Genomic DNA, 56,402 nt, shown 5'->3' with positions numbered 1-56,402 from the left:
CACCGGGTCGCCGTAGCTGGTCTCGCTGCCGGCCTCGCCCTGGGTGAGGCGCACCGCCTTGCCGTCGGCCACATCCACCGCGGGCAGGAGGACGAGCCGGGGCGTGCTGATGAAGTCGGTCATGTGTTTCCTCGTGTCGGTCCGCGGCGCGGACGGGTGGGCCGGAGTCGGCGAAGGCCGGACGGCGGCTACAGCGTGCCGATCCAGTTGCGGAGCAGCTGGATGCCGGCGCGGCCGGACTTCTCCGGGTGGAACTGCGTCGCGCTCAGCGGGCCGTTCTCGACCGCGGCGACGAACGGCGAGCCGTGATCCGCCCACGTCACCTTCGGCTGCGCGAACGGGCCGGACGCCTCCAGCGTCCAGTCCTGGGCGGCGTACGAGTGGACGAAGTAGAAACGCTCGTCCCGCAGCCCCGCGAACAACGTGGAGTCCTCGGGCGCGCGCACCGTGTTCCAGCCCATGTGCGGCACGACGTCGGCGCGGATGAGGTCGACCGTCCCCGGCCACTCGCCGAGCCCCTCGGTCTCGACGCCGTTCTCGACGCCGCGCTCGAACATGACCTGCATGCCGACGCAGATGCCCAGGACGGGTCGTCCACCCGCGAGGCGCCGGTCGACGACCTCGTCTCCGTGCGACGCCTTGAGCGCCTCGGCGACGGCGGTGAACGCGCCGACGCCGGGCACCAGCAGGCCGTCCGCCTCCAGCGCACGCTTGCGATCGCCGGTCAGCTCGACCTCCGCGCCCGCGGCCTCGAGCGCCTTGACGGCCGAGTGGACGTTGCCCGTCCCGTAGTCGAAGACGACGACCTGCGGGGCGCCGCCGGGTGTGCGTGCCACGGTCACAGCGCGCCCTTGGTCGAGGGGATGCCGCTGATCAGCGGGTCGAGCGCCTTCGCCTGGCGGAACGCGCGCGCGAACGCCTTGAACTCGGCCTCCGCGATGTGGTGCGGGTCGCGACCGCCGACCACGGTGATGTGCGTGGTGATGCGGGCGTTGAACGTGATCGCCTCGAAGACGTGACGGACCATCGAGCCGGTGAAGTGGCCGCCGATGAGGTGCAGCTCGAAGCCGGCGGGCTCGCCGGTGTGCACGAGGTACGGGCGACCGGAGATATCCACGACCGCCTGCACCAATGCTTCGTCGAGCGGCACCAGGGCGTCGCCATAGCGGGAGATGCCCGATTTGTCGCCGAGCGCCTCCAGGATCGCCTGGCCGAGGACGATGCCGATGTCCTCCACCGTGTGGTGGACGTCGATGTCGGTGTCGCCGGTCGCGCGGATGCGCAGATCGGTGAGCGAGTGCTTGGCGAACGCGGTCAGCAGGTGGTCGTAGAAGGGGACGCTCGTCTGGATATCGGATGCTCCGGTGCCGTCGAGATCGAGGCTCAGCTCGATGCTCGACTCGCTCGTCTCCCGCGTGACCGTGGCGGCGCGATTCGTCATGCGTCCGAGTCTACCGGGGCGCTCTGGGCCCTGTCGGGGGCCTCGTCGGCGCCCGGGTCCTCTGCGGCGGGCCGGCCGAGCGCGGCCAGCGCCTCGAGGAAGGCGGTCGTTTCGGCCTCGGTCCCCGCGGTGACCCGCAGGTGGTGCGGGATGCCGACATCCCGGATCAGGATGCCGCGGTCGGCCAGCGCTTCGAACGTCGCGTGCGGGTCGTCCACCCCGCCGAAGAGAACGAAGTTGCTGCCGCTGCGGTGGGGCGTGTAGCCGAGGCGTGCGAGCTCCGTCACCAGCCGGTCGCGCTGGCGGCGGATGTCGCCGACCGTCGCGAGCATCTCGTCGGCGTGCGCGAGTGCGCCGAGCGCGGCGGCCTGGGTGATGGCGGACAGGTGGTACGGGAGGCGCACCAGCCGGAGCGCGTCGATGACCGCGGGGTCGGCGGCGAGGTAGCCGACGCGCGCCCCGGCGAAGGCGAACGCCTTGCTCATCGTGCGCGAGATCAGCAGGCGCGGACGGCCGGGGAGCAGGGTCAGCGCGGACGGCTCGCCCTCCGGCATGAACTCCGCGTAGGCCTCGTCGACGACGACGATCCCGTGTGTGGCGTCGTAGACGGCCTCGATGGTGTCGAGTCCGAGGGGCGTGCCGGTCGGGTTGTTCGGCGAGCAGAGGATGACGATGTCCGGGTTGTGCCGGCGGAGCTCGGCGACGGCCGTCTCCGGTGTCAGCTCGTAGTCGGCGTCGCGCGCGGCCGCGACGTACGCGGTCCCGGCGCCCGAAGCGAGCAGGGGGTACATCGAGTAGGTGGGCGCGTACCCGAGCAGCGTTCGTCCGGGGCCGCCGAAGGCCTGCAGGATGTGCTGAAGCACTTCATTGGACCCGTTCGCCGCCCAGATGTTCTCCGGTGCCAGTCCGTGGCCGAGGTAGCGGGCGAAAGCCGTGCGGAGCTCGGTGAACTCCCGGTCGGGGTAGCGGTTCACTCCGCTGACCGCAGCGGCAACGCGGGCAACGATGTCTGCGGCGACGTCGTCCGGGACGGGATGCGTGTTCTCGTTCACGTTGAGCGCGACGGGCACCGGACGCTGCGGAGCGCCGTACGGGGACCGACCGCGCAGGTCGTCCCGGATGGGCAGCTCGGAAAGAGAAGTCACCCCTCAATCGTAGCCAGCGCCGTCACCCCTCTTCCGCCGGATGACGCCCGGCGACGCGGCGCGACGAGCCCCACCAGGCAGGGCTCGAGATCGCTCGCCCGATGAAACGGAGGAGATCCGGTGGTGCTGCGACCGCATCCACCTCCGTTTCGGCAAAATCCGGCCTCCTGCCGACCGATCCCCTCCCTTTTCGCCACCGGCCTCCGTGCGACGGAAACGGAGGACCTTCCGACGAGATGCAAGCCCGGGAACGGGAAACGGAGGCGATCCCGGCTTCCGAGCCGCGGATCCCCTCCGTTTACGACCGCGAGTTGCGGACGGCGCCTACCGTCCGGACGCCGCCTAGTGCGCGTACTTCGCCGGGACCGCGAGCTGCTGGCCGGGCGAGACGACTGCCGAGTCGAGGCCGTTCAGGGAGACGATGTCGGCGATCACATCGCGCGGGTCGGCGTTCGGCGCCACGCGCTCGGCGACCGACCAGAGGGAGTCGCCCGACTCCACCGTGACGTACTGGAAGCTGACGTGCGTCTGCTCACCGGTGGCGACCGCGCCGCCGCCGTTGAGTGCGAACACGAGGGCTCCGATGACGAGGGGCAGCGCGACGAGGGCGGAGAGGACCGCGCGACCGCGCCGCGTGAGACGCAGGCGAACCCGTGCTCCCTCCGGCAGCGGCGGGACCGCACGAAGGGTGGGAACCGACTCGCTCATCAGTACTGCGCTCATGGTCGTGACCTCCTCAGACTCGCGGGTGCGAAGCTGTGTTCCGAATGTATCTTCGAATGTCCGAATCCGCAAGATGCCCTCAGGCCGGGAATTCGGGGACGAAGTTCGCGACACACTCGAACACATGTTTGTCTTCCCTTCCCGACGCGGATACAGTTTCGACTGTCTGAGGACATCAGATCAGGAACCACCGACATTCCTGCAGGGAGCATCCCCGCAGGACCGCCGACGCCAGGAGAGGACGCCCGTGTCGAATGAGAACCAGGCACGCGGAGGCACCCGTCGCCGCAAGAACCTGAGCGACAAGCAGCTGGCGATCCTCGATGTGATCCAGCGATCGGTGAGCCAGCGCGGCTATCCGCCGAGCATGCGCGAGATCGGTGACGCCGTCGGCCTCTCCTCTCTGTCGTCCGTCACTCATCAGCTGAACCAGCTGGAACTGAGCGGCTACCTCCGGCGCGACCCGAACCGTCCGCGCGCCCTCGAGATCCTCATCGACCTGCCGTCGTCGTCGCAGTCCGCCCCGGACTACGAGAACCAGACGCCGGTCGGCGACGCCGCGATGGTCCCGCTCGTCGGCCGTATCGCGGCCGGAATCCCGATCACGGCCGAGCAGCAGGTGGACGAGGTCTTCCCGCTCCCCCGCCAGCTGGTCGGCAACGGCGAGCTGTTCATGCTGAAGGTCGTCGGCGAGTCGATGATCGATGCGGCGATCTGCGACGGCGACTGGGTCGTCGTCCGCGCGCAGAACACGGCCGAGAACGGTGACATCGTCGCCGCGATGCTCGACGAGGAGGCGACCGTCAAGGTCTTCCGCCAGCGCGACGGCCACACGTGGTTGCTGCCGCGCAACTCGAACTTCGAGCCCATCCTCGGCGACTACTCGCAGGTGCTCGGCAAGGTCGTCGCGGTCCTCCGCGCGGTCTGAGCATCCCGCCCGCCCCACCCCACGTTTTGCGCCAAATCGTGGTTATGACCGCCTCATAACCGCGATTTGCGCCAAATCGTGGCACCGGGAAGGAAGGGCTAGGCCCAGCCGAGTTCCCGCAACCGGTCGTCGGACAGCCCGAAGTAGTGCCCGATCTCGTGCACCAGGGTGAGCCGGACCCGCGCCCGCAGGTCGTCCTCCGAGACGGCCGACGCCTCCAGGTTGTTGCGGAACAGCGTGATCCGGTCCGGCAGCTCGCCGAACCCGTACACCGAACGCCGGGTCAGCGGCCGTCCGCTGTACAGCCCGAACAGCCGCGGCCGGGCGCCGTCCGGTTGATCCTCGATGAGGATGGCGACGTTCTCCAGCGGCCCCACCATGTCGTCCGGCAGCGCATCGAAGATGTCGCCGACCATCCGCTCGAACTCCTCGTCCGGGATGCGCACCATGCGCCCATCCTCACACGCACGCTCTCCCGAAACACGACGGCCCCGGTACGCCGTGAGCGTACCGGGGCCGCGGATCGCCTCGGCGAAGGCGTCAGGCGTTCACGGCCGCCCGCTCGCGCACTCCGCGCGTCGCCTCGATGATGTTGCGGAGCGACGCGACCGTCTCGTCGTACCCGCGCGTCTTGAGGCCGCAATCCGGGTTCACCCAGAGCTGCCGGCCCGGGATCGCCTCCAGCGCCGTCTCCAGCAACTCGGTCACCTCGGCGACCGACGGCACGCGCGGCGAGTGGATGTCGTACACGCCCGGTCCGATGCCGTGCTCGAAGCCGGAACGCTGGATGTCGTGGACGACCTCCATCCGGCTGCGGGCCGCCTCGATGCTGGTGACGTCGGCATCCAGGTTCCGGATCGCATCGATGACGACGCCGAACTCCGAGTAGCAGAGGTGCGTGTGGATCTGCGTGCCGTTGGCGACACCCGAGGTGGCGAGGCGGAACGACCCGACCGACCAGTCGAGGTACTCCCCCTGCGCCGCCTTCTTCAGCGGCAGCAGCTCGCGCAGCGCCGGCTCGTCCACCTGGACGACGCGGATGCCCGCCTCCTCCAGGTCCGCGATCTCGTCTCGGAGCGCGAGCGCGACCTGTCGCGCGGTCTCGCCGAGCGGCTGGTCGTCGCGCACGAACGACCACGCGAGGATGGTCACGGGCCCGGTGAGCATCCCCTTCACCGGCTTGTCGGTGAGGCTCTGGGTGTACGCCGACCACTCGACCGTGATGGGTGCGGGTCGCGAGACGTCGCCCCAGAGGATCGACGGGCGCGTACAGCGCGAACCGTAGGACTGCACCCAGCCGTTGCGCGTGACCGCGAAGCCGTCCAGGTTCTCGGCGAAGTACTGCACCATGTCGTTGCGCTCGGGCTCGCCGTGCACGATCACGTCGATCCCGATCTCCTCCTGGAGGTCGACGACGCGCTTGATCTCGTCGCGCATGCGGCTCAGGTACTCCGCCTCGGTGATGAGGCCCTTCGCCAGCTGCGCGCGCGACCGGCGGATGTCGGCCGTCTGCGGGAACGACCCGATCGTCGTCGTGGGCAGGAACGGGAGGCTGAGGGCGGCATCCTGCGCCGCCAGCCTGTCCGCGTACGCGCCACGGCGGAAGTCGTCCTCGGTCAGCGCGGCCTCGCGCTCGCGGACGGCGGGGACGCGGACGCCCGGCGCCGACGCACGGTCGGCGAGCGCAGCGGTCGCGGCGGTCAGCTCCTCCTGGATCGCCTCGTGGCCGTCGACGATCCCGCGCGCGAGCACGGCGACCTGGGCGACCTTCTGGTCGGCGAAGGCGAGCCACGACGTCAAGCGCGCGTCGAGGTCCGGCTCGTCGTCCACGTCATGCGGGACGTGCAGCAGCGAGGTGGACGTGGACACGGTCACGTCGGGGCTGAGCGACAGCAGCTCCGTGAGCTTCCCGAACGCCGCCTCGAGGTCGCCGCGCCAGATGTTGTGCCCGTCGATCACGCCGCCGACGAGTGTCTTCCCGGCGAGCGCGGATGCGGTCGCCGCGTCGAGACCCGACGGGATGGACCCGCGCACGAGGTCGAGGGAGATCGCCTCCACCGGGCCGGCCGCGAGGACGGGCAGGGCGTCGTCGAGGCTCCCGTAGGGAGCCGCCACGAAGAGTGCAGGACGGTCGGACGCGCGGCCGAGCACGTCGTACGCCTCGCGCACCGCGCCGAGCACCGCATCCCGCGGCTCGTCGATGCTCTCGCTGACGAGAGCCGGCTCGTCGAGCTGCACCCACGGGGCGCCTGCGGCGGACAGGCGCGAAAGCAGCTCCGCGTAGACGGGCAGCAGGTCGCTCAGGCGCGAGAGCGGACGGAACCCCTCCGGGGCGTCGTCGGCCGCCTTGCTCAGCAGCAGGAAGGTCACCGGCCCGACGATGACCGGACGCGTGACGAACCCCGCAGCGCGGGCCTCCTCGAACTCGCGGACGATGCGGTCCGAGGCCAGCCGGAACGCCGTCTCCGGGCCGATCTCCGGCACGAGGTAGTGGTAGTTGGAGTCGAACCACTTCGTCATCTCCAGCGGCGGGTTCTCCCCCTCGCCGCGGGCGATCGTGAAGTAGCCGGCGAGGTCGACGGAGCCGTCGGCCGCGGCGAGCCCCGCGAACCGCGAGGGCACGGCGCCGACGGTGACCGCCGCATCCAGCACCTGGTCGTAGAAGCTGAAGCTCTCCGGGATGGACGCATCGGTGCGGCCGAGGCCGAGGGTCGCGAGCCGCTCACGCGTGGCGGCGCGCAGGTCGGCCGCAGCCGACTCCAGCTCGTCCGCGTCGATGCTGCCCGCCCAGAACGCCTCGACGGCCTTCTTCAGCTCTCGGCGGCGGCCGATGCGTGGGTAGCCGATGATGGTGCCCGCCGGGAACGCGGGGCGGCCCGAAGCGGCGGAGGTGGTGTCGGTCATGCTGGTTCCTTCTCGGTGGCCGGGTTCGCCGGGGTGGTGGATGCGGTCTCGCTCGCCGCCGGGAGGGCGCCGATGCGGTCCAGCACGGACAGGACGGCCTCGTGCTGATTGAACGTGTACAGGTGGAGTCCGGGGGCGCCGCCGGCGAGCAGCCGCTCGCCGAGCCGGGCCGCCCAGGCGATGCCGATCTCGCGGCGACCCTCGTCGGTCGGCTCGACCTCCAGCTCGATCGCGAGGTCGCTGGGGAGGTCCTCGCCGCTGAGCTCCAGCATCCGCTTCAGGCGTGCGGGGCTCGTCACCGGCATGATGCCCGGCAGGATGGGGAACGTCACGCCCGCCTCGGCCGCGCGCTGGGTGAAGTGGAAGTAGTCCTCGGCGTGGAAGAACAGCTGCGTGATCCCCAGGTTCGCCCCGGCCGCCTGCTTGGCGAGCAGGGCGTCGATGTCCTGCGAGACCGAATGCGACGACGGATGCCCGTTCGGGAAGGCGGCGACGGCGATCTGCACATGCTCGCGATGCTCCAGCACGGCCTGCGCGTGCAGCTCGGGAACGGCCAGCTCGCCGTACGGGACCCGCTCGGCCTGGACGCGATGGATGAGCTGCACCAGCTCCGCGGTCGTGCGGATGTCCCCGATTCCGTCGTCCCCTTCGGCCAGCCCCTCCGGCGGGTCGCCGCGGACCGCGAGGAAGCGGCGAACGCCCGCGTCGAGGAAGTCGCGGATCAGCCGGTGCGCCTCCTCGTGCGACGAGCCGACGCAGGTGAGGTGGGCCATCGGGCTGACGTCGGTGTGCTCGATGATGTAGCGCAGCACGTCGAGGGAAGCGGTCCGCGAAGAGCCGCCGGCGCCGTACGTCACGGAGATGAAATCCGGACGCGTCGCGGCCAGCAGGTCGATCGTCCCCGGCAGCGCCGCCGCGGCGCGTTCGGTGCGCGGCGGGTACAGCTCGAAGGAGAACCGGGCCTCGGTACAGCTCATGGGTTCCTCGGATGGTCGGACAGCGGCACAAGGACGTCCCACCCGCGCTCGGCACAGGCCACTCGGCACAGGGAGGGATTCACTCGGGCGGGTGCCGGGCTCGGCTGTCGCACCACGTCGGCGGTCGCCCGCTTCGGTTGTCTGGCAATCTAGCAACGCAGAAGGCCGGGCGGAACCTCCCGCGTCATCCAGTGACACAGAGGATCCGCCCGGCCTTCGGGATACGGTGTGCGGCTACGAGGTCGCGGCCACCTCGAACGGCTCGAACGCCGCATGGTACTCGGGCATGATCCGCGCGGTCACGCGGGTGCCCTCCTCCACGTACTCGGTCGAGATCACCCGGCCCCGCTCGTGCAGCGCCGAGATGAGGTCGCCGCGGTCGTACGGCACCACCAGCTCCACCTCGAGGGAGGGATCCGGCAGCAGCCGCGCGATGGCGGCCAGCACCTCGTCGATCCCCTCGCCGGTCCGTGCCGACGCGAAGATCGCGCCCGGCTCCAGTCCGCGCAGGATGAGCCGGTCGTCCGCCGAGATCAGGTCGGCCTTGTTGAAGACCACGATCTCCGGAATGTCGCGGGCGCCCACCTCGCCGATCACATCGCGCACCGTCGCCAGCTGCGAGGCCGGGTCCGGGTGCGAGCCGTCGACCACGTGCAGGATGACGTCGGAATCGGCGACCTCCTCCAGCGTCGACCGGAACGCCTCCACCAGCTGGTGCGGCAGGTTGCGCACGAAGCCGACGGTGTCGGCGAGCGTGTACAGCCGGCCGTCGGCGGTCACCGAGCGGCGGACCGTCGCATCCAGCGTCGCGAACAGCGCGTTCTCGACCAGCACGCCGGCCTTGGTCACGCGGTTCAGCAGGCTCGACTTGCCCGCGTTGGTGTAGCCGGCGATCGCCACCGACGGCACCGAGTTGCGGTTGCGGTTCGCGCGCTTCGCCTCGCGGGCGGGTTTGAAGCCGGCGATCTGCTTGCGCAGCCGGGCCATGCGCGTGTGGATGCGGCGACGATCCAACTCGATCTTCGTCTCACCCGGTCCGCGCGAGCCCATGCCGGCGCCCGCTCCACCCACCTGGCCACCGGCCTGCCGGGACATCGACTCACCCCAGCCACGGAGGCGCGGGAGCAGGTACTCGAGCTGCGCGAGCTCGACCTGCGCCTTGCCCTCGCGGCTCTTGGCGTGCTGGCTGAAGATGTCGAGGATCACCGCGGTGCGGTCGATCACCTTCACCTTCACCACGTCCTCCAGCGCACGGCGCTGGCTCGGTGCGAGCTCGGTGTCGGCGATGACGGTGTCGGCTCCGAGGGCCGCCACGATCCCGGCCAACTCCTCGGCCTTGCCGCGGCCGAGGTAGGTGCTGGGGTCGGGATGCGGTCGCCGCTGCAGCAGCCCATCGAGCACGGCCGCTCCTGCGGTCTCCGCCAAGGCGGCGAGCTCGCGCATCGAGTTCTCGGCGTCCTGCAGGGAGCCCTGCGAGTACACGCCGATCAGCACGACGTTCTCCAGTCGCAGCTGCCGGTACTCGACCTCGGTGACGTCCTGGAGCTCGGTGGAGAGCCCGGACACACGTCGAAGCGCCGCGCGCTCCTCGCGGTCGAGCTGCTCGCCGTCGTGCAGTCCGCCCTCGACGGCGTCCGCCTGCAGGGCCTGCGCCCGTGCGGACGCATCCGAGCCGAACAGCGTCACCGTGGCACGGTTGTCCTGCGTGGCGAGCACGCGCGCGACCACGTCGTCTGCGTCGTGGTCGCGGATGTCGGTCTTATCAGTCATTCAGTTCCCCGATCCGGGTTAACCCTAGTTTGTTCGTGTCCTGTACGGTCTGCTTATGGCCAGCGGAGATCACTACTTTTCCCCGGCGCCCGAGAGCGAGATGAACCTGCGGCCGTTCACCGTTCAGCTCGCCGGCCAGACATATGAACTGGTGACGGCGAACGGGATCTTCAGCCCCGAGCGCATCGACATGGGTACGCGAGTGCTGCTGGACCATGTCCCCGCAGCGCCGCCCGGAGGTCAGTTCCTCGACCTCGGCTGCGGCTGGGGGCCACTGGCTCTCACACTTGCTCTCGAATCCCCTCATGCGACGGTCTGGGCCGTCGACGTCAACACCCGAGCGTTGGACTTGGTGCGCAGGAATGCGCAGAAGCTCGGTCTCACCAATGTAAACCCGGTGACGCCGGATAATGTTCCCGATGACGTGCGATTTACGACGATCTGGTCGAATCCACCGATCCGCGTCGGCAAGAACGAGCTGCACAACATCCTGGAGCGCTGGCTGCCCCGGCTCGAGCCCGGGTCGGACGCCTGGCTCGTCGTGCAGCGCAACCTCGGCAGCGATTCCCTCCAGCGATGGATCCAGGCGACCTTCCCCGAGCTGACCACCACGCGAGCCGCGACCTCGAAGGGCTACCGCGTCCTCCGAGCCCGCTCCCACGCCGACGCCTGACCACGCCCTCGCGCTTCCCCTCCCCCGTCGAGTACGCACAAACTTGACGCCGTCGCGTCGCGGCGCGTGCAATTTGTGCGGACTCGACGGTGGGTGAAGGGGGTTCGGTTAGGCGAGGTCTAGGGTGCCGGTGAAGACTAGGGCGGCGGGGCCGGAGAGGCCGACGTGCTCGCCGTCCTCCGTCGCGAACATGCGGACGCCGACGGTGCCGCCGGGCACCTCCACGCGCCACTGGTTCGGGGCGCCCTCGCCCGCCCAGTAGCGGACCGCGAGCGCGGCGGCCGCAGCACCCGTGCCGCAGGAGAGCGTCTCGCCGCTCCCGCGCTCGTGCACGCGCATCCGGATGCGGCCGACGCCGTCGACGACGAGCGGCTCGTGCGGCACCACGAACTCGACGTTCGCTCCGTGCTCGGGGGCCGGCTCGATGTGCGGGATGTAGGAGAGGTCGGCCGCGTCGAGCTCGGAGTCGTCGGCGACGGCGACGACGACGTGCGGGTTGCCCATGTCGATGCCCAGCCCGGGCCGGGCGACGGCGAGCTCCTTGGCGCGGACGAGCGGCTCACCGCCGTCGAGCCGCCAGCGGCCCAGGTCGACCTGGAAGCCGTTGGTGCTGCGCTGCACGTCACGCACGCCGGAGCGCGTGCCGATGGCGATCGTCCCGCCCTCGGGGAGCTCGGCGAGGCCGGTCTCGAGGAGGTAGCGGACGTAGACGCGGATGCCGTTGCCGCACATCTCGGCAGGCGACCCGTCGGCGTTGTAGTAGTCCATGAACCAGGTGGCCGCGTCGTCCTCGGCGAGGGCTGTCTCGCCCTCGGAGAGGTGCGCGGAGCGGACCGCACGGATGACACCGTCGGCACCGACGCCGAAGTGGCGGTCGCAGATCTCGGCGATCTGGGCGGCGGTGAGCGGCAGGCGCCCCTCCGGGTCGGAGTAGAGCACGAAGTCGTTGCCCGTGCCCTGACCCTTGGTGAAGTGGATGGTCGCCATGCGTTCCAGCCTAGCGACCCGCCGCGGGTGCGCCGCGCTCGACTGCCTCCGCCGAATCCACCAGCGCGATGGCCGCATCCACCAGGTCCGGGGCGTCGTAGTCGAGCCAGTGGATGCCCGGGTAGCGCTTGAACCAGCTGACCTGCCGGCGGGCGTAGCGACGGGTCAGCTGCTGGGTCTGGGCGATCGCGTCCTCGCGGGAGAGCTCGCCGCGCAGCTCGGCGAGGGCTTGGGCGTAGCCGATCGCACGGCGGGCGGTGACACCGCGGTCGATGCCCTCAGGGATCAGTGCCGTCACCTCGGCGAGCAGCCCCTCCGCCCACATCCGGTCGACGCGGGCGTCGAGCCGGGCGACGAGTTCGTCGCGCGGGGCGGCGAGCCCGATGATGAGGGTCGGTTCGTGCCAGAGGGACGGTTCGTCGGGCAGCGCGCCGGTGACGGAGGTGCCGGTCAGCTCGGCGACCTCGAGGGCGCGGACGATGCGGCGGCCGTTCTGCGATCCGATCCGCCGGGCGGCTTCCGGGTCGCGTTCGGCCAGGCGCTGGAAGAGCATCCCCGGCCCGTGCTCGGCGAGTTCCGCTTCGAGGCGTGCCCGAACCTCGGGGTCGGTGCCCGGGAACCGCAGGTCGAACAGCACGCTCGACACGTACAGTCCTGAGCCGCCGACCAGGATGGGGACGGCGCCACGGTCGGCGATCTCCTGGATGCGCGCCCGCGCTTCCGGCTGGTAGCGGGCGACGGTGGCCTCGTCGGTTACGTCGAGCACGTCGAAGAGGTGGTGCGGGATGCCGCGCCACTCTGCAGCCGGGAGCTTCGCCGTGCCGATGTCCATGCCGCGGTAGAGCTGCATCGCGTCGGCGTTGACGACCTCGGCGGCCCATCCTCGGACGCGCATCGTCTCGGCCAGCGCCAGCGAGAGGTCTGTCTTGCCGGTGCCGGTCGCGCCGACGATGGCGACGAGCGGAGGGACGGGCGCCGCGCTCAGCGCTGTCCGTCCGTCGGGTCGTAGATCGGCATCGTGCCGACGCCCGGCGACGTGAGCGGCTCGCGGGTGCGGAGCGTCGGGAGTCCGAGGGAGACCCGGCCCGCCGCGGCGCCCGCCGCCGTGCCGCCGTGGGTGGGCACGGCGCAGGACTCGGCCTCTGCACGGTCCCAGGCGTCGCCCGCCCGGGTGCGGCGGATGCGCAGGGGCGCGCCGTCCGCCGAGTCGGCGATGAGGTGGTGCGGCGCGGCCTGGGTGACGCGGACGGTGACGACGTCTCCGGGACGCGGCGTCTCGGAGCCTGCGGGCAGCTCGAAGTGCACGAGGCGGCTGTCTTGGGCGCGGCCGCTGAGCCGGCGCGTGTCGGCGTCCTTCCGGCCCTCGCCGTTGGCGACGAGGAGTTCGACCTCGCGGCCGATGAGCTTCTGGTTCTCCTCCAGGGAGATGCGCTCCTGCAGCGCCGTGAGCCGGTCGTAGCGCTCCTGGACGATCTCCTTGGGCACCTGGTCCCCCATGGTCGCCGCGGGCGTGCCGGGGCGGATGGAGTACTGGAAGGTGAAGGCCGACGCGAAGCGGGCTGCTTCGACGACGCGGAGCGTCTCCTGGAAGTCCTCCTCGGTCTCACCGGGGAAGCCGACGATGATGTCGGTGCTGATCGCCGCATCCGGCAGCTTCGCCCGCACGCGGTCGAGGATGCCGAGGAACTTCTCAGAGCGGTACGAACGGCGCATGGAGCGGAGGATCCGGTCGGACCCGGACTGCAGCGGCATGTGGAGCTGCGGCATGACGTTGGGCGTCTCGGCCATCGCGTCGATCACGTCGTCGGTGAACGCTGCGGGGTGCGGGCTGGTGAACCGGATGCGCTCGAGGCCATCGATCTGGCCGGCGGCGCGCAGGAGCTTGCTGAATGCCTGACGGTCTCCGAACTCCACGCCGTAGGAGTTGACGTTCTGTCCGAGCAGCGTGACCTCGATGGCCCCGTCGTCGACGAGGGCCTGGATCTCGGCGAGGATGTCGCCCGGGCGGCGGTCCTTCTCCTTTCCGCGGAGCGACGGGACGATGCAGAACGTGCACGTGTTGTTGCAGCCGACCGAGATGGAGACCCAGCCGGAGTACGACGAGTCGCGCTTGGTCGGAAGCGTCGACGGGAAGGTCTCGAGCGATTCGAGGATCTCGATCTCGGCGGCGTCGTTGTGCCGGGCGCGCTCGAGAAGGCTCGGAAGCGATCCCATGTTGTGAGTGCCGAAGACGACGTCGACCCACGGCGCCTTCTCGAGGATGACGTTCTTGTCCTTCTGGGCGAGGCACCCGCCCACGGCGATCTGCATGCCTTCGTGCCGCCGCTTCACGCCGGCGAGGTGGCCGAGGTTGCCGTAGAGCTTGTTGTCGGCGTTCTCGCGCACCGCGCAGGTGTTGATGACGACGATGTCGGCCTCTTCACCGTTGGCGGGGATGTAACCCGCCGCTTCGAGGGAGCCGCTGAGGCGCTCGGAGTCGTGGACGTTCATCTGGCAGCCGAACGTGCGCACCTCGTAGGTTCGCGCTCGGCCGTCGGGACGGACTGCCGCCTCGGAGGGCGCGATGACGCTGTGCTGTTCCAGGATGCTCATGATGGCGACAAGTCTACGTTTCTCGCCGCCTGGCAGGCGACGTGGTCACGGGGCGTTCGGCAGACGCCCGCCTACTGGAAACGGACTCCGGAACCGCCACGCGGGCGCCGGGTCGCGAACGCCGCATCCATCGCCTGCCGCACGACATCCGACGCGTACCCTTTGCGCGCAAGGAACCCGTGCAGCCGGCGTCGGGCGGTCTCGTCGTCGTAGGACGACAGCTGCCCCATGCGCTTCACGGCCAGCTCCGTCGCGCGCTCCAGTTCGTCGTCGTCGCCGATGTCGGCCAACGCGGCCTCGATCAGGACGGGATCGATGTGGCGGCGCTTGAGCTCCTGCTCGATCGCCGTGCGCCCGAGCCCCTTCCGGCTGTGCTGGGTGAAGGCAAGCGTCGCAGCGAGCGCTGCGTCGTCGATCACGCCGAGCACCTCCAGCCGATCGAGCTCCGGCCCGTACACCGCCGGGTCGATCTCGCGCTTGGTGAGCAACTGCTCGAGCTCCCACCGCGACATCCCCCGCCGCGCCAGCTGACGGATCGCGACCCCGGACGTCTTGCGCGCCTGCCGAACCGTCTCCTCGTCGACCTCCGCCTCGTCGGGAATCGACGGCGCCGGGGGCTCGGCGCCCCAGGTGTTGTTCCACCCGGAGTCCAACCCCGCGTCGGTCCTCTGACCGGATCGCCCGCGCGCGGCTCCCGCCGCGGCATCCCCGCCTGGAGCCTCCCCAGGCAATGCGACCACCGGCCGCACAACGCCTTCCTGCGACCGGCCCTCGTGGGCCTTGCCGCGGCGCGACGGATGCTGGTCGCCGTCGGCACCGCGGGTGGAGGCCGCTCGCCGGAGTGGGGTTACGGGAGCCAAATGCTCCCGCTCCCCCGCCTCGGCGGTCGACGTGCCGTCACCCTGGTCGTCCTGCGGAGAGGACGGGAACTTCACCACCACGAGGATCTCCTCCGTGAGGCGAAGGGCACGGTTACGCGCCCTTTCGAGCCTGCAGCTTGTCTTCGATCGACCCGACGTTGGACGGCTCTTCCGCCACCGCGTTCGGGTCGGCCATGATGCCCAGCTTGATCTTGATCTTCTGCTCGATCTCGGACGCGATGTCCGGGTTGGCGATCAGGAAGTTGCGCGAGTTCTCCTTGCCCTGGCCGAGCTGGTCACCCTCGTAGGTGTACCAAGCGCCCGACTTCTTGACGAGGCCGTGCTCCACACCGAAGTCGAGCAGGCTGCCCTCGCGGGAGATGCCGACACCGTAGAGGATGTCAAACTCCGCCTGCTTGAAGGGCGGGGCCATCTTGTTCTTGACCACCTTCACCCGGGTGCGGTTGCCGACTGCGTCGGCGCCGTCCTTCAGAGTCTCGATACGACGGATGTCGAGGCGCACCGACGCGTAGAACTTGAGCGCCTTACCACCGGCGGTGGTCTCCGGGCTGCCGAAGAAGACACCGATCTTCTCACGCAGCTGGTTGATGAAGATCATCGTGGTGTTGGTCTGGTTGAGGCCACCGGTGAGCTTACGAAGAGCCTGCGACATCAGACGGGCCTGGAGGCCGACGTGCGAGTCACCCATCTCGCCCTCGATCTCGGCGCGGGGCACGAGCGCGGCGACGGAGTCGATGACGATCAGGTCGATGGAGCCGGAGCGGACCAGCATGTCGGCGATCTCGAGCGCCTGCTCACCCGTGTCGGGCTGCGAGACGAGGAGCGCATCGATGTCGACGCCGAGCTTTCGTGCGTACTCGGGGTCGAGCGCGTGCTCCGCGTCGATGAAGGCTGCGATGCCGCCCGCCCGCTGGGCGTTGGCGATGGCGTGAAGGGTCAGGGTCGTCTTACCCGACGACTCCGGGCCGTAGATCTCGACGATGCGGCCGCGGGGCAGTCCGCCGATGCCGAGGGCGACGTCGAGGGCGATGGATCCGGTCGGCACGACCTCGACGGGGGCGCGCTCGTCGCTGCCCAGTCGCATGACGGAGCCCTTGCCGAACTGGCGGTCGATCTGCGCGAGGGCTGTTTCCAGGGCCTTCTCGCGGTCTGCGGGTGATGGCATTTTGCGGTTCTCCTTCGTGGGCTTCGCTACGGTTCGACTCTAGGAGTGACGTCCGACACCCGAAGCGAGGGACGCGCATCTGTGGACAACCGGTTTTCGACTGCCGATGTGAAGAAGTGTAGCCAGTTCCGAACATATCTTCGAGAACCGAAAATGGCGTGTCGCGCCGACGGTCAGCGCTTCGGGGCAGGCTTTCCCGCGCCGTACCAGTGTGACTGCGGCACACCGGTCTCCTTGCAGAGCGCGATCCACACCTCGCGCGGAGACAGACCCGCGGCGATGGCCTCGTTGGGCGTGCGGCCGCCGAGTTCGCCGAGGACGAGGTCGGTCAGCAGCGTCTGACCGTAGGTGCTGCCGAACTCGTCGGTGACGGCGCGCTGGAACTCGCTGAGCTTCATGGGTCCTTAGTTTCGGAGAGCCGGGAGGGGGTAAACGAAGGACGCCCCGCCGAGAGCGGGGCGTCCTCCTGAGTGTGCGGGATCAGCGGGCGACCAGGTCCGAGTCCATCGCCGAGACGAACTCGTCCGGAACCGTGTCCGGAATGACCGGCTCGAGACCCTCGAGCACCGCGATCCGATCGCCGACCTCGCGCATGATGACCGAGACCGGCGTCTCCAGAGCGTCTGCCACGGAGGCGAGGATCTCGCTCGACGCCTCCTTCTGTCCGCGCTCGACCTCACTGAGGTACCCGAGCGCGACGCTCGCCTTACTGGCGACCTGGCGGAGCGTACGACCCTTTTGCAGGCGGAAGTCCCTGAGCACGTCGCCGATTTCCTGACGTACAAGAATCATTCGGAGCCTCCCTCTCTTACCCTGCCGACGTATCGATGGGATACGAATGTACCGCATCCCTGCGCTCCACGATATCGAGGGCTACTGGGCTTTTCTTGTGAATGCAGCAGGTGTAACCAGACCGAAACACCGCGTATTCCCGCGGTAATCCGGGAGTCTCAAACACCCGTTATGCCGAGCTCGTCCGCAAGCGCCCGGACGGCCTCGACGACCGTCTGCCGGCGGATGCCGTCTCGATCGCCCGTGAGAGCGAGCGCGACGGACCGCGCACCCGCATCGGAAGCGACTCCGACATAGACCGTGCCGACCGGTCGCCCGCCCTGCGGATCGGGTCCGGCGACTCCCGTCGTAGCCACTCCGATGTCGGCCGGGCGGTCGGCGACGGCCAGACGATCGCGGACGCCGACGGCCAGTTGACGGGCGACCTCGGGATGGACGGGGCCCTCCGCCGCGAGCAGAGCGGCGTCCACCCCCAGCAGGGTGTGCTTCAACTCGGTGGCGTAGACCACCGCTCCCCCGAGGACGACGGCGGAGGCTCCGGGGACGCTGGTGAGCTCGGCGGTGAGGAGGCCGCCGGTGAGCGACTCGGCCACCGCGATCGTGAGCCTGCGCTGGATCAACGCGTGGACGACCGTCTCTGTCGCTGATGGATCAGGCGACGGCATGCTTCGCTCTCCGGCCCTTCCACGCCTGCCAGAGGTAGTCGATGCCGGTCCAGACCGTGAGGATGACGGCCGCGGTCATGAGGATGCCGTTGACCCAGAAGATCCAGTCTCCGAACACCGTCCACAGCGGGACGAGCGCGAAGGAGATGGCCACCGACTGGACGATGGTCTTGATCTTGCCGCCGCGCGAGGCGGCGATGACGCCCTGCCGGATCACGACGAAGCGGTAGACGGTGATCCCGATCTCGCGGACCAGGATCACGACGGTCACCCACCAGGGCAGCTCCCCCAGGATGGAAAGCGCGATGAGCGCACCCCCGGTGAGCACCTTGTCGGCGATGGGATCGAGGAGCTTGCCGAGGTCGGTGACGAGCCCCTGGCGACGGGCCAGGGCGCCGTCCACGCCGTCCGTCGCGATCGCGACGATGAAGAGCACTGCGGCCGCCCAGCGGAGCCAGCCGTCGTCTCCGCCGTCGGCGAGCAGCATCCAGACGAACAGTGGAGCGAGCAGGATGCGCACCACGGTGATCGCGTTGGGCAGGTTCCAGTTGCTCACGTGCTCTGTTCCGCCGTCCGCCGCTGCGGGCGGAGGCGTGTCGGGCACCGACATCGTGGTCGTCTACTCTCTGTCGGTCAGCTGCCAGGCGTCCTCGTCGGAGTCGCCCTCGACCTCAGGATAGCCCGCCGTCATCGCCGCGACGGGGTCGTTTCCGTAGCGGTCGTCGATCTCAGCGTCACCGGCCCCGGCAGCGGGTCCGAGCGCAGCGGACGCGCCCGCTCCCGCTCCCGCCGCGGCACTCGGCGCGGACGGTGCCACGCCGGCGGGCGGCTCCTCGCCGCGGAGCCGCGCGATCACCTGCGGGAGCTGCTCCGCCGTGGCGAGCACGTCGCGGGCCTTGGAGCCCTCGGACGGCCCGACGATCTCGCGGGACTCCAGCAGGTCCATGAGCCGGCCGGCCTTCGCGAAGCCGACGCGCAGCTTGCGCTGCAGCATCGACGTGGAGCCGAACTGCGACGACACGACGAGCTCGGCGGCCGCGAGCAGGAGCTCGAGGTCGTCGCCGATGTCGGAGTCGATCTGCTTCTTCTCGGCCGACACCGTGACGTCCTGCCGGTACTCCGGCCGCGCCTGCCGGGTGACGTGGTCGACGACCTTCTGGATCTCGTCCTCGTTGACCCACGCGCCCTGCACGCGGATCGCCTTGGATGCACCCATCGGCAGGAACAGGGCGTCGCCCTGGCCGATCAGCTTGTCGGCGCCCGGCTGATCGAGGATGACGCGCGAGTCGGTGACGCTCGTCACCGCGAACGCCAGCCGCGAGGGGACGTTCGCCTTGATCAGTCCGGTCACGACATCCACCGAGGGTCGCTGGGTGGCGAGGACCAGATGGATGCCGGATGCGCGTGCCAGCTGCGTGATGCGGACGATCGAGTCCTCCACGTCGCGCGGCGCGACCATCATCAGGTCGGCGAGCTCGTCGACGACGACGAGCAGATACGGATACGGCTTCAGCTTCCGTTCACTGCCGGCGGGCAGGACGATCTCGTCGTTCACGACGGCGCGGTTGAAGTCGTCGATGTGGCGGAAGCCGAAGCTCGCCAGATCGTCGTACCGCATGTCCATCTCCTTCACGACCCACTGCAAGGCCTCGGCGGCCTTCTTCGGGTTCGTGATGATGGGCGTGATGAGGTGCGGGACGCCGCCGTAGATGGTCAGCTCGACGCGCTTCGGGTCGATGAGCACCATCCGCACCTCGGACGGCTTCGCGCGCATCAGGAGGCTGGTGATCATCGAGTTGACGAAGCTCGACTTGCCCGAACCGGTGGAACCGGCGACGAGCAGGTGGGGCATCTTGGCCAGGTTCGCGACCACGAAGCCGCCGCCGACGTCTTTACCGACGCCGATCGTCATCGGGTGGACGCTCTTCGTGGCCGCGGGAGACCGCAGCACGTCGCCGAGCGACACGATCTCGCGGTCGCTGTTCGGGATCTCGATGCCGATCGCGCTCTTGCCCGGGATCGGCGAGAGGATGCGGACCTCGTTACTCGCGACGGCGTACGACAGGTTCTTGCTGAGCGCGGTGACGCGTTCGACCTTCACGCCGGGGCCGAGCTCGATCTCGTACTGCGTGACCGTCGGGCCGCGCGAGTAGCCGGTGACCTTCGCGTCCACACCGAACTGCGTGAGGACGGACGTGATGGCGGCGACGATCTCGTCGTTCGCGCCGGAGCGGGTCTTCGCGGGCGTTCCGGCGGACAGCATGGTTGCGGACGGGAGGTTGTACGGAGCAGACGGCTCCGGGAGCGCCGGCGGGGCGACCTCCTCGTCGAAGTCCTCGGCGCCGGCCTGGAAACCGGGGAGCACGGCCGCGCCTCCAGGGGCGCCGCCCACCGGCGGGAGCGGCGCGACGGCCGTCGGCGGCTGCTCTCCGGTGAACCGCTGCAGGGCGTCCTCGGCGTTGGCGAGCTCGCTCAGCACCTCGGTGTTGTAGTGATCGCTGGCCGGGTCGGGTTCGAGGGCGGTCGCGAACTCCCCCTTGCCCCGCTGGCCTGCGCCGAAGACCTCGGTGAGGCCGTCCGCCGGGGCGGCGTCATACTCCGGGTCCTCTTCGCGCTGCGACTTGTTCCGGCGCCACCAGGGCAGGTTGGCCTCCTGCTCCGGCTCGTCGTCGACGCCGTCGAGCTCGACCTGCTTGGATCGAGCTTCCTTCGCCTCCTGACGCTCGTCCTCCGTCGGCAGCTGCGCCCCGAACAGGTAGGCGTACAGCTCACGGATGCGCTCGGGCAGCTTGTTCGGCGGTGTCTTGGTGATGATGAAGAGGCTGAGGATCAGCAGCAGGATGATGACGGCGCCCGCGCCGTATGGCGTGATCAGCAGCGACAGCGGCGCGGCGATCAGCCACCCCAGCACACCGCCCGCCTGCGCGAGCGCGTTCACGCCGTCGCTCGGAGACGGGTGCGGGCTGAACAGATGACACAGCCCGGACACCGTGAGCAGCAGGATGCTCAGGCCGATGCCGATGCGCGTGTTGTCGTGAACCGAGCTGGGATGGCGGAACAGCCACGCGGCGAACAGCACCATGACCACCGGGAGTGCGAACGCCACGCGCCCGAAGAGCAGACCGAACGTCGATGCGTCCAGCATGCGCGCGACCTGGTTGTTGATGAAGAACCACTCGATGACGGCACCGGCGGCTGCTAGCAGGACCAGGAAGAACGGAAACCCGTCACGGCGCTCTTCTTTCGCCAGCTTCTCCGGACCGAGCGCACGGAATGCGGCGCCGGTGAGGTGGGCGAGGCCCATCCACGCGCGGATCAGCGGACTGGACCCCGCATCGGCTGCCGGGTAGGCGACCGTCTTCTGCTGCGCGGTCTTCGACGCCGGCTTGCGCGCGGTCGACCCGCCGCGACCGGAGTTCCGGGCGCGTGCATTCGACTTGGTGCTCGTAGCCATGGCACAACGGTACGTCGTGCCCCCGTCATCACGCGGTTCCCGCGCCTGAGTTGTGGAAATCCGGCCCCGTCAGCGAACTGTGCGCACCATCGTGTCGGAGCCCTCTCCCGAGGCGACCGTCACGTAACCCTCGCTGATGTAGAGGCGCTGGGCGAAGTTGGAGCGCTCGACGCTGAGGCTGAGTCGCGCGTGGCCGCGCGCCGCCGCGTCGCGCGCCAGCTCGCGCAGCAGCGCCCGGCCGACGCCCTGCGCGCGCCACTGGGGGTAGACGCCCAGCGTCAGCTCGGGCACCCCGGCCGCGACGAAGCCGTAGCCGGGGTCGCTCGGCGAGAACAGGCGCGCCCAGGCGGCGCCGACAGGCACGCCGCGGGCGTCCTCGGCCACGCAACCGAAGTCGCCCGGCCGCTGCCAGCCCGCGATGTAGTGGCGGACGGACGGATCGTCGAGGACCGTCACCCGCGGCCTGGTGCGCACCGGATTCCAGTTCGCCGCCTCCACCAGCATGTCCGCGAGCACCCGGGCGTCGCCGGGAACGGCGGGACGGATGTGGAACGCGTTCATGGACGAACGTTACCCACCGGCGTGTTTCCGGCGGGTAACGATCCCGGCCGGCCTGCGCGAGGCCGGGTCAGGCCTCGATCACCAGCGGCACGATCATCGGCCGGCGGCGGTAGCTGGTGTTGACCCAGCGGCCGACGGTCCGGCGGACCACCTGCGAGAGCGCGTGCGAGTCGCGGACACCGTTGTGGGCGGCCTCCGAGAGGGCGGCGGCGATCTTCGGCTTGACGTCGTCGAACACCGCGTCGTCCTCCGCGAAACCGCGGGCGTGCACCTCGGGGCCCGTCACGATGCGGCCGGTCGCGGCCTCCACGACGACGATGATCGAGATGAAGCCCTCCTCGCCCAGGATGCGGCGGTCCTTCAGGTCGGCGTCGGTGATCTCGCCGACGCTGGAGCCGTCGACGTAGACGAAGCCCAGGTCGAGCTGGCCGACCACACGGGCGACGCCGTCGCGCAGGTCGACGACCGAGCCGTCCTCCGCCAGGATCGTGTTCTTCTCGGGAACGCCGGTGTCCATCGCGAGGCGCGCGTTGGCCACCAGGTGGCGGTACTCGCCGTGCACGGGCATGACGTTCTTCGGCTTCAGGATGTTGTAGCAGTAGAGCAGCTCGCCCGCGGCCGCGTGGCCCGAGACGTGGACCTTCGCGTTGCCCTTGTGTACGACGTTCGCACCGAGCTTGGTGAGCCCGTCGATGACGCGGTAGACCGCGTTCTCGTTGCCCGGGATGAGGCTCGACGCCAGGATCACCGTGTCGCCGGGACCGACCTCGATCTGGTGGTCCAGGTTCGCCATCCGCGCGAGCACGGCCATGGGCTCGCCCTGCGATCCGGTCGACATGTAGACGATCTCGTCGTCGGGGAGGTCGGCGGCCTTCTTGTAGTCGATGAGCACGCCATCGGGGACCTTGAGGTAGCCGAGCTCCGCCGCGATGGTCATGTTGCGGACCATCGAGCGGCCGAGGAGGGCGACGCGGCGGCCGTTCGCGGCGGCGGCGTCGAGCACCTGCTGCACGCGGTGGACGTGGCTGGAGAAGCTGGCGACGATCACGCGACGGGGCGCCCGGGCGATGACGGCGTCGAGCACCGGGCCGATCGAGCGCTCCAGGGGCGTGAAGCCCGGGACGTCGGCGTTGGTCGAGTCGGCGAGGAACAGGTCGACGCCCTTCTCGCCGAGGCGCGCGAAGGCCCGCAGGTCGGTGATGCGGTCGTCGAGCGGAAGCTGGTCCATCTTGAAGTCGCCGGTGTGGAGCACGACCCCGGCCGGGGTGGTGATCGCCACGGCGAGCGCATCCGGGATGGAGTGGTTGACCGCGACGAATTCCAGGGAGAACGGGCCGAGCTGCTCGACCTGCCCCTCCTTGACCGTGAGCGTGTACGGCTGGATGCGGTGCTCCTTGAGCTTCGCCTCCACCAGGGCCAGCGTCAGACCCGAGCCGATCAGCGGGATGTCGCGCCGCAGCCTGAGCAGGTACGGAACGGCGCCGATGTGGTCCTCGTGCCCGTGGGTGAGCACGACGCCGACGACGTCATCCAAGCGATCGCGCACCGGGGCGAAGTCGGGGAGGATGAGGTCGACGCCCGGCTGGTCCTGCTCGGGGAAGAGGACGCCGCAGTCGACGATGAGGAGTTTTCCCTCGTATTCGAAGACGGTCATGTTGCGGCCGATCTCACCGAGACCGCCCGTCGGGATGATGCGGAGTGTTCCGGGTTCGAGCGCGGGAGGCTCGGCGACGAGGTTGGGCATGTGCCCTCCTATTTCTGTGTTCTTCGCGGGGCTTCGCGCGCCCGCCATGTGTTCGACCGCCTGTGCGGTCGTCAGCGTGTGGTCCCGGCGATCTTCGGGAGCGCACCGCCCGCGGCCGCGTTGCGGTCGGGGCGGAAGTTCGAGAAGTCGACACCGGGGATGTCTGTGACGAGGTCGAGCTCGTCTTCGATCTGAGCGGCCTCCCACTCCTCGGGCCCGACGAGCGGCAGACGCACGCGGGGGCTCGAGATGCGGCCGAGGCCGTGGAGGATGTACTTGGCAGCAACGGTACCGGGCACGTGTGTCATCACCGCGCGCACCAGCGGTTCGAGCTTCATGTGGGCGGCGGTGGCGGTCGCCAGGTCGCCTGCGTTGACCGCATCCACGATCTGGCGGTACGGGGTCGCGGCGATGTTGGCGGTGACGCCGATGAGCCCGCTCGCCCCGATGGAGAGGTGCGGGAGCACGTTGGCGTCGTCGCCCGAGAAGTACATCAGGTCGGTCTGGTTGAGCACGCGGCTGACCTCGCTGAAGTCGCCCTTCGCGTCCTTGATCGCGAGCACGTTCGGATGCTTCGCGATGCGGAGGATGGTCTCGTACTTGATCGGGACGCCGGTCCGGCCGGGGATGTCGTAGAGGATGACCGGAAGATCCGTCGAGTCGGCGATCATCCGGAAGTGGGTCAGGATGCCGGCCTGCGTCGGCTTGTTGTAATACGGCGTGACGACCATGACGCCGTCGGCCCCGGCCTTCTCGCTCTGCTGGTACAGCTGGATTGCGTGAGCCGTCTCGTTGGACCCGCCGCCGGTGATGATCTTGGCCCGGCCGTCGGCGACGGACTTGCCCACCTCGACCAGGCGGAGCTTCTCGGGGTCCGTCAGCGTCGAGGTCTCCCCCGTCGTGCCCGTGACCACGATGCCGTCCGCCCCCGCGCGGATCACGTCGTCGATGTGCTTCTCGACCGCCGCCCAGTCCACTTCGCCATCGGCGGTGAACGGGGTGACCAGGGCGACGAGGACCTGGCCGAACGGATTCTCGGAAGCAGCCATGGCACAAGGCTATCGGGTCGCCGTCACGGGAGGTCACATTAGCTGCGCTGTCCCCAGCGTCGGCGTAGCGTCCCGACCTGTGAACGGATTCGCGGCTCTCGGCATCCTGCTCGGGCTCGTCGCCGTCGTCACGGCGGCCGGTCTCCTCTGGCGCGCGACGACCGGCCGGGCCCGGACGGTGCGCACCCACGACGTCGTCATCCCCGCCGAGGTCGGCGTCGACGGCTTCGGCGGCCGTGCCACCCTCCTGCAGTTCTCCACCGAGTTCTGCGCACCCTGCCGCTCCACCGCCCGCGTGCTCGACGACGTCGCCGCCGACGTCGACGGCGTCACCCACACCGAGGTCGACCTCACCGAGAGGCCGGAGCTCGCCACCCGCTTCGGGATCCTCCAGACGCCGACGACCCTCGTCCTCGACGCCACGGGCGCTGTCCGCGCCCGGATCGGCGGCGCCGCCCGCCCGGCCGACGTCCGCCTCACCCTCCACCGCATCCTCGGGAGTGACCATGTCTCAGCCTGATCCGTCCGCTCGCACCGGCATCGACCCGCGGTCGCCGCGTTTCGGCGCCGGGATCACCGCTGTCCTGCTGCTGATCGACCTGTTCCTCTCGCTCATCGGGGCGACGGCCGGCGCGGCGGTACTGCTGCTCGTCATCGCGCTCCTCTTCGCCTGGGGTGCCTTCGCCGGCATCCGCCGCCATCCGTACGGCGTGCTGTTCCGCGCCGTGATCCGGCCCCGGCTCGCGCCTCCGACGGAGCTCGAGGACCCGGCGCCCCCGACTTTCGCGCAGGCGGTCGGGCTGCTCGTCACCGGCGTCGGCCTCGTTCTGTTTGTGTCCGGCGTGCCACTTGCCCTCCCGATCGCCGCGGCGCTCGCGTTCGCCGCCGCCTTCCTCAACTCCGTGTTCGGATACTGCCTGGGCTGCCAGCTGTATCTCCTGCTGGTGCGCGCGCGGCTCATCCGGCGCCGCGCCGACGCCTGAGCGAGCGGCCCAGCCGGGAATCCGCCCAGCACCCGGTGACGGTGTCGGAACCCGTCACTAGGGTGGAAGACGCCCGGCCGCGCTCGGCGGCGGAGCGTCACGAGGAGGTCTTCATGGCAGTCACCAGCGCATCCACCACCGTCTGGAACGGCGATCTCAGGAGCGGCTCCGGAACGGTCACGCTCGATTCGTCGCACGCGGCGGAACTGGCCGTCAACTGGAAGGCCCGCTCCGAGGGCGGCGCCGAGGTCACCACCCCGGAGGAACTGCTCGGAGCGGCGCACGCCGCCTGCTTCTCGATGGCCTTCTCGAACGTGCTCGCGCAGTTCGGCAACGCGCCGGAGAGCATCCGGACCACCGCCGCGGTCACCTTCGACCCGGCTCAGGGCATCACCGGCAGCCACCTGACCGTCACCGCGAGCGTTCCCGGGCTCTCGGACGAGGACTTCCAGCGCCTCGCGGATGAGGCCAAGAGCACCTGCCCGGTGTCGCGGGCACTGGTCGGCATCCCGATCACCCTCGACGCGTCGCTCGCCTGATCCGCCGGCGGCCGGACATGCGCGTACTGCTCGCCGGGGCCTCCGGCATGATCGGCGGCGAGCTGCGCCGCCAGCTGGCCGCGGCGGGACACGAGACGCGGAGGCTGGTCCGCCGCGAGCCCGCCGACGCCGACGAGTTCCGCTGGGCGCCGGAGGAACGCTCCATCGACCCCATGCTTCTCGACTGGGCCGACGCGGTCGTCAACCTCTCCGGCAGCTCGCTGCAGCGACTGCCCTGGACGCGCGCGACCAGGCGGCGCATCCTGTCGTCGCGCCTGCAGGCGACGGGCACGCTCGCCGAAGGGATGCGCCGGGCCGACACCCCGCCCGACGTGTTCGTCAGCGGCTCCGCCGTCGGCTACTACGGCGACCGCCCGGGCCAGCAGCTAACCGAGGCGGCGACGAAGGGGCGGGGATTCCTCGCCGATGTCGTCGACGCGTGGGAGGCGGCAGCCCGGCTCGCGCCATCGTCCACCCGGGTGGCGCTCGCGCGGACCGGTGTCGTCATCGGCCGCGGCGGCGCCCTGAAACCGCTGCTCCCGCTCGCCAAGGCGGGACTCGCCGGACCGCTCGGCGGCGGACGCCAGCACTGGCCCTGGGTCAGCTTGCACGACGAGGCGGCAGCGCTCGTCCATCTGCTGACCTCGTCGCTCGAGGGGCCGGTCAACATCGCCGGGCCGACGCCCGCGACGGCCGGAGAGATCGTGCGCGCGCTCGCACAGGCTGTGCGACGGCCGTACCTCCTGCCGGTGCCGAAGTTCGCGATCGAGCTGGCGCTGCAGGACGCCGGCCGTGAACTGCTGCTCGCGGATCAGCTGGTGGTGCCGAAGGCGCTACTCGACGACGGCTTCGAGTTCCGGGATCCGACGATCGAGGATGCGATGGACCGGCTCGTCGAGGTGCGCGCGGCCTGACGCAGTTGCACTCCCCCCGCCGGCATCCGGAGCCGGGTGCTCAGCGTGCCGCGGGACGTTCCGCCTTCGCCTGTGCACGCTCGAGGCGGATCGCCTGCCGCAGTGCTTCCCTCGCCCGACGCCGGTCTCCGGAGGCGTCGTAGGCGAGCCCGAGGCGGAACCAGGCGCGCCAGCTCTCCGGCTCCGCCTCGACCTCGGCGCGGTACCGCGGGAACTCCGCATCCGCGGCGTCCCGGAGCGGTCGGCCGCTCGCACGGGTCGGCAGGTCTTCGACGGGGAGCGCGCCCTCCGCATCCAGCTGCCGCACCAGACGCTCGGTGCGCGCGCCGAACAGCAGCTCCCGGCCGATGGCCCACGCGGCGATGAACGGGAGCACGATCAGCGCGACACCCATGGCGATGCCGACCGGCTCGCCGGTCAGCACGAGCATGATCGCGCGCTGGGTGACCAGCACGAGGTAGACGAGCAGGAGGACCGCCATCAGGATGGCGGCCAAACGGTTTCTCATAGCGGCCGGCCTCTTATCGCGTCGGGTCGGTGCCGTCGTCGCCCGCATCCCGGACGGTCGGGCGCGGCGGCTCGCCGCTCGGCTCGGCGATCCCGAGGTCGACGAGCTTGTCGAGGCCGACGGTCACGCCGGTCGCGGTCGCGGCCGCGCGCAGCGCGAGGAGGATGCCCGCCTCGTACGCCTCCGGGCCGATCGTGTCGTGGCGGATGGTCAGCTGCTCCCCCGCGCCGCCGAAGATCACCTGCTGCTGGGCGACGACCCCGCGCATCCGGAGGCTGTGGATGGGTACGCTCGCGACCTGCTGCCCGCGAGCGCGCTGGTCGGAGTGCGGCGCCTCCACCGGGCCCTTCGCCGCGCGTGCGGCGCCGATGAGTTCGGCCGTGCGCACCGCCGTGCCGGACGGCGAGTCGACCTTGCCCGCACCGTGGGTCTCCACGATCTCGATGGAGTCGAAGAACCGGGCGGCGACGGTGGCGAACGCGGTGCCCAGGGCCGAGCCGAGGGAGAAGTTGGGGATGACGACGGCGCCGCGTCCCTCGTGCTCGGCGACGCGACGCTCCAGGTCGAGGATGCGGTCCGCCGACCAGCCGGATGTCCCGACGAGAACGTTGAGGCCGTGATCGACCGCGAAGGCGACGATCCGGGGGCTGACCTGCGGAAGCGTCATGTCGACGAGCACGTCCGCGCCGAGCATGTCCTCCAGCGGCGAGCGGGAGCCGAGCCGTGCGACGAGCTCGAAGTCGTCGGCCTCCTCGATGAGACGGACCGCCACGCTTCCCAGTTTTCCGGTCGCCCCGGCGACGGCCACGCGAATGCTCACCCGATCAGCCTACCCGCGGGCCGCGTTACGCTGGGCCGATGGTGTCTTTCGCAGACGTCGCCGTCACCGACGCGACCGCCCACCGGATGCTGTCCGACTACTTCGCCGAGCGCGCGGAGACGTTCCCGAGCTCGCAGGGCGCGTACCGGACCTCGTTCCCGGATCCTGGCCAGTTCGTGGCGCCGAACGGCGTCTTCCTGCTCGCCTACGACGAAGGCGTGGAGGTGGGATGCGGCGGGATCCGCGAGTTGCGCGTCCCGCTGTCGGAGATCGAGGAGGGCGTGCCGGTCGTGCGATACGAGATCAAGCACCTGTGGGTGACGCCGACGCAGCGCGGCAACGGGTACGGCCGGGCGATCCTCGCCGAGCTGGAGCTGCGCGCCCGCGGCTTCGGTGCGACCGAGCTGGTGCTCGACACGAACGCGAGTCTGGAGGCGGCCGGCGGCCTGTACCGCTCGCACGGCTACGAGCCGATCCAGCCGTACAACGACAACCCCAACGCGACCGACTGGTTCCGCAAGCCCCTCCATTGACGCCGACAGCTCCTGAGTTTTTCGGCCGAATCGGCGCTCGGAGGCCGAAAAACTCAGGAGCTGTTCGCCGCTTGGCCGGGGGGGGTCAGACCGGCTGCAGCTCGGGGAGTCCCGTTCGCAGTTCGACCGGCAGATGCCCGAGGTCGTTGTGCACCACCAGCACCGGCGGCTTGGCGGAGCGGACGCGGATGATCGTCAGGCCGCAGTTCGCCTGGTTGAGGCCGAGCCAGCGCCAGTCCGGCGCGTCGAACACGTGCCGGACGAACCAGCCGATCACGAAGTTGTGGGTCACCAGCAGGTCGTGCCGGTCTCCCATCGCCGGGGTGAGGAACTCGTGCACGGCGTCATCCATCTGCGCGCGGCCCGCCTCGATCTCCGCCTCCGTCACCGGGCCGAAGAACGACTCGAACGCCTTGGGCATGTCCGGGGTCGGACCGGAGGGGATGCAGTCGAACAGCAGGCTCGACGGCTGCGGTTCGAGCGCCGGCATCCGCTCGGCCATGATCTCGGCTGTCTGGGTCGCCCGCACCAGGGGCGAGTGGTACATCGACGTGAACGGGATGCCGCTCAGCCGCTCGGCGACCAGCTGCGCCTGGCGTTTGCCGCGCGGGGAGAGCGGGCCGTCCGGCAGGCCGTGCTCGGCATCCTGCTGCTCGCCATGGCGCACGAGGTAGATGTAGTGGGGCACGAGCGGGACCTTTCGGAGATGGAACGGAAGGAAGGGCGGGTCAGGAGGCGAGGCCGGCGAACACGTCGTCGGTGACGCTCCCCACCGCGGCGACGGAGACCGGCCGGTCCGCCAGATCGGCGGCGAGGGCGCGCACATCGTCTGCGGTGACGAGGTGGAGGCGCCGGAGGCTCTCATCGAGGTCGGCGAACTCGCCGAGCGTGATCTCGGCACGGCCGAGACGGGACATGCGGGTGTCGGAGTCCTCGAGGGCGAGGGCCGCGCCACCGGACAGCTGGCCGACCGCGCGGCGCAGCTCGTCGGGCGTCACGCCGCCGGACGCGAGCCGCCGCAGCTCGTCGAGCATCAGCTCGGTGACCTGGCGTGCCTTCGCCGGGGTGCATCCTGCGTAGAGGCCGAACACGCCGGCGTCGGAGTACGAGCCAGAGAACGAGTAGACCGAATAGGCCAGGCCGCGACGCTCGCGCACCTCCTGGAACAGGCGGCTCGACATCCCGCCGCCGAGGATGGAGTTCAGCACGCTCATGGTCGTGCGGCGGTCGTCCGTGGCCAGGATCCCGGGCATTCCGACGAACACGTTGGCCTGCTCGATGGGGCGCTCCACCGTGACGATGGGGCTGCCGCGGCGGATGTCGGCGGGGACCGCAGGGCGGCGGGCGACCGGGGTGGCGACGAGCTCCGGATCCCAGCCCGCGGCGGCGAGAGCCCGCTCGACGCCGGCGACCAGCAGTTCGTGGTCGACGGCGCCCGCGGCGGTGATCACGAGGTCCTGCGGCCGGTAGTTGGCGCGGTAGTGCTCCCACACGCCGTCGCGGCTCGCGGCACGGATGGTGTCGGGGCGACCGCCGATGGGACGGCCCAGCGGGTGGTCGCCGAGGACGGCCTGGAACATCCGCTCGTTGGCGACGTCGGCCGGGTCGTCCTCCGCCATGGAGAGCTCCTCGAGGATGACGCCGCGCTCGTTCTCGAACTCGGCCGCGTCGAGCACCGACGACGTGAGCATGTCGCCGATGACCTCGACCGCCATCGCGAGGTCCCGGTCCTGGACCTTCGCGTAGTAGCAGGTGTATTCCTTGGCCGTCATGGCGTTGTGCTCGCCGCCCACCGAGTCGAACGACACGGCGATGTCGAGGGCGGTGCGGGTGCGCGTGCCCTTGAAGAGGAGGTGCTCGAGGAAGTGCGTGGAGCCGAGGGAGCCGGGATGCCCGGGCTGGCCGTCGCTCTCGTCGCGCGAGCCGACGGCGACCCAGTAGCCGAGTGTCGCGCTGCGTGCGCCGGGCACCTGCTCGCTGAGGATGCGGACTCCGCTCGGGAGCACCGTCCGCCGGACCAGCGCTTCGCCGGACGCCGCGAAGGTGAAGTCGGCCATACCGAGCGGGAGGTCGACTGCGCTGTTCATCCCCTCCACCCTACGCCAGAGCACGCGGGATGCCGCGGCTGGGAAAAAGAGGACAAACAGACTCGTCTGTCTACCGCTATACTGTGAAAGCCATCGTGTCCGGTGCCCCGCGCCGGATGCGATCGGCCCTACGAACAGCAATGCGGAGGCGACCCAGCCTCCCCGAAAAGGAGTCGTGCCGGATGGTCGTAAGTGCCCGAGCGACCATCCGGCCGCCCGCGCCGTCGAAGGTCAAGATCCTCGCGACGGCGGATCAGCTCTTCTATCAGGAGGGCATCCACACCGTCGGCGTGGACCGCATCATTGCGGGTGCCCGTGTGACGAAGGCGACGTTCTACAAGCACTACCGGTCGAAGGACCTGCTGATCATCGCGTACGTCGAGGGTCGCGACCGCCAGGTGCGCGAATGGTTCGCCGAGCAGGAGGCCAAGCACGACGACCCACGCGACATCGCACGCGCCCTCGTCGACTCGATCAACGACCAGGCCGTCAGCCCCGGCTTCCACGGCGACCCCTTCATCAACGCCGCCGCGCAGTTCGCCGACGAGACGGACCCGGTCCGTGTCGCCGTGACCGCGCACCGCGACTGGTACGCCGACCGCATCGAGGAGCTGTTCCGCCAGATCGGCCACCCGCGGCCGGGAGACGCCGCGGACGACCTCATCCTCGCGCGCGACGGCGCACTCGCCGGCGGCTACGTCGGCGACCCGATCGCCGCGGGCGCCGCCCTGCACCGGGCGCTCGACCGCATCCTCGGCGAGGTCTGACCGGCGCGACCAAGCTGTGGGTCGCGACACGCCGTTATGCGACCCGAATAACGGCGTGTTGCGACCCACGTCTGCGCGGCGGACCGGGCGGGCCGGGCAGGCGCGAGCTACTCCGAGACGCGGTCGAGGTCGAGCATCTGCGACCGCGTGAGGCGGATGCCCGCGGCGGCCATCAGCGCGTCGACCTGATCCGGCCGGCTGGCGCTGGCGACGGGTGCCGCGATCGTCCGCTTGGCGAGCAGCCAGGCGAGCGCGATGCTGGCGGGCGCCACGTGGTGCTCGGCCGCGATGCGGTCGAGGACGGCGAGCACGCGCTGGCCCCGACGGTTCACGTAGGCGGCGGCGCGGACGCTGCGCGCGCCCGCTGTCAGGTCGCCCTTGCTGCGGTACTTGCCGGTGAGGAAGCCGTTCGCCAGGGCGTAGTACGGCATCACCGCGAGCCCCTGCGCCGCCGCGACGATGCGCGGGGCGCTCTCGAACTCGCTGCGGTGCATCAGGTTGTACTGCGTCTGGATGGCGACGAACTTCGGCAAGCCCGACGATGCCAGGATGCGCGCCTCGATCAGGCGGTCCGCACTGAAGTTGGATGCGCCCAGGTACCGCACCTTGCCGCTCTCGATCAGCCACTCGGCCGTCGCCAGGCTGTCCTCCAGCGGAGTCTCCGGGTCGTCCTCGTGGAAGTAGAGCAGGTCGATGTGGTCGGTCTGCAGCCGCTCGAGGGACGCCTCGACGGCGCGGATCATGCTCACGGAGCCGAGGCCCGGGTTGTCGTGGTGCCGCCCGACCTTCGTCGCCACGACCATGCGGTCGCGGTTGCGGCGCTCGCGCATCCACTTGCCGATGAGCACCTCGCTGCGGCCGCCGACGTAGCTGTCGGCCGTGTCGATGAAGTCGCCGCCCAGCTCGGTGAAACGGTCGAGGATGGCGAGGGACGTGTCGCCGTCGGCCGTCCAGCCGAAGACGCTCGCGCCCAGCGACAGCGGGTACACCGCGAGGTCGCTCTCGCCGATGCGGCGGGGCGCGATGATCGACAGCGGGCCGGTGCTCGCGATGGCCGGGTCGACGTCGATGACGCCCGTCGGCGGCTCGGCGGAGCCGGCGCGCGGGTCGGCAGTGGCGCTGCTGCGGAGGCCGACGGTCTCGAGCAGGCGCAGGGGTAACAGCTGTGGCATGTCTCCCCCTCCCCCGCGACCTCCAACCGCCGCGTATGTCCGTTCCCCGCGAATCGATTGCCCTCGAATCGATTCGAGAACGGCGGATTCCCGATTGAACACTTGCAGCGTACGACATGCCTCCGACGTGCGAAGGACGAAACGGGTGAACCGTGGAGGAAAGGTAGGTCACAGTTTCATCACGAACGCCGGAGCACCGCCCGGGCGTGCGCGAGCACCGGTCCGTCGACCATCCGGCCCTCATGCCGGAACACTCCCCCGCCCGCGTTCTCGGCCGCCGCGAGCAGCTCGCGAGCAGCCTGTACCTCGGCCGGATCGGGCCGGTAGGCGGCCCGGATCGTCTCCACCTGACCGGGGTGGATGCACGCCGTCGCCGCGAATCCGACGGCCACCGCGTCCTCCGCCTCGGCCGCGAGTCCGGTGAGGTCGGCGATGTCGAGGTGCACTGTGTCGACGGCGTGGATGGATGCGGCGCCCGCCGCCAGCAGCACCGCCGACCGCGCGTGGCGGGCGATGTCGCGGTACCGTCCGTCGGCGTGCCTGCTCGACGTGCCGCCGAGCGAGGCGACGAGGTCTTCTGCACCCCACATCAGCGCGATCACGCCGGGCGCGGCGGCCAGCGACGGCGCCGCGAGCACGCCGGCGGCCGTCTCGCAGAGAGCGATGACGGCGTAGTCGCGCAGCCCGTCGAGGTCGGCCGGCCGCTCGGCCTTGGGGAGCATCACCGCGCGGTACGGCGTCGCGGCGAGCGCCGACAGGTCGGCGTCGTGGTCGTCGGTCCCGGTCGGGTTGACCCGAACGATGACGCGCTCGGGGTCCAGTTCCGACGCGACGAGCGCTTCCCGGGCCGCGGGCCGCGTTGCCGGGTCGACCGCATCCTCCAGGTCGAGGATCACCGCATCCGCGCGCTCGAGCGCTTTGGCGTAGCGCTCCGGGCGGTCGGCGGGGCAGAACAGCAGCGCCGGCCCCCAGGGGAATGGGGCGTCGCTCACAGGATCTCGTCCGACCCGTCGCCTCCCGCTGCGCCCGGATCGGACGCGACCGGAGAGACATCCCGGCACCACACCATCACCTGACGCGTCGCCGTGGCGACGACGACCCCATCCTGGTTGCGTCCGGTGTGCTCGAGCGTGACGATGCCCTGCCCGGGCCGGGAGGCGGAGAGCCGCTTCGCGAGCACGACGGTCTCCGAGTAGAGCGTGTCGCCGTGGTGCAGCGGATGCGGGAAGGCGACCTCGCTGAACCCCAGGTTCGCGACGATCGTGCCCTGCGTCAGCTGGGTGACCGAGGCTCCGACGATCGTCGCGAGCGTGAACATGGAGTTCACCAGCCGCTCCCCGAAGGGCTGCCGGGCGGACCACGCGGCGTCCAGGTGCAGCGCCTGCGTGTTCATGGTCAGGGTGGTGAAGAGGACGTTGTCGGCCTCCGTCACCGTGCGCCCGGGCCGGTGCAGGTACCGCGTCTCCGGCTCGAACTCCTCGTAGTAGAGCCCGCGCTGCTCGATCTCCCTCATGCCGCCTCCTCCAGCTCAACGCGCAGCGGTGCGCCGGTCGCGGCGACCACGTCGTCCACGGTGACGCCCGGGGCGACCTCCCGCAGCACCAGTCCGTCGTCCGTGACGTCGATGACGGCCAGGTCGGTGATGATCCGGTCGACGCATCCCGTGCCGGTCAGCGGGAGGCTGCACTCGGTCACGATCTTGGGCCGGCCTTCGCGGTCGACGTGCTCCATCATCACGATGAGCCGCTTGGCGCCGAAGACGAGGTCCATCGCGCCGCCCATCCCCTTCACCATCTTTCCGGGGATCATCCAGTTGGCGAGATCGCCCCGCTCCGAGACCTCCATCGCGCCGAGGACGGCCAGGTCGACGTGTCCGCCGCGCACCATCCCGAACGACAGCGACGAGTCGAAGAAGGCGGCGCCGCGGTTCACCGTGACCGTCTCCTTCCCCGCGTTGATGAGGTCGGGGTCGACCGCGTCGTCGGCGGGGTACGGGCCGACGCCGAGTACGCCGTTCTCCGAGTGCAGGATGACCTCGACGCCCTCCGGGATGTAGTTCGGGATGAGCGTGGGCATGCCGATGCCGAGGTTGACGTACTGCCCGTTCTCCAGCTCGCGCGCCACCCGGGCAGCGAGTTCAGTGCGGCTGAGGCTCATCGTGCGCTCCCTTCGGCGACCGTGCGCCGTTCGATCCGCTTCTCCACGCCCGGCGCGTGCACGACCCGCTGGACGAAGATTCCCGGGCAATGCACGGCGCCGGGATCGAGCTCGCCCGGCTCGACCAGCTCCTCCACCTCGGCGATGGTGACGCGGCCGGCCATCGCGGCGAGCGGGTTGAAGTTCATCGCGGCGGCATGGAAGACGAGGTTGCCGTGCCGGTCGCCCTTCGCGGCGTGGACGAGGGCGAAGTCGGGGCGGAGGGACCGCTCCAGCACGTACTCGGCATCGTCGAACGTCCGCACCTCCTTCGGCTCGCTCGCGACCGCGACGGAGCCGTCGGCGGCGTAGCGGCGCGGGAGGCCTCCCGTCGCGATCTGGGTGCCGACACCGGCGGGCGTGAAGAACGCGGGGATGCCCGCGCCGCCGGCCCGCAGCTTCTCGGCGAGCGTCCCCTGCGGGGTGAGCTCGACCTCCAGCTCGCCGGAGAGGAACTGGCGCGCGAACTCCTTGTTCTCGCCGACGTACGAGCTGATCATCTTGCGGATGCGGTGCTCGGCGAGCAGCAGCCCGAGGCCCCAGTCGTCGACGCCGCAGTTGTTGCTGACCACCTCGAGGTCGGTGGTCCCCGCATCGAGCATCGCCTGGATCAACGCGCTCGGGATGCCGCACAGGCCGAACCCTCCGACGGCGAGCGTGCTGCCGTCCGGGATGTCGGCGACGGCCTCCGCGGCGCTTCCGACGGTCTTGTCGATCATGCGTCCTCCCCTTCGAGGGTCTCTCGCCATCAGCTCCTGAGTTTTTCCGGCGACACGCCGGGTGCTGCGCCGAAAAACTCAGGAGCTGTCGGCTGCGGATTCAGGTTAGGCGGAGAAGCCCAGCGCGCGCGAGATCACCATCAGCTGGACCTCGCTCGTGCCCTCGCCGATCTCCAGGATCTTCGAGTCGCGGTAATGCCGCGCGACCGGGTTCTCGTTGAGGAAGCCGTAGCCGCCGAAGATCTGCGTGGCGTCGCGGGCGTTGTCCATCGCGGCCTCACTGGAGACCAGCTTGGCGACGGAGGCCTCCATCTTGAACGGCTTGCCGGCCATCAGCTTGAAGCAGGCGTCGTAGTAGGCGAGCCGGGCGGTGTGGACCCGAGCCTGCATCCGCGCGATCTTGAAGGCGATGTACTGGTTGGATCCGATCGGCCGGCCGAACACGTTCCGGCTCTTGGCGTAGCGGATGGCCTCCTCCAGGCAGCCCTGCGCGGCGCCCGTGCAGAGCGCGGCGAACGCCACACGGCCCTCGTCGAGGGTCGCCACGAAGTTCGCGTAGCCGCGGCCGCGCTCCCCCAGCAGGTTCGCCTCCGGGACGCGCACGTCGGTGAGGGTCAACGGATGCGTGTCCGAGGTGTGCCAGCCGACCTTGTCGTACACGGGCTCCGCGACGAAGCCGGGGGTGCCGGTCGGGACGATGATCGCCGACAGCTCCTTCTTCATCGATCCGTCCGCGCGCCGCTCCTCGCCGGTGACCGCCGTGATGGTGACCAGCCGTGTGATGTCCGATCCGGAGTTGGTGATGAACTGCTTGGTGCCGTTGATCACCCACTCGCCGTCGTGCAGCTCGGCCGTGGTCTTCGTGCCGGACGCGTCGGAGCCCGCCTCGGCCTCGGTGAGCCCGAAGCCGGCGAGCGCCTCGCCGCGGGCGAGCATCGGCAACCACTGCTGCTTCTGCTCCTCGGTGCCGCTGCGGAAGATCGGCATGGCGCCCAGCCCGACACCGGCCTCCAGGGTGACGCCGATCGACTGGTCGACGCGTCCCAGCTGCTCCACGGCGAGGCAGAGGGAGAGGTAGTCCTTGCCCTGGCCGCCGTATTCGACCGGGAACGGGAGACCGAACAGGCCCATCCGGCCCATCTCGGCGATGATGTCGTACGGGAGGCTGCGCTTGGTGTCGTACTCGTAGGCGGCGGGCGCGACGACCGTGTCGGCGAAGTCGCGGACCTCGTCACGGAGGCGGCGCTGCTCGTCGGTGAGCTGGAAGCCGGCGACGTCGGTGTCGTCGGATCCGGCGGCTCCGGCCGCGGGGCCGGTGGGGCGGGTCATCTGCATGGTCATGCGGGTCCTGTCTCTTGTGGTGACTATCGCTGTGCGGCGGCCGGTCGTGTCGGCGCCGCGTCCGCCGGCTGGGGCGGAACGTCGGAAGTGCTCGGGATGGGCGGAGTCGCGTCGGCAGCGTCCGCATCGTCCGCCTCGTCGGCGTCGACGCGGGCGACGAGCTGATCGAGCCGCACCAGGTCGCCGGGGCCGACGTGCACCGCGACGACGCCGTCGACGGGCGCCACCAGGCGGTGCTCCATCTTCATCGCCTCGACCACGACGACCGTGTCGCCCGCGGCGACGCGCGCGCCGGTCTCGACCGGGACGGCGACAACGGTGCCGGGCATAGGCGAGCGGAGCTCGGGATGCGCCGCGAGCGTCCCGCGGTCGACCGCGGCCAGCCGCTCGGCGAGGCGCGTCGCGCGGTCGCGCAGCCGCAGCGGACGGGAGCGGCCCTCGCGCGCCAGCCACACGGTGTCGCCGTCGCGCGCGGTGTCGAAGCGGATGGTCTCTCCGTCGAGGTCGAGCAGGGCGACCGCGGGGCGGCCCGCCGCATCCGGTTCGCGCAGGCGGAGGGAGGCGCGACGGGCGTCGGGCGTCGACGTATCTGCTGCATCCCGAACCACGGTGATCGTCGCATCCTCGACCGGTCCGCTGACGGACACCGCCACCCCGTCGACGTCGTACCGCACCGGTCGCGCCCGGCCGGGACGCCATCCCGTCGGCGCACCCCACACCGCGCCGACTCCGGTCGACGGCTGCTGCCAGCGCTCACGATGCGCGAGCAGCGCCGCTGCGATCAGCTCCGGCTCGGTCACCGGAGCGGGCGTCTGCTCGGCGAAGCGGCGGTCGATGAGCGTGGTGTCCATCCGTCCGGCGAGGACGTCGTCGTCGGAGACGAGCCCGACGAGCCACGCCAGGTTGGAGACCGCGCCGAGGATGCTCGTCCCTGCGAGCGCGCCGCGCAGTCGAGCGAAGGCCTGGTCACGATCCTCGCCCCAGGCGATGATCTTGGCGAGCATGGGGTCGTAGTCGGTGACGATCGGGATGCCTGCGACGATGCCGCTGTCGACCCGTACGCCGTCGCCCTCCGGCTCGCGCAGCGCCAGCACCTGACCGGCCGCGGGAAGGAAGCCGCGCTCCGGGTCCTCCGCGTAGACGCGGGCCTCGACGGCGTGGCCGTTCAGGCGCACGTCCTCCTGCGCGAACGACAGCGGCTCACCCGCGGCGATCCGCAGCTGCTGCTCGACGAGATCCAGACCCGTCACCAGCTCGGTGACGGGATGCTCGACCTGCAGCCGGGTGTTCATCTCCATGAAGAAGAACTCGTCCGACGCCTCGGCCGACACCAGGAACTCCACCGTGCCTGCGCCCACATAGCCGACGCTCTCGGCGACACGGCAGGCGGCCTCGCCGATGCGCGCTCTGGTCGCCTCGTCCAGCAGCGGCGACGGCGCCTCCTCCACCACCTTCTGGTGGCGGCGCTGCAGCGAGCACTCGCGCTCGCCCAGGTGCACGATCCCGCCGTGGCGGTCCGCGAGCACCTGCACCTCGATGTGGCGAGGGGAGGCGACCAGCCGCTCCAAGAACAGGGTGTCGTCGCCGAACGCGGCCGCGGCGACGCGTCGGGCCGCCCGCAGCGCCTCCGGGAGCTCGCCCGCAGAGCGCACGGCCTGCATCCCCTTGCCCCCGCCGCCCGCCGACGGCTTCACCAGCACCGGGAACCCGATGCGCTCGGCGGCGGCGATCAGGTCGTCGTCGCCGAGGCCCGGCTCGGCGAGCCCGGGGATCGTGGGAACGTCGTGCTCGGCGACCGCGTGCTTCGCCGTGATCTTGTCGCCCATGACCTCCAGCGCGTGGACGCCCGGGCCCACGAACACGATGCCCGCCACCTCGCACGCCTCAGCGAGCGCCGGGTTCTCGGAGAGGAAGCCGTAGCCGGGGTGGACGGCCTCGGCGCCGGTGCGGCGGGCCGCATCCACGATCCGCTCGACGTCGAGGTAGCTCTCGCGCGCGGCGGGCGGTCCGAGGCGCACGGCGACGTCGGCGAGCGCGACGTGCGGCGCATCGCGGTCGGCGTCGCTGTAGACCGCGACCGAGCGGATGCCCAGGCGCTGCAGGGTGCGGATGACGCGGCAGGCGATCTCGCCGCGGTTGGCGACGAGGACGGAGCGGAAGGGGGTGGTGGTCACGCGATCACATCCGGAAGAGCCCGAAGGCGGTGTCGGGCAGCGGCGAGCGGGAGACGACGTCGAGCGCCAGGCCCAGCACGGTACGGGTCTCGGCGGGATCGATCACCCCGTCGTCCCAGAGCCGGGCGGTCGAGTAGTACGGGTTGCCCTGCTCCTCGTACTGGGCAGCGATCGGGGCGCGGAACGCGGCCTCGTCGTCGGAGGACCACTCCTCGCCGCGCGCGTCCAGCTGGTCGCGCTTGACGGTGGCCAGCACGCTGGCCGCCTGCTGGCCGCCCATCACCGAGATGCGGGCGGCGGGCCACATCCACAGGAAGCGGGGCGAGTAGGCCCGGCCGCACATGGAGTAGTTGCCGGCGCCGAAGGACCCGCCGATCACCACGGTGAGCTTCGGCACGCGGGCCGTCGCGACGGCCGTGACCATCTTGGCGCCGTTCTTGGCGATCCCGCCCGCCTCGTAGTCGCGGCCGACCATGAAGCCGGAGATGTTCTGCAGGAAGAGCAGCGGGATGCCGCGCTGGTCGCACAGCTCGATGAAGTGCGCGCCCTTGAGGGCGGACTCGCTGAACAGCACGCCGTTGTTCGCGACGATGCCGACGGGATGCCCGTGGATGTGCGCGAAGCCGGTCACGAGAGTCGTGCCGTACTCCGGCTTGAACTCGTGGAAGCCGCTGCCGTCGACGATGCGCGCGATCACCTCGTGGACGTCGTAGGGCGCCTGCACGTCGACCGGGACGACCCCGTACAGCTCGGCCGGATCGGCCGCGGGCTCGACCGGCGCTTCGACCGCCCAGGCCGGCGCCGCGGGCGGCGGGAGCGTCGCGACGATGTCGCGCACGATGGCGAGCGCGTGCTCGTCGTCCTCCGCCAGGTGGTCGACCACGCCCGAGGTGCGGGCGTGCAGGTCGCCGCCGCCGAGCTCCTCCGCGCTGACGATCTCGCCGATGGCCGCCTTCACGAGCGGAGGACCGCCGAGGAAGATGGTGCCCTGGTTGCGGACGATCACCGTCTCGTCGCTCATCGCGGGCACGTAGGCGCCGCCGGCGGTGCAGGAGCCGAGCACGGCGGCGATCTGCGGGATCTTCGCCGCGGAGAGCCGCGCCTGGTTGTAGAAGATGCGGCCGAAGTGGTCGCGGTCCGGGAAGACCTCGTCCTGCATGGGCAGGAACGCGCCTCCTGAGTCGACCAGGTAGATGCAGGGCAGCCGGTTCTCCAGTGCCACCTCCTGCGCCCGCAGATGCTTCTTGACGGTCATCGGGTAGTACGTGCCGCCCTTGACCGTGGCGTCGTTGCACACGACCATGACGTGGCGGCCCGCGACCAGGCCGATCCCGGCGATGACGCCGGCCGCGGGGCTCTCGTCGTCGTACATCCCGGTGGCGGCGAGCGGCGCCAGCTCGAGGAACGGGCTGCCCTCGTCGAGCAGGGCGTCGATGCGGTCGCGCGGCAGCAGCTTGCCGCGGGCGACGTGACGCTCGCGGGCGCGCTCGGGGCCGCCGGCCGCCGCGACGGCCAGTCGCCGCCGCAGATCGGCGACGAGCTCGCGCTGGGCGGCGTCGTTCTGCTCGAACCGGGCGTCCGTCGCGGACGCCTCGCTGGTCAAGGTCGGCATGCTGCTCCATATGTCGTCGTCGACATCCGGTTAGTGGTCACTAACTCGGTTTTTAGGTTAGTGTTCATTAACCGAAAAGTCCAGCGTCGCCGACCGGGCGGCCCGACCCCATCGAGGACGATGACCCAGCCGAGTCCCGCCGCTCCCCTCGAGCGGCCGACGCAGCGCAGCCAGGCCAAGGCCGACCGGCGTGCCGCGCTGCTCGAGTCCGCAGCGACGCTCTTCGCCGAGCGCGGCTTCAACGGCGTCTCGATCGAAGACCTCGGGGCGGCCGTCGGCGTGAGCGGCCCGGCGGTGTACCGTCACTTCTCCTCCAAGCAGGCCGTGCTCTCCGCGCTGCTGATCGGGGTGAGCGAGCGCCTGCTCGCGGGCGGTCAGGCGGTCGAGCAGGCTGCGGCGGATGCGGCGACGGCCCTGCGGTCGCTGATCGGCTTCCACATCGACTTCGCCCTCGGCGAGCCCGACACCATCCGCGTGCAGGACCGCGACCTCGACTCGCTCGACGATGCCGCCCGCCGCCAGGTCCGCCGGCTCCAGCGCCGCTACGTCGAGGTGTGGATGGGCGTGCTCGGCACCCTGCACCCCGCCCTCGCCGACGACGAGCTGCGCGTGCGCGTGCAGGCCACGTTCGGCCTCCTGAACTCGACGCCGCACACCGCGCGCGTCGGGGCGCTGCAGGTCGCGCCCGGGGTCGTGCGCCCCGTCCTGGAGCGCATGGCGTGGGCGGCCCTCACCTCCCCCTGACCACTCATGGTCTAAGTGTCAGCATCTGAAATACTCCTGTATGCTGTCGCAAATGGCATCCATACGGAGACAATTCATGCGTCGCGCGACCGACGGCATGATGCTCGGATTCGCACGCTGGACGCATCACACCGCACTCCGGAATCAGCGGGGGTTCGAGCGCCTGATCACCAGCGGTCGAGCGGCGGCGCTCGCGTCGAGGCTCAGCCGAGTGGGAGCAGAGCAACAGATGGAACGGGCGCGAAGAGACGTGCCGGCATATCGCGACTTCCTCGAGACCCATTCGATCGCGGCGAGCTCTTGCCTCCTGACGTCGGCACCCGAGACGGACAAACGCAGTTACATCGACCCGTATTCGACTGCGGAACGCTGCCGCGGCGGAGTAATTCCCCGGCGGGACGCCGAGATCGACGAGAGCTCCGGTTCTTCCGGTGTCCCGTACAACTGGCTCAGAGGGCGCGGAGAGCTGAATCAGCTGCGTCGCACCCTCAGCCGGCTGGCGATCTTCATGTATGGAGAGGACATCGTCACCATCAACGGGTTCTCGATGGGCGCATGGGCCACAGGGACCAACGTCACAATGGCGTTCGCGAACAACGGTTTGATCAAGTCCACCGGGCCGGACGCGCAGAAGATGCTGAGCGTCTTCAGCATGCTGGGGCCGGACCGCACCTACGTCGTCACGGGATATCCGCCGTTCCTCCTTGAGCTTCTCGAATACGGCAAACAGCAGGGTTTCGACTGGGCACCATATCGCCTGATGGGAATCGTTGGCGGGGAAGCGATGAGCGAGACACTCCGGTCCCGCCTGCTTGAGCACTTCGACATGGTCTCCTCGGCATACGGGGCGAGCGACCTGGACATCGGGGTCGCTTCGGAGTTCCCGCTGAGCACCTGGATCCGCCGCGCTTGCGCAGAACGCCCGGACCTTACTCAAGCGCTCTTCGGCGAGACCCGCCGGCTGCCCATGCTGTTTCAGTACGATCCTCTGGACTACTTCGTCGAGCGAAATACGTCCGGTGAGCTTGTCGTCACGGTGAACAGGCCAACAGCCCTCTCCCCGCGGCTGCGGTACAACGTCCACGACGCCGGTGGGTCCCTGGACTTCGATGAGGTCATCCGGATTTGCGAACGCCACGGACTCAACCCACTTGAGGATGCTCCTCTGCCCTTCGGCGGCAGACATCCCCGCCTTCCCTTCCTCTACGTCAGCGGTCGATCCGACAGCACGGTTTCATATCTCGGAGCGAACATCTACCCGGAGGACATCGAGCAGGCCCTTTTTGCGGACGCCCCGATAGGGGAAAAAGGCTCACTGCGGGGATACGCCATCAGCATGGCCGAAGGTGACGACGGCATCCCGCACCCTGTTGTTCACGTAGAACTGGAAACCGGGGGTGCGGGTCCCGAGGTCACCCACCTGCAAGAGCGAATCATCACCCGCCTGGCTCAGAACAGCCGGGACTTCCGCACCGCATTGCAGGAAGACTCCCGAGCGGCCGACATCGAGGTGGTGGTGCACCAACGGGAGAGCGGCCCCTTCGCAGAGATGTCGAAATCGATCAAGCGCAAATACATTCTGGAGTGACGTGTCGAGTCATCACATCAACGCCCGTCACGCCGAGCTTCTGAACGCAGCACTCCGGGCTCCGTCGGTGCACAATGCGCAACCGTGGGGGGTGAAGCCGCTGCCGGACGGCTCGTCGTATGAGCTGCACTACGACCAAAATGAGTATCTGCCTGACGACCCCGACGATCGCGACGCCATGCTCACGATGGGAGCCTTCGCCGAGACGCTGGTTCTCGAAGCACCGAACTGGCAGCTCGCCGCGGAGGTCACGACCACCATGACCCGTATCGGCACGGACTGGCACGTGGCAAACATCCGCCTCGTCGACGACCCGACGGCAAGCCCGGGCGAACTCGGAGCAGCAGTGGCACGGCGGCGAACGAATAGGAATCGATACACTTGCGAACCTCTGCCAGGGGATCTAGAGGAGAAGCTGGCGGCACTCGGCAATGTGATCGTGCCGCCCGGCAGACTTGTTCCGTTGGTGGCCGAAGCGAGCAGAAGGAATTGGGGAGACGCCGCATTCGTGACCGGGTTGAAGCTCTGGTTCCGCGACGATTTGTCAGCGGAAGAAGGATTCACGGCCCCCCAGATGAAGCTCAGCCGACTGGACGTCGCCGCGTTGCGATTCGCCTTCCGCCGAGGCCGGCTCAGCTCCTCCCTCCTTCAACGGATCTATTCGACACGAGATATCAGCATGTTCCGATCCGCCCCGGCCGCGGCGGTCCTGGGCGCTCGAAGCCTCGATCCCCTCGACCTTTTCGATGCCGGGAGGAGACTCCTCCGGTCATGGGTGACGATAGCCGCGGCGGGCTTCGACTGCCACCCGTTCTCAATCGCCATCGATGATCCGACGACCGCTCGTCGCGTTGGTGCCGAGGTCGGCGTTGCCACGCCCGTTGCTCTCTATCGGATTGGGCGCTGCTCTGTGCCCCCATACGGGTCGAACCGGAAAAGCCTGGACTCCGTCTCAATCACGTGATGCCGAGGCCCTGTCCGGCGCAGGAGTCAGCGCGCGGGACGCAGCGTCAGGGTCTGGTCCGCGGCCTTCTTCACGGCCGCCGGGGTGAACGGCCACGGGCGCGTCTTCCCCACGGCCCACAGGTCGGTCTGATCGGTGTAGTGCGCGTCGAACGCGTGACCGGACGCTCCCGTGAGGTTGATCCACGTGCTCTTGTCGAAGTCGGAGAGGTCCACGACCATCCGCATCGACGGCACGCGCTGCACCGCGAAGCCGACAGTCGCATCCCAGCCCGCCGCATCCACGACGCTGCTGCCGCCGCCCACGTGCCAGGGCCCGCGGTTCAGCAGCGCCTCGATGGGGGCGATGCCCGACTCCCCCAGGCTCGCGTTCTTCAGCGTGAGCGTGTGGAGGCGGTCCCAGCGCCACGACGACACGTCGCCGCCCAGCTGGTGGGCGGTCTCCTTCCACGCCTGACCGGCGGCGTAGGCGATCATCGAGTCGCGGTCGGACGTGCCGAGGTCCGAGTCCGCCCACCACGACGACTCCGGCTGCCCGAGCAGGGAGGCGACGACGGTGAACCAGCGGTCGCCGCCGGTCGGCGCGGTGGCCGCCGGGATCTTGCGGGCGAACATGTCGTGGAGCAGCTCCCGCCAGAACACCGCGAAGTAGGCAGCGGCCGCGCTGTCCGCATCGTCGCGGTAGTCCCAGTCGGCGAGCAGCCGGGCGGCCTGCTGCACGTCGGCGGACGCATCCGGCTTCTCGGCCACCGCGCGGATCACCGGGACGAGGTTCGCCGCGTTCGCGTCGTAGGTGTCCGCCTGGATCTCCGACATGTCCTTCGACGTCAGCTTCTTCCCCTGCGCCATCAGGGCGCTCAGGCGCACCTCGATCTGGTTGGCGCGGTACCCCTGGTCCCAGTCCGCCGTGATCAGCCGCGGGAAACCCGGCCCGACGGCGGCGTTGTTCGCCGTGACGATGTATCCGGCCGGCGGGTCGAACACCGACGGCAGCTCCTCGAACGGGATGGTGCCCGTCCAGCCGTACCCGCTGCTCCAGCCGGGCATCGGCATCGTCCCGTCGCCACCCGAGCGGACCGGGATGAGACCGGGCGCCTGGTAGCCGATGTTGCCGTCCACGTCGGCGTAGACCAGGTTCTGCGACGGAACCTGGAACTGCTGCGCCGCCGCCCGGAAGCTCGGCCAGTCGCGGGCGGTGTCGAAGGCGAAGATCGCGTTCGCGGTCGTGCCGGGGGTCAGCGCCGTCCACGCCAGCGACAGCTGGAACTGTTGCGCGGGCACACCGAGCTTGCCCGCCTGGTCCTTCGCGATCACGGCGTACGCATCGCCGATGTCCGTCACGATCGGGCCGTGGCGGGTCGACCGGACGGTGATCGTCACATCCTTACCGCCGGCGACGCGGATGCGCTCCGTGCGCTTCTCGAGCGGCACCTGCTGGCCGTCGTACTCGTACGTGTCGCCGGTGACCTTCTCGACGAACAGGTCGGCGACATCCGGACCCAGGTTGGTGAAGCCCCAGGAGATGCGGTCGTTGTGGCCGATGATGATGCCCGGGAAGCCGGAGAAGCTGAAGCCGGACACGTCGAACGGACACTCCGGCCCCACCGTCGTGCAGTGCAAGCCCATCTGGTACCAGACCGACGGCAGGGCGGCGCCGAGGTGCGGGTCGTTGGCGAGGAGCGGCTTGCCGCTGGCGGTGTGCGCCCCGCCGATCACCCACGAGTTGGATCCGATGCCGTCGCCGGCCGGACCCATCAGCTGCGGGAGGGAGTCGACACTCGCGGCCACCTGCTCCAGCTGCGACGCGTATGCGGTCGGCGCCGGCGCGGAGGCGTCCGCGGAGGACTGGTCCGCGGCTCCCGCGGCACCCGCTTCGGCATCCGGCGTGACGGTCCGCGGGTTCCCGCCGCCGAGGTCGGTGATCGTCGGGTGGCCCGTGTACGGGTAGCCGGGATGGAGTTCCGCGACCTGCTCCGGCTTCAGCTTGGTCGCAAGCAGCGCGCGGTCGATCTCGTCCTCGAGGTTCGACCGGAGGTCCCATGCCATCGCCTTCAGCCACGCGATCGAGTCCGCGGGCGTCCAGGGCTCCGGCTTATAGGACGGATTCTGCAGGCCGAGGATGGCGTACTCCAGCGACAGCCCCGCGCCCGACCGCTGCTTGAGGTAGGCGTTCACGCCATCCGCGTAGTCCTGGTAGTACCGCAACGAGGTCGGATCGAGCAGCTTCACCTCCTGCTCGGCGACGCGACGCCAGCCGAGCGTGCGGATGAAGGTGTCGGTCGGCACCTGGCTCGCGCCGAACATCTCCGACAGCCGGCCCGCGGTGACGTGACGGCGGAAGTCCATCTCCCAGAAGCGGTCCTGCGCGTGCACGTACCCCTGCGCGCGGAAGAGGTCGTCGGCGGTGGATGCGGACAGCTGCGGCACACCGGCGTCGTCGCGGTACACCGTGACCGGCTTCGTGAGGCCCGGCACATCCACCGACCCGGCGGTCTGCGGGAACGAGCGCGTGATCGTCCACACGCCGATGCCCCCGGCGACGACGACCAGCACCAGGAGGACGGCGAGTACGCCGCCGATCACCCTCAGGACCCGATGGTGCCGCCTCAGTCGGGGGGTGTCGTCGCCCACGTCGCTCCTTCGTCGGCCGGTACCGCCGTCTCTGAAGGAGCGTATCCCTCCGAGATGACGTCGAGTCGTGGATGCGGCTCAGCGGCCGAGATCGCGCTCCGGCGAGCCGACGTACAGCTGCTGCGGGCGGCCGATCTTCGTCTGCGGGTCGAGGTTCATCTCGCGCCAGTGGGCGATCCAGCCCGGCAGGCGGCCGATCGCGAAGAGCACGGTGAACATCCGCGTCGGGAAGCCCATGGCCTTGTAGATGACGCCCGTGTAGAAGTCGACGTTCGGGTACAGCTTGCGGTCGACGAAGTACTGGTCGGCGAGCGCGACCTCTTCCAGCTCCTTCGCGATGTCGAGGAGCGGATCGTGCACGCCGAGCGCCTCGAGCACCTCGTCGGCAGACTGCTTCACGAGCTTGGCGCGGGGGTCGAAGTTCTTGTAGACGCGGTGACCGAAGCCCATCAGCTTGACGCCGGACTCCTTGTTCTTGACGCGCTCGACGAACTTCTGGACGCTCTCGCCCGAGTCACGGATGCCGGCGAGCATCTGCAGAACGGCCTCGTTCGCTCCGCCGTGCAGCGGGCCGTAGAGGGCGTTGATGCCGGCGGAGACGGAGGCGAACAGGTTGGCCTGCGTCGACCCGACCAGACGGACGGTCGAGGTGGACGCGTTCTGCTCGTGGTCCTCGTGCAGGATGAGCAGGCGCTCGAGCGCCCGCGACAGCACCGGGTTCACCTCGTACGGCTCCGCGAGGGTGCCGAAGTTGAGGCGCAGGAAGTTGTCCACGAAGCTCAGCGAGTTGTCCGGGTACAGGAATGCCTGGCCCAGGCTCTTCTTGTGCGCATAGGCGGCGATCACCGGGAGCTTCGCGAGAAGCCGGATGGTCGAGAGCTCGATCTGCTCCGGGTCGTGGACGCTCAGCGAGTCCTGGTAGAAGGTCGACAGCGCCGACACCGCGCTCGACAGCACCGACATCGGGTGCGCGTCGTGCGGGAGGGCGTCGAAGAAGCGGCGCAGGTCCTCGTGCAGCAGGGTGTGCCGGCGGATGCGCTCGTCGAACTCCGCGAGCTCCGACGTCGACGGCAGCTCGCCGTGGATGAGCAGCCACGCCACCTCGAGGAACGTGGAGTTCTCGGCCAGCTGCTCGATCGGGTAGCCGCGGTAGCGCAGGATGCCCTGCTCGCCGTCGATGTAGGTGATCGACGAGCGCGTGGCAGCGGTGTTCACGAAGCCGTAGTCCAGGCTGGTCAGCCCGGTCTGCTTCGTCAGCGTCGAGAAGTCGATGCTCGAGGCCCCGTCGACGCTCGGCCGGATCGGGAACTCGGCGACACCGCCCGGATAGGTCAGAGAGGCCGTCGCGAGTTCGGCCTCCGCTACGGCCTTCTCGGTGCCAGTGCTCTCGGTGCCGAGTCCGCTCACAACGCCTCCTGGTGGGTTAGTCGCCCATATGGGTGGTCAAAGGTGCGCGCCGATCGTGGCAGCGCTGCCCGGCGCCGTCCGCTCGACAGGCCGTGCCGGTACAGCCTAACGAACGCCGGCGACAACTGCGGCATCGGGCAAAGGGGCCGGCGACCCGTTAGAGGTTGTCTCCAAACGCCCGCAGCCGCTCCGCCGCCGCGGCCACCCGCTCGTCGGTCGCCGTGAGCGACAGGCGCACGTGCTCCGGGTAGAAGTCGCCGTAGAAGTGGCCGGGGCCGGCGAGGATGCCGAGGTCGGCGAGCCGTCCGATGCTCTCCCAGGCGTCGCGTCCCTCCGTCGCCCACAGGTAGAGGCCGCCCTCGCTGCGGTCGATGCGGAAGCCCGCGGCCTCGAGCGCCGGCTTCAGCAGGTCGCGACGGGATCGGTACAGCGCCTTCTGCGCCTCCACGTGCCGCTCGTCGCCGAGCGCGGTGACCATCGCGGCCTGCAGCGGCGCCGGCAGCATGAGGCCGGCGTGCTTCCTGACGTTGACGAGCCGCCCGATGATGGCGCTGCACCCCGCGACGAACGCCGCGCGGTAACCGGCGAGGTTCGACTGCTTGCTGAGGGAGTAGACCGCGAGGACGTTGCGGCGGTCCTGCCCGATGACCCGCGGGTCGAGGATGCTCGGAACGCGCTCCGCATCCCACGGCGCCTCCCAGCCCAGCTCGGCGTAGCACTCGTCGCTGGCGATGTAGGCGCCCAGCTCGCGGGCGCGGGCGACGGCCGCGCGCAGCTCCTCGACCGAGAGGATGCGGCCGTCCGGGTTGCCCGGGGAATTCAGCCAGATCAGGCGCGTGCCCTCCGGCCACTCGGCCGGATCGTCGCTCGCGACGGCGGTCGCGCCGGCCATCGCCGCGCCGATCGCGTACGTCGGGTACGCGGCGCGCGGATGCACCACGATGTCGCCCTCGCCGAGGCCGAGCATGAAGGGCAGCAGGGCGACGAGCTCCTTCGAGCCGATCGTCGGCAGCACGTTCTCGACCGTCAGCCCGCGGACGCCCCGTCGGCGGTGGAACCAGTCGACGATCGCTTCGCGCAGTGCGGGCGTCCCGACGGTCTGCGGGTACGCGTGGGCGTCCGTCGCGCTGGCGAGGGCCTCGCGGATGAGGTCCGGAGTCGGGTCGACCGGCGAGCCGATCGACAGGTCGACAAGACCGTCCGCATGCGCCCGCGCCCGCTCGGCGTACGGAGCCATCAGATCCCAGGGGTAGTCCGGGAGCTCCTGCAGCGCCACGTCAGCGCTCCTTCGCCGGCGCGGCCATCGATGCCGTCATCGGTGCGCCGAGGCTCAGTGCGCCTGCGGCGGCAGCGCGGCGATCAGCGGGTGGTCCTTGGAGATCACACCCACCTTCGACGCTCCGCCGGGCGAGCCGATGTCGTCGAAGAACTCCACGTTCGCGCGGTAGTAGTCCTTCCACTCCTCGGGCAGGTCGTCCTCGTAGTAGATCGCCTCGACCGGGCAGACCGGCTCGCAGGCGCCGCAATCGACGCACTCGTCGGGGTGGATGTACAGCGACCGTTCGCCCTCGTAGATGCAGTCGACCGGACACTCGTCGATACAGGCCCTGTCCTTCACATCGACGCACGGGAGAGCGATGACATAGGTCACAGTGGATCGGATCCCTTCAGGTGGAGCTGTCCCTCTAGCTTAGGCCGTCGCGGGCCGGCTGCCGGGTCTTCACATCGGGCCAGGCGATCACGATCGCCGCGATCAGGATGGGCCCTGCGAGCCACACCTGTCCGGCGAGGTCGTTCTGGATGAGCACGGAGCCGCCCGCGCTCTGCTGCGCGAACAGGAGGATGACGGCGATGCAGCCCAGCGCCGCGAGCAGCGCGGGCAGCCGGCTGTGGCCGAGCAGCCGCAGACCGACGAGCAGGGCCGTGAACGCGAGAAGCGAGCCGATCAGGCCGAGCGGGATGGGGATCCCCCAGGTCACCGAGTACTGGTGAGCGACCGTCCCGATCGCCCCGAAGACCGCTCCCGCCAGCACGAGGAGGATGGCGCTGACGATCCGGCTGAGCATCCTCGCATCCTATCTGGACACATCCAGGACGGTGCTCTACGCTCGATTCAGTAAGGTTAGCCTTACCAATCATGAACCCCTCCCCCGACGAAGGTCACCTGTGCTCGCGAACTACCTGATCGGCCTCCGCGAAGGCCTCGAGATGGCGCTCATCGTCACCATCCTGGTGGCCTACGTGGTGAAGCTGGGCCGCACCGAGGTGCTGTCCAAGCTCTGGATCGGCGTGGGCATCGCGCTCATCGTCCCGCTCGGGATCGGCGCCGTCCTCACCTGGGGCCCTTACGGCATGAGCTTCCAGGCGCAGGAGATCCTCGGCGGCTCCCTCTCGCTGGTCGCGGTCGGGTTCGTCACCTGGATGGTGTTCTGGATGGGCAAGACCGCCCGCAGCATGAAGTCCACCCTCCAGAACCGGCTCGATTCCGCGCTCGTCGGCGCCGGCTGGGGCGTCGTGCTGCTCGCCATGCTGAGCGTCGGACGCGAAGGCATCGAGACCTCGCTCTTCGTCTGGGCGACCGTCGCGAGCACCGGGGGCAGCTGGGAGCCGGCCGTCGGCGCCCTCCTCGGCATCGCCACCGCCGCGGTCATCGGCTTCCTGCTCTACCGCGGCATGGTCAAGATCAACCTCGGCAGGTTCTTCACCTGGACCGGCGCCTTCCTCATCCTCGTCGCCGCCGGCGTGCTCGCCTACGGGCTCGGAGACCTGCAGGAGGCCGGCCTGCTCCCCGGCGGAGGCGTGCACGCGTACGACATCAGCCGCGCGATCCCCGCCTCCAGCTGGTACGGCACCCTGGCCGCCGGCATCCTCAACTTCAACCCGTCGCCGACCGCACTGCAGGTCGCGGCATGGTTCACCTACCTCGCTGTGGTCGGCTACTTCTACATCCGGCAGCACCGTTCCGCCGCACGACCCGCACCGACCGCACCGGCCGCGGCTTCGGCGCCCCACGCGCCGATCGCGTCGTGACCCCCTCTTCTTGACCCCTCACTGCACCACAAGAGAAAGAACAGCACACCCATGCCTCGACAGCGCCCGGTGACCACCCGCACGCTCGCCTCCCGCTCGACCCGACGCCGCCTCACGGCCGTCGCCGGATCCCTCGCGGGGACCGCCGCCCTGGCCGCCGCGCTCACCGGCTGCGTCCCGAACCAGGCCACCGCCTCGGACGAGGCCATCGCGGTCACCCTGAGCGACGACAAGTGCACGGTGTCCACCAACACCGCGAAGGCCGGACCTATCACCTTCCAGGTGACCAACACGGGCACCGACGTCAACGAGTTCGAGCTGCTTGCCACCGACAAGCTGCGCATCGTCGGTGAGAAGGAGAACATCGGCCCGGGCACGACCGTCAACTACGTGGTCCAGCTCCCTGAGGGCGACTACTTCTCGGCCTGCCGCAAGGGGATGGTGGGCGAGCCGGCGCACGTCGCCAAATTCACCGTCACCCCGGGCACCGGCAAGACGGTCTCGCAGAGCGAGAGCAAGCAGGTCGCCCAGGCCGTCGCCAACTACACCGGCTACGTGAAGGACCAGTCCGGGGCGCTGCTGACCGCGACGAAGACCTTCGCCACCGCCTACGCCGGCGGCGACGACACGGCCGCCCGCGCGCAGTACGCTGCGGCCCGCTCCTTCTACGAGCGCATCGAGCCGACCGCCGAGCAGTTCGGCGACCTCGACCCCGCCCTCGACCTGCGCGAGGCCGACCTGGCCGAGGGCCAGGAGTGGACCGGCTGGCACCGCATCGAGAAGGACCTGTGGGCTCCCGCCGGATACACGCCGTCCGACGCCGCAACGCGCACGCAGCTCGCCGACAAGCTCGTGACCGACACCCAGCGCCTGTACGACCTCGTCCACGCGAAGGACTTCACGCTCACCATCGACCAGATCTCCAACGGCGCCATCGGCCTGATGGAGGAGGTAGCCGGGTCGAAGATCACGGGCGAGGAGGAGGCCTTCTCGCACACGGACCTGCAGGACTTCCAGGCCAACCTCGAGGGCGCCCAGGTGGCCTACGGCGTCGTCCGCGACATCGCCGAGCAGAAGGGCAGCAACGGCAAGGACGTCGTCGCGAAGCTCGACGGCGAGTTCACGACCATCGAGAAGACGCTGGCCCAGTACCGCTCAGGCGACGGCTTCGTCAGCTACACGGAGCTCAGCACCGAGCAGGTCAAGGAGCTCTCCGACCAGGTCAACGCGCTCAGCGAACCGCTCAGCCACCTGACCTCGATCATCGTCAAGTAGGGCGCGTGACCGAGAACCACCACGACGCCGAGCGCCCGGAGGCCGACCAGGTCACCGGGCGCTCCGGCCTGTCCCGTCGAGGGATGCTCGGCCTCGCGGGCGCGACGGTCGGCGCCGGGCTCGTCGGCATCGGCGCGGGTGTCGCGGCCGACCGTGTCGTGGTCGGCGCGACCGCCGCATCCGCCACGACGTACCCGTTCTACGGCCCCCACCAGGCCGGTATCACCACGCCTGCGCAGGACCGCCTTCACTTCGCCGCCTTCGACACCTCCCCCGGCCTCGACCGGGACGGCCTGATCGAGCTGCTGCACGACTGGACGGCCGCCGCCGCGCGGATGACGCAGGGGCGTCCCGCCGGCAAGTACGGCCCAGCGTCCGGACCGATGGATGCCCCGCCGGACGACACCGGCGAGGCGCTCGACCTGCCGCCCGGCGGCCTGACGCTCACCTTCGGCTTCGGTCCGACGCTGTTCCGCACGGCGAGCGGCGAAGACCGGTTCGGGATCGCGTCCCGCCGCCCGGAGGCCCTTGTGGACCTGCCCCGGTTCCCGGGCGACGCGCTGCAGGAGTCGATCACCGGCGGCGACCTGTGCGTACAGGCGTGCAGCGACGACCCGCAGGTGGCCGTGCACGCCATCCGCAACCTCTCCCGCATCGCCTTCGGGCGCGCGGCGATCCGCTGGTCGCAGCTCGGCTTCGGCCGCACGTCGTCGACCTCCCGAGCCCAGGTGACCCCACGCAACCTGTTCGGCTTCAAGGACGGCACAGCCAACATCAAGTCCGAGGACCAGACCGTGGTCGAAGACCAGGTGTGGGCCTCCGGGAGCGACGGCGCCGGGTGGATGGCCGGGGGCTCCTATCTCGTCGCCCGCAAGATCCGCATGGTCATCGAGACCTGGGACCGCCAGCAGCTCGGCGAGCAGGAGCGCATCATCGGCCGCGACAAGGGCGAGGGGGCGCCGCTCTCCGGCGGCACCGAGTTCAGCGACCCCAACTTCCTGGCGGTAGCGAAGGACGGTGGCACGAAGATCGACCCCGACTCGCACGTGCGACTCGCGCATCCCACGATGAACAGTGGCGCGCAGCTGCTCCGTCGCGGCTACAACTTCGTCGACGGCAACGACGAGCTGGGCCGCCTCAACGCCGGGCTGTTCTTCATCGCGTTCCAGCGGGATCCACGGAAGCAGTTCATCCCGATCCAGCAGCGCCTGGCGCAGAACGACCTGATGAACGAGTACGTCCGCCACGTCGGCTCCGGCGTGTTCGCGGTACCGCCCGGTGCGGAAGAGGGCTCGTATGTGGGAGCCGGGCTCTTCGCCTGACCTCTTCGCCTGACCTCTTCGCTCAGCCGGCCGACGGCGTCGGGCTCGGCGTGCCGCCCTTCGACACCGAGTAGTTGGCGACCCAGCCCTTGCTGCCCGCGTCCGTCACCACGACGAGCACGCCGTACGTGCCGTTGCTGAACGTGCCGGTACCGCCGCCGTTCGGGCCGCGGGTGCCGAACTGGCCGGTGAACCCTGCATCGGTGAGCTGCTTCTCGATGGCGGTGTAGGCGTCGCCGTTCTCGACCTTGACGGTCACGTTCCACACCTTGTCGGCGCCGGAACCGAGGCCGGCGCCGAACACGACGTCGCCGTCGGCGAGCGGGACCTCCTTCGGGAAGTCCGCCGGGACGGATTTGCCGCCCAGGTCGACGTTGCCGCCCGAGACATCCTTCACGACGCCCTGGAAGCTGCACGCGGTCAGCGCGGGGGCGGCGCCCAGGAGCAGGACGGCAGCGAGGGGCAGGGCGACGAGGCGGCGTTTCATGCAGCCATTCTCCCGGATGACCGACCAGCCCTGGCTAGGCAGTGCCGTCAGCGGCCATCCAGAGGACGCAAAACGCCGTTCTGGCTGAGCCAGAACGGCGTGTTGCGACCCCTCGGCGAGCGGGGGCAGGTCAGACGGCTGCGGCGTCCTGGCGCTTGAGGCGGGCGGCGGCGCGACCGCGGGCGGTCGCATCCAGCTCGACCTTGCGGATGCGCACGGCCTCCGGCGTCACCTCGACGCATTCGTCGTCGCGGGCGAACTCCAGCGACTCCTCGAGGGTCAGCTGACGGCTCGGCGTCATCGACTCGAACGTGTCGGCCGTGGAGGAGCGCATGTTGGTGAGCTTCTTCTCCTTGGTGATGTTCACGTCCATGTCGTCCGCGCGCGAGTTCTCGCCGATGACCATGCCCTCGTAGACCTCCTCCGTGGGGTTCACGAAGAACGTCATGCGCTCCTGGAGCGCGATGATGGCGAACGGCGTCACGACGCCGGCGCGGTCGGCCACGATCGAGCCGTTGCTGCGGGTCACGATGTGACCGGCCCACTCGTCGTAGCCGTGCGAGATCGCGTTGGCGATGCCCGTGCCGCGGGTGGTGGTGAGGAACTCGGTGCGGAAGCCGATCAGACCGCGCGACGGGACGATGAACTCCATGCGGACCCAGCCGGTGCCGTGGTTCGCCATGTTCTCCATGCGGCCCTTGCGGGCGGCGAGCAGCTGCGTGATCGCACCCAGGTACTCCTCGGGGGCGTCGATGGTCAGGTGCTCGAACGGCTCGTACGTCTTGCCGTCGATCTTCTTGGTGACCACCTGCGGCTTGCCGACGGTGAGCTCGTAGCCCTCGCGGCGCATCTGCTCGACGAGGATGGCCAGCGCCAGCTCGCCGCGGCCCTGCACCTCCCACGCGTCGGGACGGCCGATGTCGAGGACGCGGAGCGAGACGTTACCGACCAGCTCGCGGTCGAGGCGGTCCTTCACCATGCGCGCGGTCAGCTTGTGACCCTTCACCTTGCCGACGAGCGGCGAGGTGTTCGTGCCGATGGTCATCGAGATCGCGGGCTCGTCGACGTGGATCGCGGGAAGCGGACGCACGTCGTCCGGGTCGGCGAGGGTGTCGCCGATCATGATGTCGGCGAAACCGGCGACGGCGACGATGTCGCCGGGGCCGGCGGACTCGGCCGGGTAGCGGTCGAGCGCCTTCGTGATCAGCAGCTCGGTCACGCGGACGTTGTGCACGTCGCCGTCGTGACGGACCCAGGCGACGGTCTGGCCCTTCTTCAGGGTGCCGTTGAAGATGCGGAGCAGCGCGAGACGGCCGAGGAACGGCGATGCGTCGAGGTTGGTCACGTGCGCCTGCAGCGGGGCCTCGGGGTCGTAGCTCGGCGCCGGGATGTGCTCCAGGATCGCCTCGAACAGGGGCTCGAGGTCGTCGTTGTCGGGCAGCTCGCCGTTCGCCGGCTTGTTGCGGCTCGCAGCGCCGGCGCGACCGGACGCGTAGACGACGGGAACGTCGAGGATCGCATCCAGGTCGAGGTCCGGGACGTCGTCCGAGAGGTCGCTCGCGAGGCCGAGCAGGAGGTCCTGGCTCTCGCCGACGACCTCATCGATGCGGGCGTCACCGCGGTCGGTCTTGTTGACCGCGAGGATGACGGGCAGCTTCGCCTCGAGCGCCTTGCGCAGCACGAAGCGGGTCTGGGGCAGCGGGCCCTCGGACGCATCCACCAGCAGGACGACGCCGTCGACCATGGAGAGGCCGCGCTCGACCTCGCCGCCGAAGTCGGCGTGGCCCGGGGTGTCGATCACGTTGATGGTGATCGGGCCGTTCGGGGCGTGCTTGCCCTTGTACGAGATCGCCGTGTTCTTGGCGAGGATGGTGATGCCCTTTTCGCGCTCGAGCTCGTTCGAGTCCATCGCGCGCTCCTCGACGTGCGCGTGCGCGTCGAAGGAGTTCGTCTGCTTGAGCATGGCGTCGACCAGCGTGGTCTTGCCGTGGTCGACGTGGGCGACGATCGCGACATTTCGCAGATCATCGCGGCGGGCGACGGCGTTCTCGGACATGCGTACAGACTCGACTCTCGTCAGAAGGAAGAAGGGGAACGGTCCATTCTATCGTGGATCCGCTCCCCTTCTCCTGTGTCCGC

The 56,402-nt window shown here is 69.9% G+C and carries 55 protein-coding genes (1 of these 55 only partly in view); 14 read left to right on the top strand and 41 right to left on the bottom strand.

Annotation, left to right across the window (positions count from 1 at the left end; all coding sequences use genetic code 11):
* The 5 genes from priA to ABIC47_RS18940 all read right to left on the bottom strand — a co-directional run.
* Positions 1-123 carry the start of a bifunctional 1-(5-phosphoribosyl)-5-((5-phosphoribosylamino)methylideneamino)imidazole-4-carboxamide isomerase/phosphoribosylanthranilate isomerase PriA gene (gene priA, locus ABIC47_RS18960; RefSeq protein ID WP_018191438.1) on the bottom strand. The gene continues 624 nt to the left of window position 1, outside the view, so only the first 123 of its 747 coding nucleotides appear in the window; it begins with the start codon at positions 121-123; its stop codon lies beyond the left edge, outside the window.
* Between the two features lie 65 nt (positions 124-188).
* Entirely contained in the window at positions 189-842 is a 654-nt protein-coding gene (gene hisH / locus ABIC47_RS18955) for an imidazole glycerol phosphate synthase subunit HisH (RefSeq protein ID WP_354483030.1), read from the bottom strand.
* Positions 839-1,441, bottom strand: a complete 603-nt coding sequence (hisB, locus tag ABIC47_RS18950) for an imidazoleglycerol-phosphate dehydratase HisB (protein WP_018191440.1) — start codon at positions 1,439-1,441, stop codon at positions 839-841. Before hisB ends, hisH begins: the two co-directional genes overlap by 4 nt.
* On the bottom strand, positions 1,438-2,586 hold the full coding sequence (locus tag ABIC47_RS18945; RefSeq protein WP_354483027.1) for a histidinol-phosphate transaminase: 1,149 nt from the start codon (positions 2,584-2,586) through the stop codon (positions 1,438-1,440). Before ABIC47_RS18945 ends, hisB begins: the two co-directional genes overlap by 4 nt.
* Before the next feature lie 342 nt (positions 2,587-2,928).
* Positions 2,929-3,294, bottom strand: coding sequence for a LysM peptidoglycan-binding domain-containing protein (locus tag ABIC47_RS18940; RefSeq protein ID WP_018191442.1), 366 nt, complete (start codon positions 3,292-3,294; stop codon positions 2,929-2,931).
* Between the two features lie 262 nt (positions 3,295-3,556).
* Between ABIC47_RS18940 and lexA the strand changes: the two genes are divergently transcribed.
* Positions 3,557-4,237, top strand: a complete 681-nt coding sequence (lexA, locus tag ABIC47_RS18935; RefSeq protein ID WP_018191443.1) for a transcriptional repressor LexA — start codon at positions 3,557-3,559, stop codon at positions 4,235-4,237.
* Between the two features lie 98 nt (positions 4,238-4,335).
* Here the strand turns inward: lexA and ABIC47_RS18930 are convergent, their stop codons facing one another.
* The 4 genes from ABIC47_RS18930 to hflX form a co-directional block, all read right to left on the bottom strand.
* Positions 4,336-4,686 carry a metallopeptidase family protein gene (locus ABIC47_RS18930; protein ID WP_018191444.1) on the bottom strand — a complete coding sequence of 117 codons (351 nt, stop codon included), beginning with the start codon at positions 4,684-4,686 and terminating at the stop codon, positions 4,336-4,338.
* 91 nt (positions 4,687-4,777) lie between these two features.
* Positions 4,778-7,141, bottom strand: coding sequence for a 5-methyltetrahydropteroyltriglutamate--homocysteine S-methyltransferase (gene metE / locus ABIC47_RS18925; protein WP_354483024.1), 2,364 nt, complete (start codon positions 7,139-7,141; stop codon positions 4,778-4,780).
* Positions 7,138-8,118 carry a methylenetetrahydrofolate reductase gene (locus ABIC47_RS18920; RefSeq protein ID WP_089876397.1) on the bottom strand — a complete coding sequence of 327 codons (981 nt, stop codon included), beginning with the start codon at positions 8,116-8,118 and terminating at the stop codon, positions 7,138-7,140. Before ABIC47_RS18920 ends, metE begins: the two co-directional genes overlap by 4 nt.
* A gap of 234 nt (positions 8,119-8,352) precedes the next feature.
* Positions 8,353-9,888, bottom strand: a complete 1,536-nt coding sequence (gene hflX, locus ABIC47_RS18915; RefSeq protein ID WP_089876399.1) for a GTPase HflX — start codon at positions 9,886-9,888, stop codon at positions 8,353-8,355.
* 100 nt (positions 9,889-9,988) lie between these two features.
* Between hflX and ABIC47_RS18910 the strand changes: the two genes are divergently transcribed.
* Positions 9,989-10,561, top strand: coding sequence for a class I SAM-dependent methyltransferase (locus ABIC47_RS18910; protein WP_020077319.1), 573 nt, complete (start codon positions 9,989-9,991; stop codon positions 10,559-10,561).
* Between the two features lie 108 nt (positions 10,562-10,669).
* Here the strand turns inward: ABIC47_RS18910 and dapF are convergent, their stop codons facing one another.
* From dapF to dapA, 13 genes are all read right to left on the bottom strand, one after another.
* Positions 10,670-11,548, bottom strand: coding sequence for a diaminopimelate epimerase (gene dapF / locus ABIC47_RS18905; RefSeq protein ID WP_354483021.1), 879 nt, complete (start codon positions 11,546-11,548; stop codon positions 10,670-10,672).
* Between the two features lie 10 nt (positions 11,549-11,558).
* Positions 11,559-12,533 carry a tRNA (adenosine(37)-N6)-dimethylallyltransferase MiaA gene (gene miaA / locus ABIC47_RS18900; protein ID WP_354483062.1) on the bottom strand — a complete coding sequence of 325 codons (975 nt, stop codon included), beginning with the start codon at positions 12,531-12,533 and terminating at the stop codon, positions 11,559-11,561.
* Positions 12,530-14,140, bottom strand: a complete 1,611-nt coding sequence (gene miaB, locus ABIC47_RS18895) for a tRNA (N6-isopentenyl adenosine(37)-C2)-methylthiotransferase MiaB (protein WP_354483018.1) — start codon at positions 14,138-14,140, stop codon at positions 12,530-12,532. Before miaB ends, miaA begins: the two co-directional genes overlap by 4 nt.
* Before the next feature lie 71 nt (positions 14,141-14,211).
* On the bottom strand, positions 14,212-15,081 hold the full coding sequence (locus ABIC47_RS18890; RefSeq protein WP_354483015.1) for a regulatory protein RecX: 870 nt from the start codon (positions 15,079-15,081) through the stop codon (positions 14,212-14,214).
* Positions 15,082-15,112: 31 nt separating this feature from the next.
* On the bottom strand, positions 15,113-16,186 hold the full coding sequence (gene recA, locus ABIC47_RS18885; protein WP_018191453.1) for a recombinase RecA: 1,074 nt from the start codon (positions 16,184-16,186) through the stop codon (positions 15,113-15,115).
* A 173-nt stretch (positions 16,187-16,359) separates the two neighbouring features.
* Positions 16,360-16,584, bottom strand: coding sequence for a DUF3046 domain-containing protein (locus ABIC47_RS18880; protein ID WP_018191454.1), 225 nt, complete (start codon positions 16,582-16,584; stop codon positions 16,360-16,362).
* 82 nt (positions 16,585-16,666) lie between these two features.
* The gene (locus ABIC47_RS18875; RefSeq protein WP_018191455.1) at positions 16,667-16,978 is read right to left on the bottom strand and encodes a helix-turn-helix domain-containing protein; all 312 of its coding nucleotides are present in this window, start codon (positions 16,976-16,978) and stop codon (positions 16,667-16,669) included.
* A 158-nt stretch (positions 16,979-17,136) separates the two neighbouring features.
* Positions 17,137-17,643, bottom strand: a complete 507-nt coding sequence (locus ABIC47_RS18870; RefSeq protein ID WP_354483011.1) for a CinA family protein — start codon at positions 17,641-17,643, stop codon at positions 17,137-17,139.
* Positions 17,630-18,253 carry a CDP-diacylglycerol--glycerol-3-phosphate 3-phosphatidyltransferase gene (pgsA, locus tag ABIC47_RS18865; protein ID WP_018191457.1) on the bottom strand — a complete coding sequence of 208 codons (624 nt, stop codon included), beginning with the start codon at positions 18,251-18,253 and terminating at the stop codon, positions 17,630-17,632. The genes ABIC47_RS18870 and pgsA overlap by 14 nt, the downstream gene beginning before the upstream one ends.
* A gap of 9 nt (positions 18,254-18,262) precedes the next feature.
* Positions 18,263-21,097 (bottom strand): DNA translocase FtsK 4TM domain-containing protein, encoded by a 2,835-nt coding sequence (locus tag ABIC47_RS18860; RefSeq protein ID WP_354483008.1) that lies wholly within the window; start codon positions 21,095-21,097, stop codon positions 18,263-18,265.
* A gap of 69 nt (positions 21,098-21,166) precedes the next feature.
* Positions 21,167-21,658 carry a GNAT family N-acetyltransferase gene (locus tag ABIC47_RS18855; RefSeq protein WP_089876411.1) on the bottom strand — a complete coding sequence of 164 codons (492 nt, stop codon included), beginning with the start codon at positions 21,656-21,658 and terminating at the stop codon, positions 21,167-21,169.
* Between the two features lie 67 nt (positions 21,659-21,725).
* Positions 21,726-23,402, bottom strand: a complete 1,677-nt coding sequence (locus ABIC47_RS18850; protein WP_018191460.1) for a ribonuclease J — start codon at positions 23,400-23,402, stop codon at positions 21,726-21,728.
* 71 nt (positions 23,403-23,473) lie between these two features.
* Positions 23,474-24,451, bottom strand: coding sequence for a 4-hydroxy-tetrahydrodipicolinate synthase (gene dapA, locus ABIC47_RS18845; protein ID WP_018191461.1), 978 nt, complete (start codon positions 24,449-24,451; stop codon positions 23,474-23,476).
* Between the two features lie 79 nt (positions 24,452-24,530).
* Between dapA and ABIC47_RS18840 the strand changes: the two genes are divergently transcribed.
* The 4 genes from ABIC47_RS18840 (at position 24,531) to ABIC47_RS18825 (ending at position 26,887) form a co-directional block, all read left to right on the top strand.
* Positions 24,531-24,971, top strand: a complete 441-nt coding sequence (locus tag ABIC47_RS18840) for a TlpA family protein disulfide reductase (RefSeq protein ID WP_020077311.1) — start codon at positions 24,531-24,533, stop codon at positions 24,969-24,971.
* A complete protein-coding gene (locus tag ABIC47_RS18835; RefSeq protein WP_354483003.1) occupies positions 24,958-25,434 on the top strand; it encodes a DUF4395 domain-containing protein in 477 nt (158 codons plus the stop codon). The genes ABIC47_RS18840 and ABIC47_RS18835 overlap by 14 nt, the downstream gene beginning before the upstream one ends.
* Positions 25,435-25,547: 113 nt before the next feature.
* Positions 25,548-25,973: an OsmC family peroxiredoxin gene (locus ABIC47_RS18830; protein WP_026307219.1), complete on the top strand. Its 426-nt coding sequence runs from the start codon at positions 25,548-25,550 to the stop codon at positions 25,971-25,973.
* Positions 25,974-25,990: 17 nt separating this feature from the next.
* Positions 25,991-26,887, top strand: coding sequence for a TIGR01777 family oxidoreductase (locus ABIC47_RS18825; RefSeq protein ID WP_354483000.1), 897 nt, complete (start codon positions 25,991-25,993; stop codon positions 26,885-26,887).
* A 40-nt stretch (positions 26,888-26,927) separates the two neighbouring features.
* Here ABIC47_RS18825 and ABIC47_RS18820 read toward each other — a convergent pair whose 3' ends face one another.
* Positions 26,928-27,395: a tetratricopeptide repeat protein gene (locus tag ABIC47_RS18820; RefSeq protein ID WP_354482997.1), complete on the bottom strand. Its 468-nt coding sequence runs from the start codon at positions 27,393-27,395 to the stop codon at positions 26,928-26,930.
* A 13-nt stretch (positions 27,396-27,408) separates the two neighbouring features.
* Positions 27,409-28,215, bottom strand: a complete 807-nt coding sequence (gene dapB, locus ABIC47_RS18815) for a 4-hydroxy-tetrahydrodipicolinate reductase (protein WP_089876419.1) — start codon at positions 28,213-28,215, stop codon at positions 27,409-27,411.
* A gap of 38 nt (positions 28,216-28,253) precedes the next feature.
* Here dapB and ABIC47_RS18810 point away from each other — a divergent pair, with 38 nt between their 5' ends.
* Positions 28,254-28,748, top strand: a complete 495-nt coding sequence (locus ABIC47_RS18810; protein WP_018191468.1) for a GNAT family N-acetyltransferase — start codon at positions 28,254-28,256, stop codon at positions 28,746-28,748.
* An 85-nt stretch (positions 28,749-28,833) separates the two neighbouring features.
* Here ABIC47_RS18810 and ABIC47_RS18805 read toward each other — a convergent pair whose 3' ends face one another.
* Positions 28,834-29,436, bottom strand: coding sequence for a histidine phosphatase family protein (locus tag ABIC47_RS18805; protein WP_018191469.1), 603 nt, complete (start codon positions 29,434-29,436; stop codon positions 28,834-28,836).
* 40 nt (positions 29,437-29,476) lie between these two features.
* Positions 29,477-30,835, bottom strand: a complete 1,359-nt coding sequence (locus ABIC47_RS18800) for a M16 family metallopeptidase (protein ID WP_354482994.1) — start codon at positions 30,833-30,835, stop codon at positions 29,477-29,479.
* A 182-nt stretch (positions 30,836-31,017) separates the two neighbouring features.
* Between ABIC47_RS18800 and ABIC47_RS18795 the strand changes: the two genes are divergently transcribed.
* A complete protein-coding gene (locus tag ABIC47_RS18795; protein ID WP_018191471.1) occupies positions 31,018-31,602 on the top strand; it encodes a TetR/AcrR family transcriptional regulator in 585 nt (194 codons plus the stop codon).
* A 107-nt stretch (positions 31,603-31,709) separates the two neighbouring features.
* On the opposite strand, the gene ABIC47_RS18790 is transcribed toward ABIC47_RS18795, so the two are convergent.
* The 8 genes from ABIC47_RS18790 to ABIC47_RS18755 form a co-directional block, all read right to left on the bottom strand.
* Positions 31,710-32,774 carry an aldo/keto reductase gene (locus ABIC47_RS18790; protein ID WP_018191472.1) on the bottom strand — a complete coding sequence of 355 codons (1,065 nt, stop codon included), beginning with the start codon at positions 32,772-32,774 and terminating at the stop codon, positions 31,710-31,712.
* A gap of 179 nt (positions 32,775-32,953) precedes the next feature.
* The gene (locus ABIC47_RS18785) at positions 32,954-33,766 is read right to left on the bottom strand and encodes an HpcH/HpaI aldolase/citrate lyase family protein (RefSeq protein ID WP_354482990.1); all 813 of its coding nucleotides are present in this window, start codon (positions 33,764-33,766) and stop codon (positions 32,954-32,956) included.
* Positions 33,763-34,287, bottom strand: coding sequence for a MaoC family dehydratase (locus ABIC47_RS18780; RefSeq protein WP_089876426.1), 525 nt, complete (start codon positions 34,285-34,287; stop codon positions 33,763-33,765). The genes ABIC47_RS18785 and ABIC47_RS18780 overlap by 4 nt, the downstream gene beginning before the upstream one ends.
* Positions 34,284-34,931: a CoA transferase subunit B gene (locus ABIC47_RS18775; protein ID WP_354482987.1), complete on the bottom strand. Its 648-nt coding sequence runs from the start codon at positions 34,929-34,931 to the stop codon at positions 34,284-34,286. Before ABIC47_RS18775 ends, ABIC47_RS18780 begins: the two co-directional genes overlap by 4 nt.
* Complete coding sequence (locus ABIC47_RS18770) at positions 34,928-35,689, bottom strand: CoA transferase subunit A (RefSeq protein ID WP_018191476.1); 762 nt, start codon at positions 35,687-35,689, stop codon at positions 34,928-34,930. The genes ABIC47_RS18775 and ABIC47_RS18770 overlap by 4 nt, the downstream gene beginning before the upstream one ends.
* 105 nt (positions 35,690-35,794) lie before the next feature.
* The gene (locus ABIC47_RS18765; RefSeq protein WP_354482984.1) at positions 35,795-37,030 is read right to left on the bottom strand and encodes an acyl-CoA dehydrogenase family protein; all 1,236 of its coding nucleotides are present in this window, start codon (positions 37,028-37,030) and stop codon (positions 35,795-35,797) included.
* Positions 37,031-37,053: 23 nt separating this feature from the next.
* Positions 37,054-39,204, bottom strand: coding sequence for an acetyl/propionyl/methylcrotonyl-CoA carboxylase subunit alpha (locus ABIC47_RS18760; RefSeq protein WP_354482982.1), 2,151 nt, complete (start codon positions 39,202-39,204; stop codon positions 37,054-37,056).
* Positions 39,205-39,208: 4 nt separating this feature from the next.
* On the bottom strand, positions 39,209-40,816 hold the full coding sequence (locus ABIC47_RS18755; protein ID WP_089876431.1) for a carboxyl transferase domain-containing protein: 1,608 nt from the start codon (positions 40,814-40,816) through the stop codon (positions 39,209-39,211).
* A gap of 120 nt (positions 40,817-40,936) precedes the next feature.
* On the opposite strand from ABIC47_RS18755, the gene ABIC47_RS18750 reads away from it, so the two are divergent.
* From ABIC47_RS18750 to ABIC47_RS18740, 3 genes are all read left to right on the top strand, one after another.
* Positions 40,937-41,560 carry an SACE_7040 family transcriptional regulator gene (locus ABIC47_RS18750; RefSeq protein ID WP_018191480.1) on the top strand — a complete coding sequence of 208 codons (624 nt, stop codon included), beginning with the start codon at positions 40,937-40,939 and terminating at the stop codon, positions 41,558-41,560.
* Positions 41,561-41,636: 76 nt separating this feature from the next.
* Positions 41,637-43,148: a phenylacetate--CoA ligase family protein gene (locus ABIC47_RS18745; RefSeq protein ID WP_354482979.1), complete on the top strand. Its 1,512-nt coding sequence runs from the start codon at positions 41,637-41,639 to the stop codon at positions 43,146-43,148.
* A 1-nt stretch (position 43,149) separates the two neighbouring features.
* On the top strand, positions 43,150-44,112 hold the full coding sequence (locus ABIC47_RS18740) for a nitroreductase family protein (RefSeq protein ID WP_354482977.1): 963 nt from the start codon (positions 43,150-43,152) through the stop codon (positions 44,110-44,112).
* 26 nt (positions 44,113-44,138) lie between these two features.
* On the opposite strand, the gene ABIC47_RS18735 is transcribed toward ABIC47_RS18740, so the two are convergent.
* The 5 genes from ABIC47_RS18735 to ABIC47_RS18715 all read right to left on the bottom strand — a co-directional run bounded on the left by ABIC47_RS18735 (position 44,139) and on the right by ABIC47_RS18715 (position 50,215).
* Positions 44,139-46,742, bottom strand: a complete 2,604-nt coding sequence (locus tag ABIC47_RS18735) for a penicillin acylase family protein (RefSeq protein WP_354482975.1) — start codon at positions 46,740-46,742, stop codon at positions 44,139-44,141.
* 78 nt (positions 46,743-46,820) lie between these two features.
* Positions 46,821-48,149 carry a citrate synthase gene (locus tag ABIC47_RS18730; protein ID WP_089876435.1) on the bottom strand — a complete coding sequence of 443 codons (1,329 nt, stop codon included), beginning with the start codon at positions 48,147-48,149 and terminating at the stop codon, positions 46,821-46,823.
* Positions 48,150-48,306: 157 nt separating this feature from the next.
* Positions 48,307-49,425, bottom strand: coding sequence for a succinyldiaminopimelate transaminase (gene dapC, locus ABIC47_RS18725; RefSeq protein WP_354482972.1), 1,119 nt, complete (start codon positions 49,423-49,425; stop codon positions 48,307-48,309).
* Between the two features lie 54 nt (positions 49,426-49,479).
* Entirely contained in the window at positions 49,480-49,800 is a 321-nt protein-coding gene (gene fdxA / locus ABIC47_RS18720; protein ID WP_018191484.1) for a ferredoxin, read from the bottom strand.
* A 34-nt stretch (positions 49,801-49,834) separates the two neighbouring features.
* Positions 49,835-50,215: a hypothetical protein gene (locus ABIC47_RS18715; RefSeq protein WP_089876440.1), complete on the bottom strand. Its 381-nt coding sequence runs from the start codon at positions 50,213-50,215 to the stop codon at positions 49,835-49,837.
* Positions 50,216-50,315: 100 nt separating this feature from the next.
* Here ABIC47_RS18715 and efeU point away from each other — a divergent pair, with 100 nt between their 5' ends.
* The 3 genes from efeU to efeB are packed head-to-tail and all read left to right on the top strand — an operon-like array spanning position 50,316 to position 53,776.
* Positions 50,316-51,179 (top strand): iron uptake transporter permease EfeU, encoded by an 864-nt coding sequence (gene efeU, locus ABIC47_RS18710; RefSeq protein WP_354482969.1) that lies wholly within the window; start codon positions 50,316-50,318, stop codon positions 51,177-51,179.
* A gap of 51 nt (positions 51,180-51,230) precedes the next feature.
* Positions 51,231-52,454: a peptidase M75 family protein gene (efeO, locus tag ABIC47_RS18705; protein ID WP_502685491.1), complete on the top strand. Its 1,224-nt coding sequence runs from the start codon at positions 51,231-51,233 to the stop codon at positions 52,452-52,454.
* Between the two features lie 5 nt (positions 52,455-52,459).
* On the top strand, positions 52,460-53,776 hold the full coding sequence (efeB, locus tag ABIC47_RS18700; RefSeq protein WP_354482967.1) for an iron uptake transporter deferrochelatase/peroxidase subunit: 1,317 nt from the start codon (positions 52,460-52,462) through the stop codon (positions 53,774-53,776).
* Between the two features lie 22 nt (positions 53,777-53,798).
* On the opposite strand, the gene ABIC47_RS18695 is transcribed toward efeB, so the two are convergent.
* Together ABIC47_RS18695 and typA are read right to left on the bottom strand one after the other, a co-directional pair.
* Positions 53,799-54,263, bottom strand: coding sequence for a hypothetical protein (locus ABIC47_RS18695; protein WP_354482964.1), 465 nt, complete (start codon positions 54,261-54,263; stop codon positions 53,799-53,801).
* Between the two features lie 130 nt (positions 54,264-54,393).
* Positions 54,394-56,319: a translational GTPase TypA gene (gene typA / locus ABIC47_RS18690; protein WP_018191490.1), complete on the bottom strand. Its 1,926-nt coding sequence runs from the start codon at positions 56,317-56,319 to the stop codon at positions 54,394-54,396.
* Between the last annotated feature and the right edge of the window lie 83 nt (positions 56,320-56,402).

Source organism: Leifsonia sp. 563 (assembly GCF_040545055.1).
In the GTDB taxonomy this organism is placed as follows: domain Bacteria; phylum Actinomycetota; class Actinomycetes; order Actinomycetales; family Microbacteriaceae; genus Leifsonia.
The sequence above is the reverse complement of the archived record's forward strand: the minus strand, read 5'-3'. Positions and strand labels throughout refer to the sequence as shown.

Bases quoted from the DNA above. Each gene is read 5' to 3' on its own strand.
- hisB (WP_018191440.1), bottom strand. From the start codon at position 1,441: ATGACGAATCGCGCCGCCACGGTCACGCGGGAGACGAGCGAGTCGAGC.
- ABIC47_RS18940 (WP_018191442.1), bottom strand. From the start codon at position 3,294: ATGAGCGAGTCGGTTCCCACCCTTCGTGCGGTCCCGCCGCTGCCGGAG.
- ABIC47_RS18930 (WP_018191444.1), bottom strand. From the start codon at position 4,686: ATGGTGCGCATCCCGGACGAGGAGTTCGAGCGGATGGTCGGCGACATC.
- metE (WP_354483024.1), bottom strand. From the start codon at position 7,141: ATGACCGACACCACCTCCGCCGCTTCGGGCCGCCCCGCGTTCCCGGCG.
- ABIC47_RS18920 (WP_089876397.1), bottom strand. From the start codon at position 8,118: ATGAGCTGTACCGAGGCCCGGTTCTCCTTCGAGCTGTACCCGCCGCGC.
- hflX (WP_089876399.1), bottom strand. From the start codon at position 9,888: ATGACTGATAAGACCGACATCCGCGACCACGACGCAGACGACGTGGTC.
- ABIC47_RS18910 (WP_020077319.1), top strand. From the start codon at position 9,989: ATGAACCTGCGGCCGTTCACCGTTCAGCTCGCCGGCCAGACATATGAA.
- dapF (WP_354483021.1), bottom strand. From the start codon at position 11,548: ATGGCGACCATCCACTTCACCAAGGGTCAGGGCACGGGCAACGACTTC.
- miaB (WP_354483018.1), bottom strand. From the start codon at position 14,140: ATGAGCATCCTGGAACAGCACAGCGTCATCGCGCCCTCCGAGGCGGCA.
- recA (WP_018191453.1), bottom strand. From the start codon at position 16,186: ATGCCATCACCCGCAGACCGCGAGAAGGCCCTGGAAACAGCCCTCGCG.
- ABIC47_RS18880 (WP_018191454.1), bottom strand. From the start codon at position 16,584: ATGAAGCTCAGCGAGTTCCAGCGCGCCGTCACCGACGAGTTCGGCAGC.
- ABIC47_RS18875 (WP_018191455.1), bottom strand. From the start codon at position 16,978: ATGATTCTTGTACGTCAGGAAATCGGCGACGTGCTCAGGGACTTCCGC.
- ABIC47_RS18870 (WP_354483011.1), bottom strand. From the start codon at position 17,643: ATGCCGTCGCCTGATCCATCAGCGACAGAGACGGTCGTCCACGCGTTG.
- pgsA (WP_018191457.1), bottom strand. From the start codon at position 18,253: ATGTCGGTGCCCGACACGCCTCCGCCCGCAGCGGCGGACGGCGGAACA.
- ABIC47_RS18860 (WP_354483008.1), bottom strand. From the start codon at position 21,097: ATGGCTACGAGCACCAAGTCGAATGCACGCGCCCGGAACTCCGGTCGC.
- ABIC47_RS18855 (WP_089876411.1), bottom strand. From the start codon at position 21,658: ATGAACGCGTTCCACATCCGTCCCGCCGTTCCCGGCGACGCCCGGGTG.
- ABIC47_RS18850 (WP_018191460.1), bottom strand. From the start codon at position 23,402: ATGCCCAACCTCGTCGCCGAGCCTCCCGCGCTCGAACCCGGAACACTC.
- dapA (WP_018191461.1), bottom strand. From the start codon at position 24,451: ATGGCTGCTTCCGAGAATCCGTTCGGCCAGGTCCTCGTCGCCCTGGTC.
- ABIC47_RS18835 (WP_354483003.1), top strand. From the start codon at position 24,958: ATGTCTCAGCCTGATCCGTCCGCTCGCACCGGCATCGACCCGCGGTCG.
- ABIC47_RS18830 (WP_026307219.1), top strand. From the start codon at position 25,548: ATGGCAGTCACCAGCGCATCCACCACCGTCTGGAACGGCGATCTCAGG.
- ABIC47_RS18825 (WP_354483000.1), top strand. From the start codon at position 25,991: ATGCGCGTACTGCTCGCCGGGGCCTCCGGCATGATCGGCGGCGAGCTG.
- ABIC47_RS18820 (WP_354482997.1), bottom strand. From the start codon at position 27,395: ATGAGAAACCGTTTGGCCGCCATCCTGATGGCGGTCCTCCTGCTCGTC.
- ABIC47_RS18810 (WP_018191468.1), top strand. From the start codon at position 28,254: ATGGTGTCTTTCGCAGACGTCGCCGTCACCGACGCGACCGCCCACCGG.
- ABIC47_RS18800 (WP_354482994.1), bottom strand. From the start codon at position 30,835: ATGAACAGCGCAGTCGACCTCCCGCTCGGTATGGCCGACTTCACCTTC.
- ABIC47_RS18795 (WP_018191471.1), top strand. From the start codon at position 31,018: ATGGTCGTAAGTGCCCGAGCGACCATCCGGCCGCCCGCGCCGTCGAAG.
- ABIC47_RS18790 (WP_018191472.1), bottom strand. From the start codon at position 32,774: ATGCCACAGCTGTTACCCCTGCGCCTGCTCGAGACCGTCGGCCTCCGC.
- ABIC47_RS18780 (WP_089876426.1), bottom strand. From the start codon at position 34,287: ATGAGGGAGATCGAGCAGCGCGGGCTCTACTACGAGGAGTTCGAGCCG.
- ABIC47_RS18775 (WP_354482987.1), bottom strand. From the start codon at position 34,931: ATGAGCCTCAGCCGCACTGAACTCGCTGCCCGGGTGGCGCGCGAGCTG.
- ABIC47_RS18770 (WP_018191476.1), bottom strand. From the start codon at position 35,689: ATGATCGACAAGACCGTCGGAAGCGCCGCGGAGGCCGTCGCCGACATC.
- ABIC47_RS18765 (WP_354482984.1), bottom strand. From the start codon at position 37,030: ATGACCATGCAGATGACCCGCCCCACCGGCCCCGCGGCCGGAGCCGCC.
- ABIC47_RS18755 (WP_089876431.1), bottom strand. From the start codon at position 40,816: ATGCCGACCTTGACCAGCGAGGCGTCCGCGACGGACGCCCGGTTCGAG.
- ABIC47_RS18750 (WP_018191480.1), top strand. From the start codon at position 40,937: ATGACCCAGCCGAGTCCCGCCGCTCCCCTCGAGCGGCCGACGCAGCGC.
- ABIC47_RS18745 (WP_354482979.1), top strand. From the start codon at position 41,637: ATGCGTCGCGCGACCGACGGCATGATGCTCGGATTCGCACGCTGGACG.
- ABIC47_RS18715 (WP_089876440.1), bottom strand. From the start codon at position 50,215: ATGCTCAGCCGGATCGTCAGCGCCATCCTCCTCGTGCTGGCGGGAGCG.
- efeO (WP_502685491.1), top strand. From the start codon at position 51,231: ATGCCTCGACAGCGCCCGGTGACCACCCGCACGCTCGCCTCCCGCTCG.
- ABIC47_RS18695 (WP_354482964.1), bottom strand. From the start codon at position 54,263: ATGAAACGCCGCCTCGTCGCCCTGCCCCTCGCTGCCGTCCTGCTCCTG.
- typA (WP_018191490.1), bottom strand. From the start codon at position 56,319: ATGTCCGAGAACGCCGTCGCCCGCCGCGATGATCTGCGAAATGTCGCG.